Source organism: Planktothrix rubescens CCAP 1459/22 (assembly GCA_904830895.1).
Classification (GTDB): domain Bacteria; phylum Cyanobacteriota; class Cyanobacteriia; order Cyanobacteriales; family Microcoleaceae; genus Planktothrix; species Planktothrix agardhii.
Window position 1 is genome coordinate 115,343 of the sequence record LR882958.1, and the last position, 56,104, is coordinate 171,446.

The window sequence follows — 56,104 nt, forward strand, 5'->3', positions numbered from 1 at the left end:
CGGTCGAAAATCATCATAACCCCAAATTTTCTTAAAAGATGCCTTAACCTGTTGCCAGTCTGTAGATGCTTCCATAACACATTTCCAAATTTGACTTAAGTTCGTTGTTGCGCTTCAGCGCAAGGAGGAGCTAAATATAAGAAACCCCGTTGTTGCGCTTCAGCGCAAGGAGGAGCTAAATATAAGAAACCCCGTTGTTGCGCTTCAGCGCAAGGAGGAGCTAAATATAAGAAACCCCGTTGTTGCGCTTCAGCGCAAGGAGGGGCTAAATATAAGAAACCCCGTTGTTGCGCTTCAGCGCAAGGATGGGCTAAAGCCCAACGACGGAGGGGCTAAAGCCCAACAACGGAGGGGCTAAAGCCCAACAACGTTTTATATGTTTAATTATTTTAAGAGGATAAAACATGAGTTGTGTTAGAAAAACCCTATCGTTATCAAAAATTAATCTATCTTATTTAGAATGGGATTCTGGGATTAATAATTCCTCAGACACCAATATTTTATTATTACATGGGTTAGCAGATCAGGGGTTAGTCTGGAAACAATTAGGGGAAAAATTAAGCGATCGCTATCATATTATAGCACCGGATATGCGCGGACACGGAGAAAGTAGTAAACCCAATCACGGATATACTTTTACCGAAGTTATTGAAGATTTAGAAGCCTTAATGGAGCATCTAAACTGGTCAAAAGCCCATATTTTAGGGCATTCTTGGACGGGGAAAATGGCAGCAATTTGGGCTAAACAAAATCCCGAAAGGTTTAATAGTCTGATCTTAGTTGATCCGATTTTTATTATGAAACTTCCGGGTTTGTTTAAATTAACTTTACCAATTCTATATCGTCAGTTAGATTGCTTAAAATTAATTGGGCCATTTACGAGTTTTGAACAGGCGGAAGATCTGGCTAAACAATTAGCTCAATTTTCGGGATGGAGTGATTTACAACAAGAATTATTTATATCGGGAATGGAACAAAAAACCGATGGAAGTTGGGGAAGTAAATTTGGAATTGCTGCTAGAAATGAAATTTTTGAACAGGTGATGGAAGTTCCTGGTTTAACCGAAAATATTGATATTCCTACGTTATTAATTCAACCGGAAAAAGGCGTAAATCGCATGGACTGGCAATTAAAACCTTATAAACAGTATTTAACTCAGTTAGAAATTCAGCGTGTAGCGGGAAATCATTGGTCATTTTTAGTCGAAGCTGAAGGTTTTAATCAAACAGTTGAAAGGTTTTTAAATAGTCGAATTGTGGCAAACTAATTATAGTAAAAATAGAGGTAAAATTATGGATTTAGAAATTATTGCCCATCGAGGTTTTTCGGTGATGGCGCCTGAAAATACCCTAGTGGCGTTTAATGCTGCGTTGCAACAGGGGGCAAATTCCCTAGAATTTGATTTACAAATTTCTGCGGATGGAATTCCGGTTATTTTTCATGATCAAGAGTTAAACCGAATTACGGGAATATCGGGTAAAGTTTCTGAAAAAACTGTTGCAGAATTAAAAGAATTAGATGCGGGAGGGTGGTTTGCGGAAAGATTTGCGGGGGAAAGTATTCCGACATTGGAAGATGCGATCGCTACCTTTCAAGCGGTTAAAGATTTTTTATATTTTGATGTTAAACCCGATCATCAATGGTCAGAATTAGAAATCAAAAATTTAGGAGATTTTTTAATTAATAATAACTTGATTAAGAAGTCGATTATGACTTCATTTAATCAAGGATTTTTAGACCAAATTCGTGGTTATTGTCCAGAAATCACCTTGGGATATTTTTTAATTGATTTTAAGCAATTTGAACAACAATTACAAACAGCTATTAATCAAGGAAATGCTATTTTAACCATAGATTATCCTGTGGTTTTAGAGCATCCTGAAATAATTACCCAGAGTCGAAATCAGGGGGTAGATATTGTGGTTTGGACGGTGGATGATTTAGAGGATTTTAAAAAGTTAGTTAATCTGGGAGTAAAACGGATTATTACAAATTCATTAATTGGTAACATTCAAGTTAATTAAAGTTGACTTTAAATTCCGGTTACTACTTCCCAAAAATAGGTTTTAAAAGTTGTTAAATCAACAGTAATTTGCATTTCCTGTCCCCAAGTATAAACATTAAAATGAATCAAATTACTGTTTTGATTAATCTGTATTTCACCTAATAAAGCTACCCAATGATTCGGATAGGGAAAAACGGGCGGTTGATTTAGGAGTAAACCGGAATCATTAATTAAGGCGAAGGCAACACCACCGGATTTAATCATCTGATTTGCGGTTTCAATTGCTTCTAAATCCCCAAATAAGTAAGCATTTCTATAATTAACGGTTTGATAGCCTAAAATTTCTTTAATCCATCCTGCCATCTCCCAAGGTTTAGTCATTCCGGCTAAGTTTCTTAACAGTTGAGGTGCATTAGGATCTACAGAAAAAATAATATTTTCCGACTCTCTGAGGGTGGATAATACCATCCAGTCTATTTGATAAATTTCTAAATTTAAAGGACTTTCTGATAACCATTGAGGCGGAGAAATCCAGCGATTATTTTGGGTATGAAATCCTCCAATTTGGAACAAATTACGGCAGATTTGAATATAGGCAAGGGGATTTTTTCTAATTAGTTCAAAAACAATTGCTGCTGGGCCGCAAAATGGTTGAGTCCCTTGATTAATATTAAAAGGATTAAGTAGACGCGATCGCAATTCTGCAATAATTTTTTGTTGATCTAATCCCGTCCAAACTCCCAATATTTTGGAATTTTCAAACTCAGTAATTGCTATTTCTGCTTGTCTTAAAATATCAGAATTTGCTGTCATATTCTATAAGTAGTTGCACAAAATAAATTACCTAGTTGAGAGAGGGAACACCGGAAAAGCCCCCCCAAACCCCCCGTGCACGCAGGGCTGTTTCATTCTCTAGGAAAAACTGTGTGACCTCTCCCCCAACCCATCTCCTGCGAGGAGAGGGGGACTAATTATTACTATTAAACATAAAAAATTATTTATTACTCCCCCTTCCCTAGTAGGGAAGGGGGTTGGGGGGTTAGGTCTTAGGGGTTGGCAATGGAAAATGAAACAGCCCTGCCCGTGCACGGGGGGCTAGGGGGGGAGGGAACAGGGTAGAGGATGTGTAATTAATTTTGTTTAGGTACTTAATTGATTTAGAGAAGATTGCTCCTTTAATTTATTCTGAAAGTTGGTTTCCATTTCTAATTCTTTATTCAAGAAATAGTTTAAAAATGTCCGAATTACAGCAATAGCAGCTAACTGACCTAACGCAATAAAAGAGGGTGTAACGGTTGTGAACAAAATATCTGCACCCAACTGAAATTCCAAGGCTAAAGCTAACCAACTGCCAAAATTAAGCCGTAATTCTATAAACGGAAAAATTTGCCGACGACGGAAACTTGCCAGGGCAATTTTTAAGGTACTAATTAATCCCAATAATATACAAAAAGCCGAAATTGCTTCTAAGCAAAATCCTAGAAGATGAACAAAGGAAGATAAACTATGTTTTAAGGTTTCTAAACCGATCATAAATCCAATAATTAAGGATTAACTCAGTGCTTCAGATAAATAATCAGCAGCCGCTTCAACCACGGCGATCGCATTTTCATACATCATCCGAGTCGGGCCTAAAATTCCCACACTTCCGACCGGAATATTATCCCGTCGATAGGGTGCAGAAACCAAGGTACAGCCTTGAATGGGTTCTAAAGGATTTTCCGACCCAATGCGAACCGTAACCCGTTGTTCTTGTTTGGGATTAGGAAAAATTAACGGCCATAATTGTTCCTGTTCTTCTTCTAATAAGTGCATCAAAGTTTTCACCTGTTGCAATTGAGAAAATTCAGGTAAATGTAGAACCTCAGCAATACCACTAATTAGAATGCGGGTATATTCTGGAGTTTGGCTACGAAAACTTAAATCCGTTAATAACTTTATTAAAAAGTCAGAATAGCACTGAAATTCCCGATCTAATTCACTCCAATCTAAAATCGAAAGTTCAGAAATAGATTTACCTCTGAGTTGAGCATTTAAAAAATTAGAAAGTAGTTGTAATTCCTGTTCTAAAACCTCTTGATCTTCGGGTAAAAGATTAACTCCCATGGCCTGAGAATCCGAGGGAGAATTGGCTGGAGATAAATCAATTAAACTGGACTGAGTTTGATAGGAGTCTGTCACCACAACTAACATAATTTTCCCAGGTTCTATAGAAACCAAATGCAAATGTCGTAACCGAGTAGTGACGGTTTTCGGGAGTGTAACTAAGGTAATATAACCACTCAAAGTTGATAAAATTTGTGACGCCCCCCGCAAAACCGCTTCTAAACTACAGTTTTTTAAATTCAGTTGTTCGCGTAACAATTGCAGCGCCTCATCCGCAAAAGTTTCTGAGGGGGTAATCAGTTTATCAACATAAATCCGATACCCTGAGTCGGAGGGGATACGTCCGGCGGAGGTATGGGGCTGATACAGGAGTCCAGCCCGTTCCAAGACCCCCATGCCATTACGAATAGTGGCGGGACTGACTTTGAGGTTGTATTCTTCCACCAAAGCCTTAGAGCCCACGGGTTCGGCCGTCGCAATATAGTGACGAATCGTTGCCCAGAGAATATGATGATGTCGCTCTGTCAAATGAACTTGTGTAAACATTGAATTTTTCTATACAGATTTGACTGATGGAAGTACGGTATGGAATCAGGCAACTCCGAGATTTCCAGAATTTCGTGACTCACAAGATTTTTAGCAGAGTTTTGATATCCAAGATAGCAGATATTTGAATTAAACTGGGAAATTTAATCCAATAATATTATGAATTATGATCTAAGGAAATTTATTGTAATGGCGACCATGCCTTTTCAGCTTGTTCAGCAACATAGGCAGCAACGGTGGTAATTTCTCTAGCCGTTAATCGACTTTTAAAATTAGGCATGGCATTTTTACCATTGGTAACTTGATTAATAATTGCAGCCAGAGGATTTTCTTCATATCCTTTTAAGTATTTAGTTAACGCTTTTTTTTTTAGAGTTTTATTAGCAACTATAACGTTATTCCCGTTAATATGGCAAGCTGCACAGGAGTTAGAAAAAATAGTAGACCCACTTAAAACCCCTTCTGCTAATGCGGATTTAGGCAAAAGGACTGTTAACAATAGAAAACTCAAAATAAGGACTGATAAGAGCTTTTTCAATGGAGTCTCCTTGAATCAAAAATAGCTAACAAGAAGATTTTACTCTTTAAGTTGTGCAAATAGACAACCATTCCCCTTAACGAGTTGCCTTTCAGTATCCTAGAGGGTTAAACACACGGATTCTGGCCATTCTCGACACCAGGATTTCATTTCTGTGACGACGGGGAGATGAATACGATTCCAACTAAAAAAACCAGGATTAATTTCTGCATAGTAACCTTGATGAAATTGGACTTCTCCAGGGGATAAACCACTTTCTACAAATTTAAAGGTTAATTGAGAGGGGTTAAGTTGCTTTTTGATTTGGTTTCTAAACCAGTTTCTATGGATAATTCCGGTATAGGTACTGCGAAAACTACCCGCAAATTGCTGACAATTCCATATCACTAAATTACAAATTAATCCCAGGGTTTGTTCATCGGTAAAAGGTAAATTTTTAAATTCTTTTTGAAAGTTTGCAATAATAAAGTGATCAATAAAAATAGCATTTTTATAGTATTTTAAAATTGGGTTAAAAAAATCCATATTCTCTGATTCATCGGTACAAATTAATAAAAGTTCTTCCGGTGGAAAAATTTCTTTTAGGGTTTTTAAGATTAAATAGGGATGGTCGGCTTCTCGATGTGGAATCCAGTTACGATAGTCTGTCAGACGAATATGAATCCCATTATATTGTCCGAGGGTTTGAGAGATTTTATCGGCTAAATTCTGATAAATGGGTTTAAATTTAATCGCTTCCATCAAGGAATAGAGCGTCGGGGAAGGCAGATAAAAAAAGCGAGAATAATAGGCTAAATTACAAGCACTAAATTCTAAAATATCCTGTTCAACGTCCTGTACAATGATTCGATTTTCAGCAAAATCCGATAAAACCTTGGGGTCAATTATAATATTATTCGGAACAAAAACCGCATTAACTAATCTAACCTGACTCTGATAATGACTGAGATTTTTTCCTTGGGTTTCTGCCAAAAACTCTGAATAATTTAAAATAGGAATAGGAAGTTTATCAACTAAATCTAAAATCGTTGGTAGTTGGTCAATATTAATAATATGTTTCCGACTTTCCGGCACAGATAAAAAATAGCCCCCCCGCACAGGTAAAATGTTTTTATCCTCTCCCACGGAACCATAAAAAACTAACTTTCGTTGGGTTAAATAGGCTAATCCTACGGCTATTTCTAACCCCATTAAGTTATTATTTAACCCGGATTCATAATCTTTGTATAACAGATAGCGTGAGGTCATGAAATTGAAAATTAAGAAACTTTAGCTGAAGAAAAATTTAATAGTTTTCCTTGGGCAGACTCCAAAATTACATCCCGGATAAAAGCACTTGCTTCAAGGATTTCTAGTCCAATTAATTCCCCATCTTCATTCAGTTCAGCCGTCATATTAGGGCTAATCTCAATACTTCCAGTTTCCGATTCATCTGAAAATTTCAAATGCAGAATATCTTCTTGTTCAAAATAAGTCATTTTTGTAGGATTCATAGATTACAAATCTCCCAGTTTTTAAACGAAATCGCACTTGTTGCCGAGTGGTTACATGAATCGTCACAGGCATGATTAAATCTGGATTTTCTTCATAAGGAATCAAAACCAAGTCATTGTTGTGTTTACCCACTACCACCAAACGGCTTGTAGCACTATCATAATACTTTTCTGCTGAAAATCTTAAAATTTCTTCAATTTGTTCAAGATCAAAACCTCTCAGTGTAGCTCGATACTGAATATAATCTGACCAGACAATTTTAACCATGAACTGATGCCCAAATCTATAGGTTTCATTCTTTTTCTTTCTGCTTCCTATTTTCTATTCCCTTCTATAAATCCGAAATTTAATATTAATCAAGGTTTCGGTAGGGTCTGTGTGGGGTGGGTTCAGACCCACCTTTTTCGGTTAAATTTTACAAATCCAATTATAGGGATCGGGCTCTTTTCCAGTTTTAATGGCTTCCAATTGTTCTAAAATAGATGGGGCATATTTGCGTTCAGAAATCGGAGGTAAAACTAAATCCCGTCCTTGATATCCAATTTTAGAAACCTGGGCAATAGTAGCTGCGGTTCCCATACCAAAAGCCTCTTGTAAAATCCCTTGGTCATGGGCTGCTGCCACTTCTTCGATAGAAATTAACCGTTCTTCCACTTCTACCCCTTGATCTCGGAATAACTTTAACACACTATCGCGGGTAATTCCTTCTAAAATGGTTCCGGTTAATTGAGGTGTTACCACCACATTATTAATCACAAATGCTAAGTTCATGGTTCCACATTCTTCCACATATTTTTTGTGGACACCATCGAGCCAAATCACATTATCATAACCCAAGGCTTTAGCTTCTTTATCAGCTAATAAACTAGCGGCATAATTTCCAGCACATTTCGCCGCCCCGGTTCCCCCTTCACAGGCTCTAATATATTTATCCGTGACGATTAATTTAACTGGTTCGGAATAATAGGCTCCTACGGGACAACTCATAATAATAAAAGTATAGTGAGTTGAAGGTTTTAAACCAATAAATTCATCGTTGGCAAAATACAAGGGACGAATATATAAACTTCCCTCGGATTCAGGAATCCAACCGGAATCTAAACGAATTAATTCCGTTAATCCTTCCATAAAAACTGATTCAGGAATCGGGGGCATACAAAGTCGATGAGCCGATTGATTAATCCGTCTAAAGTTAGCATCGGGTCTAAAGATTAAGGTTTCTCCTGTGGCACTTTTATAAGCTTTCATCCCTTCAAAAACAGCCTGACCATAGTGCAGAACTGCCATGGCTGGAGCCATAGTTAAATTACCATAAGGGATAATTTTAAGGTCTTGCCAAGTCCCGTTATTGTAGGTAGCAATAAAAATATGGTCACTGAAGATTCGACCAAAGGGAATATTGTGTAAAGTTTCAGAAGAAAGACGGGAATCCTCTGTTTTTTGAATCAGAATTTTTTCAGTTAGTGTTTCCATTATGGCTTAGGTGGTCAGGGTTTTATGGTTTTTCATCAGAATAACATGGGACTGTGATTAGGAAATTGCCCCATCCCTGTGCAGTGGGAGCGTCCTTGCTCCCTAGAATATACAGTTTAAATGCAGTACAGCTTAACTGATAACTGAATTTATTCCTCGGTTTAAAATGAGGTTAATTTTGATCGTTTTTGGCAATTATCCAAACAGCGTGAACAATCCCGGGAATAATTCCCAGCAGGGTTAGGAGAATATTCAGCCAAAAGGCTCCCCCAAAACCAACGGTCAAAAAAACGCCCAAGGGGGGCAAAAAAACAGCGGCAATTAAACGAATAATGTTCATCAGAAAAATGGGTAGAAACCCCGTCCTTCTGGGACGGCTTTATATTTTTCCCTTTTCAGGGAGGAGGGTATGGTTACCCTCCTAACTCCTATTTCTAGGGTAAAGTTAGCTTCGCCAATGTTTTAAGAGCTTGTTAGGCTAGTAGCAATGTCTTACCCCTCGTAAAACTGTTTAACTACTAACGACAGAGCCAGGGACTAGCTTCGCATCCAACAGGGTGTCATGACTCAAAAAACGTAGTCAGTTAAGACTTAGGCTGGTCAACTAACTGAAGTTAGAGGCACGAAGCCCCGTCACTTCAGTGCGGGGTGCTGACATCACTTGATTACAACTTCTCTATCTATTTTAGCAATTTTTTCAATTAAAATAGAAAAACCTCTGTCATATCTTAAATTTTATGTCCATGTTGTTTGATATTTTTCCCTTCCAATTCCATTTTGACCCCAAATTGATTGCCGGGGCAACCCTCTGGTCTTTAGCATTGTATTGGGGTTTTTCTCCCGTGGGTGAATGGGTTACCCATCAATTAAACCGTTGGTTTAACTATGCAGAAAGAATGTTATATACCTCGGAAGCTGAATATGAACGGACTCGCAAAAATCGAGAATCTCAAAATGCTTTTTATGCGTCTTTATTTAGTATTGTTCCTTTTTTAATTATGGGATTTTTATGTAATTGGGGTATTGAGATAGGTTTAGATAAAAGTTGGTCAATTAGTGTGGGAATCATTGCTTGTATGAGTGGGGGAATTTATGAATTAGGGCGACAAGATGGCAAAAAAGGCATTAATTCTTAATCATGAATTTCACCATTAGGCATCATTGCACCATGCAAAATGGCTCCGGCGGTATTAGCACTACTAATTTCTACGCGAGTTAAATAGGTATAACTTAAATTCGCATTTCTTAAATTAGTTCGAGCAACGGAAGCATCGGTTAAATCCGCTTGAGTGAGATTGGCTCCATTCATATTAGTTCGGGTTAAATCGACACGAACTAAATTGGCTCGACTCAAATTGGCATTACTTAAATTAGCATTACTTAGTTGAGCGTCGGGGAGAATGGCATCACACAATTCTACCCCGGGTAATTGAGCATCAATTAAAATCGCCCGTTCTAATTTAACTTTTTTTAAATTCGCTCCAATTAAGTTAGCTTCGGTGAGATTTGCTTCGGTTAAAAATGCAGATTGTAAGTTGGCTTGACTTAAGTTCGCTTGACTTAAAATTGCTCCTTTTAAGACGGTTTCTGTTAAATTAGCTCCGCTTAAATTCGCCCGAGTTAAATCAGCCCCGGTCAAATTTACCCCTTGTAAATCGGTTCCTCGTAAATCAGCCCCGCGCAAATTCACGCTTTCATAAATTCTGGGTTCATAGCGCAGATTAGCCCCCCGTAAACAGGCTCCTCTCAGGTCAGCCCCTTGTAAATTTGCCCCTCTTAAATCCGCTTGAATCAGGTTCGCATCTAATAAGGTTGCTAAGGCTAAATTGGCTTTCCGAAAATCTGCTCCTTGTAAATTTGTGCCATGAAATTCGGCATCATTCAGGTTAGCACTGCTTAAATTGGCTTTATTTAAAATAGCGCCATTAAACCTAACTCCCCTCAGATTAGCCCGGGAAAAATTAGCCCCATTCAAATAGGCTAAAACAAAGTTAGAGCCTTGCAAATCTGCACCACTTAAATTAGCACCAATTAAGTCCGCACGACTTAGTTCAGCACTCCTTAAATTAAGCCCTTTAAAATTTTTTTGTCCGGCTCGATACTGTTCGAGTAGTGTTTCCTCATCCATGATTAATTATCTTTGAGTTCCCGTATAGGTAAATTCTTGAACCCAAGCCATTGACTTACTACCAGGAGTTCGAGCGTAAACTTTAACCTTCTGAATCAATTGAATGTTCAAATCCAGCAATTTTTGACGGATAAATTGACTCATAGAGGCTTGATTTGGCACTTGATCTGACTCTAGTATAATGTGCAGACAGCCCTCTTTTGACTTGGTGAGAGTGTTAATTCCTTTCGGTTTCAGGGATTGACTAATCACCGTTGCGATCGCTTTTGCATGGCCCTGCTTGGCCAGTTCTAACAATTGGCCATGGGTTAGTCGAGGTTCCAGTTGTTCTGGGTCTTCCTCCTCAACGGCTATTGTGGTCTTATGCTGGGATAATCGTTGCTGTTCTTCCACTTCCGATTGATGAATGACCCCCGCTAAATCTCCGACTTTAGCTTGCAGGACATGAATAAACCGTCTTAAAGATTTATATTTAATCTCTAATTGAATTTCAGGAGGATGATTTTTTAATTGTTGATTGAGGGCAAGTTCTAAATGTTTCAAAATAGTGGTTAATGGCACCAAGGTATCTGCTACACTGTTTCCAACAATCTGTTCAACTTCTTGCTCCAGAATGAGCTTTTTTCTGAGATCATCACTCATTTCTCCTGAGTCTGTGGGCGGGATATCAATATTACTAAAGGCGGTGGCGGAAGTAAAATCAGAAAAACTACTCTCGCTAATTGTCGTAAAATGTTGAGTTTTTGGTAAACCTAATCCCAAGTTCGGAGGATTAGGGGATAATAAATGCACGGTTTCACTTTCATTAATATCAATGGCATTATCAGTTAAAAAATGCTGCTGCAAAATTGAAGAACGGGGGGGGGTTGTATTCCCAGGAGAATGATTCAACCCCGAATCTGAACGGGATTTAGCTTTAGTTTCATAATAGGGGTTCAGGGCATCTAAAATCACCGTTACTGCTTGAATATTTTCGTCCGTATCTTCTAAATATTCTGCCATCTTATAAAGATGGGATTTTAGTCGATCTACGTTAGGAAAGGTTTGTAATAGTTCGTGAAGTAAATCATCGAGACTCTGATTTTTTAGTTGTGACCAATCTTCTTCTCGATAGTTAAATTCCCGTTCTAAACTCGAAAAAATTACCAGTTTTGCCCGTAAAGGATTGGTGTGTTGCATGATTTTAAATCGCACATCAAATAAATTCGATATGTTGCGAATCTGATGGGCGGGAACACCTTGACTAAAATAGGCTGAAGATAGAGAATTTAACTCCTCTGGACTAATTTTTATAGTTTCTGAAGCAGTAATTGATAGTTGATTTAGTTCGGGAATTTCTTCGACATCAGACTGAATATAAAATTGACTAATCTGAGCTTCAATCCTCTCTAAAACCAGATTATATTCATTTTTTTTATTCAGACGAGATAGAATATTATTCAGAATAATTTTAAGCGGTTCAAATTGGGGATGTTTTTGATAAATATTTTGGAGTAAAACATTCAAATTAATACTATCTAGGACATGGGAATCATTCTCCCATTTTCCACTATAGGCACATAACAGAACTTTCTTAATCCGAGTGATATTCGGATCAGTTTCTAAATTTTGAGCAATCTCATTTAGACGGGATGGGGTCGGCATTTGGGTCTCCAATACAGAAAGTCAACACTATGAGAAGTGACTTAGGGGTATTCAGCACGAGGGTCTTGAAAATAACGGATTACATCCGGTTACAGGAATATTCAAAACAAAACACAAAATCCCTGATGATCCGCTCAAACACATTTTAATTCTAAAAACCAAAATTTATATTTTTGACTGACCATTTTTGATTCTCCCATCTTAGAATACAATTTTAATCGTTAGCACCCTAATATACTATTTTACGCTATTTTTTATCGGAATAGCTGTAGGATTTTTTGCTACTCCCCTACCCCCCCGTGGGGGATAGGGGGGAGGGAACAGGGTGGAGGATGTGTAATTAATTTTGTTTAGGTACTTATTGACCATTATGCTTTTTTGTCAAAAAATCTGTTCAATCTAGCCAACTACCATTATCGTCCATCAGCAATAAAGCCGGAGGCAGAAAAATCCAAGCCATGATAGCATCTTGATCCAAAAGCTGTTTCTGAGAACCCGGTGAAGAAGCCATAACCTGAATAAATTTTGATAAAGTTTCTTAAAAATATTTTACAATAGTTTGGTTAATTTATATTTAGGTAAAAGCTTGAATGGATAAGAAAATGACCAAAATTGACCCCACCTCCTGTTTAATTTCTCCCGCGATTCCCTCGCCTTTATTTGTAGAGGGATCTCCGGTAAAAATTGGAGTTTTAGCATCTGGAAGTGGCACGAACTTTGAGGCGATCGCACAAGCCATAAAAGATCAACAACTCAATGCCAAAATTCAGGTTTTAATTTATAATAACCCCGATGCTAAAGTCATAGAACGGGCGGAAAGGTTCGGAGTCAAAACCATTCTTTTAAACCATCGTAATTATAAAAAACGGGAAGATTTAGATCAAGCCATTGTTCAAACCTTAAAAGAACATGATGTGGATTGGATTGTTTTTGCTGGATGGATGCGAATTGTTACCCAAGTTTTAGTGGATGCTTTCCCCCATAAAATCATTAATTTACATCCGAGTTTATTACCGAGTTTTCCGGGGATTAGAGGAGTAGAACAGGCATTAGAAGCTCAAGTAAAAATTACAGGCTGTAGTGTTCATTTAGTCGAGTTAGAAGTCGATAGGGGCCCAATTTTGATGCAAGCCGCGGTTCCGATTTTACCTGATGATACTCCCGAAACTTTACACGCTCGAATTCAAATTCAAGAGCATAAAATTTTGATTGGGGCGATTTCTTTGGTGAGTCAGTGGCAAAATGCGATAAATTAAAATACAGTGCCATCACTCTCTAATTTTAGGGGAGGAGAACCATCAAAACGTTGTTGTTTAGCAATTTCCCGTCCAGCATTCCAGGTACCTCCTTGTAAGACTTTAACTAGGGGAAATTCCTGGGAGGTAAGATTTAATTTTTGGCGAAGGATTTCCGCAATTTTATCGAGTATAATAATCGTGAGCGATCGCCATTCTATAATTATATTAGAATCGGGTTTGTGTAGTTTTTCCGATAAATTATTATCTTTTAATTCCAATAATCCCAAATCTAAAATTAATCCCCCGTTGCGATATTCTGCTAATCCAGTTAATTGATCTAAATCAATAATTTCTAATCCTAAATCCTGTAAAGGTTCAAGTAAGGAATAGGTTAACCATTGGGATAATTTATGGAAAGGAACAAAGGGATATTCTGAGTCTAGGGTTTCTAACCCTGAATAATACCAAACATCTCCTAAATTGACTTGATTTAAAGTTAATCGTCCCGGCCAAATTTCTCCTAATCCTTCTAAAATAGCGTTTAAAACAATCACAGCACTGAGTTGATTGTTTTGGGTTTGGGTTAAAAAATAATTCGCTAATTTCCCAGGTCGAGGATGAATTTCTCCAAATAAATGAGGATAATTAGATAGGGTTTCACCGAGTTTTTTTAAGAGTTCTAATCTACCTTTTACTCCGGTTAAAGAATTATTTTCATTAACTTGAAATCCGGTGATTAATTGGGATTCCGTCAAATTCATTAATCCCTGGGCGTCGGCTTGAAATTGATATTTACTCTGACTAGAAAATAAACCCTGACCAAACATCTCATAACTGGCAATTGCTAACCCCTCAGAACGTCGCCAAATTAACCCGGTTTCTGATTCTTGATAATGCCATTTTTCCCCGGCTCCGGCATCCAGTAACACACTAATAATGGCTAAATCAAGTTTAGCTTGGGTTTGTTCTAACTGGGATAAACCATTTAATTGTTTTTGTAAGTTTGCAATTCTAGGAATATTACCGACTTCAAAATGTCGCCAACGAGAATGAAAAGGGACATTGAGATCGGGATAGTTTTGAGTAATATTATCTAAAACAAAATTAGCCACTAATTCTAACTTTTCTGGATGATAAACAAAATGTTCTAGTTGATTAGATAGGGCTAAATCAAAGATAAAATTACAACGTTCTCGAATTGCTTGAGGAGAACGAAAATAGGCGATCGCATTTGAATAATTTTCTCGATTTTGCATTTTAATATTAAGGGAATAGGGAATAGAAAAAAGTGATTGGCTACCTGATCAAGTATTTGTAGCAAACATGAAAGAATGGAATATAACTATCCCCAATTCGTAATTCGTAATTCGTAATTCCCATTAACTTGGGATTTTGCGCTGAAGCGCAACAACGGGTTAATAGTCTCGACCTTTAATACCGAGTAAACCTTCTGGGTCTAAAATTGCCCCTTCCGTATAATATCCGGCGGCTTTTTTCGCTTCAATTTCCACCTGAGCATCCGCCGGAATTAAATCATCAGGAATCGCAATTCGTCTAACTACTTCAATCCCAGAATTAACAATCGCATCATATTTCATATTACTCATGGAAACTAACCGATCAATTCGAGTAATTCCTAACCAATGTAACACATCCGGCATTAATTCTTGAAACCGCATATCTTGTACCCCAGCCACACATTCTGTCCGTTCAAAATAGGCATCCGCGCGATCGCCTCCAGTTTGACGTTTCCGGGCATTATAAACTAAAAACTTCGTGACTTCTCCTAAAGCTCGTCCCTCTTTTCTATAGTATATAATTACTCCTGCGCCGCCTGACTGGGCTGTTTTAATACATTCTTCAATCCCATGCACTAAATAGGGGCGACAGGTACAAATATCTGAGCCAAAAACATCAGATCCATTACACTCATCATGGACTCTAACTGCAACCGGAAGATCGGGATCGGTAATCGCTGCAATATCCCCCATAATATAAACCGTAACTCCCCCAATCGGAGGTAAAAATACTTGTAAATCAGGACGAGTAATTAACTCAGGAAACATTCCTCCGGTCTGTTCAAATAATGCCTGACGTAAATCACTTTCTGTCACCTTTAAACGATCGGCAATTCCGGGTAAATACCAAACAGGTTCAATTGCGGCTTTTGTTACTACTAAATCACCATTTTTCTTCATAATTTTGCCATCAATTTCTAACCGTCCTTTCATGGCTGCATCATATAATTCTGGCATATTAATATGGGCTTTTGTAATCGCAATGGTGGGGCGAATATCATAGCCTTTTTCCAAATATTCAGTAAATGCTTCCCCAATAATCGCGCCAAAGGGATCGAGGGCGACAATTTTATCGGGATCTGACCAACTGGGGTAAGGGCCAATTTTTACGAAGGGGGAAGTGTTGGTTAAGTCGGCGCGGTGGTCGGTTTTCAGATTCCCCTGGACGACGGCTAAGGCGCGATAGATAGCGTAAGAACCCGAATGGGTGCCAATGACGTTACGATGGCTAGGATCGGTCAGGGTTCCAATCAGGGGGCCACGTTTGCCGGGATCGGCATTTCCCCAATGGACGGGGATGGGTTTGGCTCCGTAGGAGGTGGGGTGAGAGGTCAGAACAATATGCCTCAGTTTTGGATCTTGCTTTTGGCCAGCCATTGTTGTCTCCCATGCGATTCGGATATCCCTATTATGGGCATATTAGGGGTATTTTATTGTTCAACAAGATCCCTGGACGGCATTTTTTATTTCAGAGATTTGTAAGTTTTTACCAATAAAAACTAACTGGGTTTGACGGGACTCGGTGGGTTTCCAGAGACGATCATAAAAGGTTTCAATTCGATCGCCAACTCCCTGTAATACTAACCGCATTGGTTTATTTGGAACTGAAACAAACCCTTTAATTCGGTAAATTTCCTGTTGTTTCACCATGGTTTTTAACCGTTGAATTAAATCTTCTGGTTCAAAATCTTGGGTTAAAATCACCGGAACTGAATTAATATTATCATCATGGTCGTGTTCTTCTTCAGTATCATGATGACTGGGACGGGCTTCTAAATTATCCTCAACCGCCGCATTAAACCCTAAAATTACATCGGGATGAATATTTCCCTGTTGACAAGGAACAATTTTAACTCCTGCTCGCAATTCCTGTTTTAACCAGGTTTCAACTTTATGTTGATGATCTCGATCAACATGATCGGTTTTGGTTAATAAAACTAAATCCGCACAGGCTAATTGATCTTCAAATAATTCTTCAATTGGGGTTTCGTGATCTAAATTGGGATCGGCTTGACGTTGGGCTTCTACGGCCTCAATATCCCCAACTAAAGTACCATTAGCCAAGGCTTCACAGTCTACTACAGTTATCACACCATCCACCGTTGCCCCCGTGCGAATTTCCGGCCAGCGAAAGGCTTGAATTAGGGGTTTAGGTAATGCTAACCCAGAGGTTTCAATCACAATATGATCGATTTTATCCCGTCGTTTGAGTAGGGCTTGCATGGCGGGGAAAAATTCTTCCTGCACCGTACAACATAAACAACCATTAGTCAGTTCTACGAGGTTCACTTCTTCGGTTTCATCGTCACAAACTTGACAGGATCGAATTAATTCACCATCAATTCCAACTTCTCCAAATTCATTGACTAAAACGGCAATCCTTCGCCCATGATTATTTTGTAATAAATGACGAATTGTGGTGGTTTTTCCACTTCCTAAAAATCCAGTAATCACTGTAACGGGAATTTTGGCAGACATAATATTTATAAGAGGGAGTAGGAAATTACGAATTACGAATGGGGGGAAGACTTGGCCGTGAGCTTTGTTGGATCAATCTTTATTCGGGTTGTTATAATTCAAAGTTTCAAGGATAAAAGTAGAGATATTTTATTAATATCTCTACTTAATTCTAATTAGGATCAACTAGCTAATAATGGCGGAAGATAAAGCTACTACACCAACAGCTAAAACGGCAAAACCCGAATATTTGATTAGGGAAAATTGGCTATTTTCTAAGGTTTCTTTAAAGGATTGAGTTAGTTTCATTGTGGCTCCAGCAATCATTAATTGAATGGCTGTAAACCCAACTAAATAGGAGATTAAGGGGGTCATTTCGGCTCCCATAATTGATTCTCCGTAGGCATAACCGTGAAACAAACCCGCTACACTAGCTAAACTAATTAATACTGCTAGGGGTAACTGTTTTTTGAGAACTAATAAAATCCCAATTGTAATCACAGAAAGGGCGATCGCAATTTCAGGAATGGGTAAATTAAAACTCATTAAATGAATTCCGGTTCCCAACATTGCGGTTAATAGAAAAGCCATAATTATCCAACTACCGCCCACAATTCCGGCTGCAATTAAACCAACGGCAATCACAAAAGCTAAATGATCAATTCCAATAATTGGGTGAGCAAGTCCGGCTAGAAATCCTTGAAAAAAGTTTTCCGGGCTTTTCCCTCCAAAGGCATGATGAGCCTCTGCGGGTTGCGCCATTAGGAGTAATAATAAACTCACCCCTAAAACCAAGATGCGAGTGCTATTTTGTAGCGAAAAATTTTGAAAAGACTTTAACATTTTAAACACCATCTGTACCGCGCAGATGTGCGAAAGAACAATCTGATTTCGGTGGGTGTTCTGACTTAGAGATTAATATTCTCATCACAGTTGCGGGACAGTGTTGGATTTGCGCCAAACTTTCCCCTTGCTTCTAGCGACTGTTCCCCGCTAGAACCGATTCAGACCTTTCATTGTATCATAATTTCTCCCAATATTCAATCGGTAGAAATACTTAAATTATTACCATTTTTTATAGGAAAGGAATTTTCCAGACATCGTAATTTTAACGCGATCGCCATTGGGGTCTTCGATTTTATCCACATCTAAGGTAAAATCAATCGCACTCATAATTCCGTCGCCAAATTTTTCATGAATTACGCTTTTAAGAGGCATTCCATAGACCTGCATAATTTCATAAAATCTATAGATTAAGGGATCGGTTGGAATCATGGGATCAAGTGATCCTTTGACGGGATAATCGGTTAAGAGTTCAATATATTCTGTGCTTAAACCTAGGGCTTCAACTAATTTTTTGGCTTCCTCATAGGAAGCACTCGCTTGTCGATAAATAACCGCAGCAATCCAAACTTCATCGCGCCCCAGCAGTTGCTCTAAATCTGAAAAGGTGACTCCTTTAGATTTTTTAGCCGATAATAACTTTTCTGTAATTTCTGAAATAGCCATTGAAAGTTCCTCCTAGAATTTATTGGTTGATAACTTGTCTCAAATTATAAAATATTTTGCTGATCATGCAACGGAAGTATTTGATTTTTAGGCCGGGGCGATCGCCATTAGGATTGGGAATTTTTAGGGAGAGGTTTAGGGGGAATAGGTAAACTCCGGGGATGATTGGTTTGTAATTGTTTAACAACGGATAATAACCGTCTTAAATGAGGTTTAATTACCTCTTGATGTTCTTGGGTAAGTTCATCTAATCGGGTTTGAATCTTGGATAGATGAAGATCAGAAGCAGAGTCTCCAGATTTTTCCTGTTGTAATTGATCAATCACAACTTGAATTTCTAAAAATCGCCCTTGAAAATCCGCTTGTAAAGACTCTAAATGAGCCGTTTCAGTTGAGGAAAATGTTTGTAATTCTTGCCGAAATTCCGCTCTAATTTCTGCCAATGCTAGGGAAATATGTTCGGTGCTTGAAGTTACTGCTTGTCCTAAAGCTGCTACTTGTTTACTCCGATAGGCGGAGTCCAAGGCTTCAGTAGTAGGAAAAGCCTCTAATTTTTGCTGGAGGGATTGAATTTCTTCTAAAAGTTGTTTCCTCAACCCCATAACTACTTTAACCGTATTTTTTTCTAACTTTTCAACGGAGTCTTGAGCTTGAACAATTTCAATTTGATTTTGATGGGTTTGTTGTTCTAAACGATAACGGTTGGCAACATTCAGCGATAGGGCTAAGGTTAGGGGGGCAACTCCATAAAACGCTTGACCCGAAAGGGCCACTACTCCCGAACCGACAGCCGAACTGATCAGAGAAACATACTCTGCTAACTCTAACCAATGCCGTTGTTTCAGGGAAGAAAAAACCGTTTTAGGAAGAATAGAGTTAGACATCGGCATAGGACTAGAAGTTATAGCATGGGGTCGATTGGGATGGGCAGAGGACGCTGGTGGAAACATAATAATCTATTCTACTAGGGATATTGGGACACAGTGGTTAACTCCAGAATACAAAAAATTATGGCTATCCGCACTAGGAATTAAAAATTTGATGATCGGTTCGGCGAGTCCTTAACTGTTAAGATGTTTTGGGAGTACAAAATTATCTTAATTTCTGGTTTGATATTGGAGTTGTCTGAATTTTAACACCCTTAATGCCTAGATTCAATATGAAACCAAATCAAAATCCCAAATTCGATCAATTGAGATCAATTTTTAGTATTACTGCTTTTGTGGTTTTAGTCCTAGGAGTTGGGTTTTTGAGTCTGAATTTTATTTTGGCTTTATTTCATAAATTCTCATCAACAATTTAACCTGTTTTCAGTGCATAAATTTTCTGATTTGATAGGTTCGACTTTCTAAAATAGGTATTTTTAATTCTCCCATTTTTTCGTCAAGTTTTTGAATTGTTTGTTCAGGAAAGCTGGCAAGTTTTTCCTGGGATTCCCAGCGAATTACCATGACAATTTCCTGATTTTTTACATCTAACCAAACTTCTTTTCCGAGAAATCCAGGAAAATTCTTGAGTCCGGCTGTCCAAACTTCTTCATCCTTTTGAATAAATAGCTCCCATTGTTCTGTGGGAACTTTGAATTTCAACCACTCAATAACCATGATTTTTATTAAGATTAATTAAACCACAAAGACACAAAGAAGTTTTAAAAACGCTCTGCATTGCTATATAGCAACCGCCAAGGCAGTTAGGACACCAGACGGATCTTGGAACCCAGAAAGTGAAGTATTTCCCCCCTGTTCCCTCCCTGCCGTGCACGGGGGGCTAGGGGGGGCTGTTCCCTGCTATATTTTGCAGAAGTAGAGAACCAGAAACAATCTCTAATTCCCTACGCCCGATTCCTTTTAACCTTTAAAATATTGTCCCCCTAAACGCATGGCATCAGCAATATCCACATCTCCATCTCCATCCGCATCTAAAAAACTATTTAAAACCGAATTAGAAGCTGATGCAGATTGTTGTTGATTGGTTCCTGTTTTCAGCAAGTTTAATACTAAAGGAACCACCATGGGTAAAACCGATTGAATGGTTTGGGCACTAACCCCCGTATGTTGGGAAACGGTTTGAATCAATTGCTGTTGCTGAGTCGAAGAAAATAACATTTCTACCGCCTGGGGGTTAGAAGTGATTCCAGCAAATTGATTGACTAGATTTTGTACCCCATCATTTCCGATTTCGGTTTGTTTTTCTTGCAAAGAAGACCGCACGGAACTCCCCACCATTGACATCACCATTTGACTGGTTTCAGGGGCAATCCCTAATTGATTACCAAGCTGTTGAGCGGTATTCAGAATCCCTCCGATTTGGTCGGTGTTTCCTACTGTATTGGGATCATTCAAAGCTGTTAAAATTTGATCAAATAGTCCCATATTGTTAATGAACCTTTTATGCAGATGAACTACACTCTAGTTTATCCTATATCTGATCCATTGGCTTAATTAAGTCGATAAAAAGGTGAAAAAACCTTAATTGAATAGGGATAATTTGTTATAATTACTAATAAATTATCAGAAAAATAATCCAAGATAATTCAATATAGAGATGAGATGATAGAACTGCTTACTTATTTTGGTTGTCTAGCTATATTTATGAGTAACTTTGAGTAAGTTTAGATCAGTTTTTTGTTTCTGTATTTACCCCCGTTAACTCAATCAGTCTTTTCAGGGTGGTTACTTTTTCCCGATGAATGGGTGCAAACCATTCTAGGTTCATAACCATTACTTCCAGAGTATAACTATCTGGATTTAAGTAAATTCCTGCTGCCCGATTTAGATCTAGTTCCACTACCCAATATTCTATCCCATCTACCAAATGCAGTTTTCCCCGTTTTTCTAACTCTAAAAGGGCATGATCTTTAGGACTAGCCCAATTTGCATCCACCATTAACCGGGCTTGAGAAATACGATGCTCGATATTTTCCATTTTCCACTGATTGTGTTCAGCGATTCTATACAGTTGTTCTAGCTCAATCTCACCAAATTTTGTCGATAGGGGAATCGGTTTGAGTGAACCATTTGCACTGAGAAAGGTTTGAGTTGATTTGGTAGCCACAATCATGTTCGTTATTCTCACGGATAAAATATTTTAACTTGTGTTCCTATAATCTAACAATTTCTGGTAAATGTCAGTGATTGTAAAAGGGTTATGGTTGTGATGTGTCGATCTGATCTCCGTGATAACACGTAGAATCTGTTCTGACTGAATTAACATTGCCAGAGTGACATAGATCACAAACCAGGGTTAGTTGGGATAATATGGATAATGATTATTTTTTATATTAATCTTAATAAAAAAAGGTTGCAATTTGGAGAGTTAAGAAAGGCTATTACGAGTTAAAAAATTAATTATTCCATGTTTATTGTGAATTATATACCTGTTCCATAATTGCCAATTGATAGATTTCACGGGATTCCTGCTTAACTTTTCCTGACATGGCAGCCAACTGCAAATTAGCAAAGGCATGGACATCCTCAGAATCATAATGGGTAGTTTGTAGCATTCGTCTTAATTGGTTTTCCTTATGCAAGGTCAGATAGCCCGCAGCCATCACTTCTTGAACCACATCACGAACACGAATACAAGTCATAGTACATTCCTACCGTTGAAAAGTTCTGATAATACCTAGTGTCAGGGAGTTTTACAAAATTTGCCGTGATCCCAATACATTGACTCTACTGATATTTAGCATCAGAGTGGGGTGATAAGGAATAGGGTTTAATAGTGATCTTGATCAAAGTTGTCAAGATGATTGATTGCTAAGGGGTACACTGTCCTTTGTCTTGACCCACAGGGGAAAAGTTAGGGATCAGACGGCTATTGATTTCCTGTTCTGTCAACCAACCCTGGTTCCCTGCTTCTAGGGATGGGGCAACTGGGGTATTGGTCGGCGATGGTGGTGTGGCATCAACCGGAGATAACTCCCCATTAGTCGATGCTTTGGGAGTCGAACAAATTTTGACTTGCACCCAGATTCCCCCTTGAGGAGTAGACTGTTTTAGCTGAACCTGAAATACCGATCCCTGTGGAACAGTTCCCTTAACAGTGTTTTTACCAAATTCGGTGAGCAGAGTAATTCGCTTGGAATTGGCGGTTGGATTTCCCAATTGAATCAAGGATTGCAATTTTAACAGACTGGGCGCAGAGGCTTGAGGAGTCGCAATTGGAGGAATAGAAGGACTATCCGTAGGGGTGGGAGTGTCTATTAGTTGCGCTTGGGGATCATGGTTGAACACCCCTAACCCATAGAGTAATGCCCCTAGAATCCCTAATAAGACGGCAATACCCAGGGATAGGAACCAAATCTTATTCACCCCCGACTGAGCCGGTCTAGGGCGACCAATTACTGTTTCCATAGATGAATCTTCGGCATCACTGGTATCGGAAGAATCATCCCCTAAATCTTCGGTTAAAGGAACCACAGGAGGGATACAAACCTCTTTCTGGGCATCGGGATCATCCTTGGGAACTACCGTAATTAATAACAAGGCAATGGTGACGTTATCATGGCCATTTTGAGTATTGGCAATTTCAATCAGACGATCCCGAACCGTTACTAAATCCACTTCTTGACGCAAAACGGGTAAAATTTCCGCTTCCCAATATTGTTCCACCCGATCGCGATCGCTTAATCCATCAGAACATAATAAAAACACACAATCTTCATCCAGGGGAAACCGTTGTACCGTCGGATGCAGCGTCACCGATGACGTAATCCCCAGAGCTTGAATTAAAGCCCCAGAAGCCCCCTGTTGCAGAGCATCGCGATAGAGGGCGCAACCCAAACGCACCTGGCGAGAAGCCACATCATCATCCACCGTCACTTGATGACAACCACTGGAACTAATCCAATAAACCCGACTATCCCCTAAATGGGTTAAATAAACTTCATGAATATGGGCTAAAGCCATCACCAAGGTGGTTCCCATCCGTTCCCTACCTTGACGGTTTTCATCATCGTTGCGTTGACAAATCACGTCATTGGCGATGCAGATTGCCCGTTTTAATTTAGGCGTTAAGGATAATGGATCCCAATTGGCTTGATGCAGAGGCATTTTTTCCACCTCCTGACGCAGAACATCAATCGCTATCGAAGATGCTACTTCTCCGCCATCCTGCCCCCCAATTCCATCACAAACAATAGCCAAAGCGGGTTCGCTGGGAGGAACTTCGATCGGTTGATCACCATTGGGATAGCAGGCATCCTCATTATGGGAACGAGTGGGGCCAGCATCGGTTCCAGCAGCAATCTCAATCTGACGATGATAACCCCGTCCACAAATAGAAAGGGCTTGATCCAATTGTTGGATCAGTTGGGTGGAGGTGCGTAATTCCCCTGATATCATTTGATGGGTCAGTTGTCGGAGGAATTTTTGGATTTGAGGCTGTGCGGTCGGAACCCACTGTTGCCAAAAATTACCCAACTGTTTGAGGGTGGCATTATGGATATCTGGGTCTAACTGCAATAACCGAACTAATCTTCCCTGAACCATGAGCAAATGGGAATTAAGCAAACTGGAAGCGACATTTTGACGGCAAAAGGGTTGCCAAATTTGAGCGATTTGCCATAACCAATTCAGTTGGCGCATTGCCGTTGCATCGGGCCACAGAGCCGCCAGTGTGGGCATTAGGGTTTCCCCATGGTCTGCAATCGGCCCTTTTTCTAAAAGGATGATCGGTTTATTAATTCCTCCCTTAGCTGGGGAGATAATTCCATAGACCTGCGGAATGTGCAACCGATAGGCAAATAATTTTAGATAGGGAGAAATCTGATCAGAAATCTCACTGGGTATTTCCGGCAACAGTTCTGGTCGCGTATCTACTACAATTCGATTGGTTTTGACCAGGTAGCGATCTGCGATCATCGTTCCCGAAGGCTGATCTTCGATCCCCTCGCCTACCGTCCACAGATATTGTTTTGCCACAGGATTTTGCATTTGGGTTCCTCACGCCTGGCGTTGCCACTCAAAAGTGATCTTCTAAAATTAGGATGGTTTATCGTTGTTATCTACCCCATAGGTTGAGGGCGATAACACCAGAACCACAATAGATGTCCAGTCCTGTCCAATTTTGATAACTCACCCTAAAAATTAGCACCAATTGGCAATCAAGATCAGGTAATCTGAACTATTGTAGCCTTTGAGCATCACCATCTGCTTGACCATTTGTTGTTAATTTTTCTTGGCTCTGGGCAAGGATGCTTACAGCATGAGTGATTCTCCCCCTAACCCCTCCGATGACCCTAATTTATTACCTTATTTGGAAATTAATGAACGCTTGACTCAACTCAAAAAGTCTCACGGTCACTATTACCAGATGATTAATTTAGAGGTTTGGGCTTTAATTGAAACCATGGATCAGTTTTTTCCAGGTTCTTGGAATCGATTTATGAATAACCGTCAACTTTCCATGAAACAATTCTTACGGCGTCAGCGATCGCAAAAACAATCCCCAGCACCCGATGAGTAGGCTGATTTGAGGGTGATCATAAGGTTTAGGGTATATACAAACTCACCATCAAGAGTCTGTATATGGTGAGTACAGACTCTTAATGGTCATAATTTTACTAATTGCCGACTCGGGGTAATCCCATACTATAGTTTACCGCCCGACAGTCGAGGTTATAGCTAATTTCACCTTTTTGGATCAGCGATCGCACTAAATGCTCTAAATCTGATCCAATTCGACGTAAATTATATTCGGTGAGGTCTTCGCCACTGAAAGCCTCGACTAAATCATCAAATTTGCGATAGACTTTTTGCACAGCCTGATCATTCCAGTTAAATTCGTTATCGGGATCAATATCCAAGGTCAATACTTGTTCATTGTCCACTAACTCCTCATCTTTAATTTCCGCCGTATAAATATGAATATGGCGAGTTGTTGATTTCAGCAGCATAAGCGGTTTAACTGAATAGATTTTATCTGGATTGTTTTTTATTTTGCCATTACTTTAGGAAATAATGACTAATTTTTGGGATCAAATTTTTGACTTTGCACTTACCACGGCCACCGACGTTGGACAACAGTTAATCCTCGATTTTGGCACAGTCCAAGCCTCGGAAAAAGCCGATGGTAGTTTAGTTACCCAGTCTGATCAGTGGGCTGATCAGGAAATTCGCACGCGCATTGCTGATACTTTTCCTGATCATGGGGTGATTAGTGAAGAAGCTGAACATATTTTTCCCAATACGGACTGGTGTTGGGTGATTGATCCTTTAGATGGTACAACTAATTTTGCCAGAGGTATTCCAATTTGGGGGATTTCTCTAGGATTACTTTATCAAGGTACTCCGGTATTTGGTTTGATTCATTTACCGCCTCTACATCAAACTTTTCATGGGTTTTGGTATGGTGCATCGGGATTAACTGGCCCAGAAGGAGCTTTTTTAAATGGTAAACCCATTCATGCTAGTTCTGATACCTTGAGTTCTAATCACTTTTTTAACCTCTGTTCTCGAAGTATTGCGATCGCTCCCCAAATTCCTTGTAAAATTCGGATGTTAGGCATGGCGGCTTATAATTTCCTCACGGTTGCCTTCGGTGCAACATTAGGGGGAGTGGAAGCTACTCCTAAAATTTGGGATATCGCCGGAAGTTGGGTCATTGTTAAAGCGGCGGGTGCGGTTTGGTGTCCTCTCTCTCCCGAACCCTTTCCCTTAGAAGTGAGTCGAGATTATGGTACTCAATCCTATCCTACATTAGTTGTCAGTCAGGCTGAATTATTATCGGTATTTCAACCATTTGTTAATGATTTTATCAACAACAAAACCTAAAATTAGGGTGCGTAAGCGATCGCTTATGCACCTTATAAACATTAAAAATAGATAATTTTTTATTATAATTTGATCCCAAAATTTACTTTTAAATAGTATAAAATTGCTACACAAAACTGTTTATAATGTTTCTCGTCGTCTAATTGACTACATAATTGAGCCTCTTTTTGAGCTTCTTCGTCAGTCATTTCTTCTAATAGAAGGAATTCTTCACTTCGCCTTTGTTTAAGATCATAGTGATTCAGGTTAAGGATCTCAATTGTTTCTTTTGCTTTCTCTTGTAATTCTAAATTATTAGTAGGAATAATTTCACCCTCTCCAGTATATCTAAAATACTCTTCACAGTTAGTTTGTAGGGGTGAGACGGGAATCGGATGATTTTCCCTTTGATTACCACAATGTTTAGGCCAATGTTGAGAACTACCACAGGAGGCTAACAGATTAGAGTAGGTTACAGATAATTCTGCATCGGTTTTACTTTGAGGTGAAAAATGCTCAATATGGCTAGTTTCTTTCTCTATCTTCTGACAACAGTAACAGCAAATATATCCTTGTTCACTAAGTAAAGCCGAATGTACTAATCTCTTTTCTGGATTTTGAAAACTTTCATAATTATAGTTAATACCAGTAGACTTTTGTTGCTGTTTCCAGTCTTTGAATTCTTGCGGTTCTTCCGATTTTTTAATATGTTTCATGATTTTAGAATTTCTTTGCGTCGAATTAAGCCATCAGCCCTAACAAATTTAGGATCTTCTTCTCCCAATTTATCTCGCAGTTGTTGAAGTGATCTTTTGGCTTCTTCCAATTGATCACTATCAATAAGGCGAAATAGTTTCAGAAAATCTTGTTGAATCTCAACGGGACGTTCTGAAGAATCCATCAAGGTTTCCAGAATTCGGTTACTATCTTTGCCATAGGATCTTAACCGTTCCACAATTATATCATTAGGTGTAACACACAATAAATGAACCCAGTCAACATGACTAATTACTAAAGGTGAATGAGTTGTAACAATAAACTGGCAATTAGGAAAGGTTTGGGTTAAAGCAGGAATAATCTTTTGTTGCCATTTCGGGTGAAGATGAAGCTCTATTTCATCAATAAGAATCACCCCTTCTCCCTCTAAAGGTTCTGATAAATTAGGATTAGCGATCGCTAAACGCCTTGCTAAATCACCGACCACAGCTAACAAACATTTTTCTCCATCAGAAAGTTGATTAATAATCAGTTCCTTTCCATTTTTATCTAATGTCATGCGTAATGGTGAGTCCTGCACTCGTAAGTTAGAAAACTCATTCATAAAAAAAACTTCATAAGATTTTCTGACTGCTTTTAATTGAGGATCTCGATAACTTTGATCATGATTAAACTTGCGTTCATTTTCCAAATCTCCCCGATGTTGAAACCATTCAAAAAAGCGTCTAAAATCAATTTTTCCTCCGGTTAAATCTTCTTCGTCGGTTTCAATTTGTGCCAAATAAGGTTTATTTTCCATTTTTAAAGAAATATCAAGAACAGCCCGATTTGTCGGATAGTAGACAACTACAGGTAATGATAAATTCTCCCCCTTTACTGAACTGTGAATTTTATCAATGATTTGTTTTAGCTCTACATCTACAACAAATGAATCATCAATATAAAGAACTCTACTATATTCCTTCTTAACACCAAAAACAGACCACTCAACTCCCTGTGAATTACAGAAATCCACAGTAATAGTATTCTGAGTTCGTACCTCGTAATTTTTAATATCAGTTTCTTGAAAAGAACGTCCTGAACTTTGGGGGTTTTGAATTCGTGCTGTAAACCAGGATAACAGAATTGATAAACATTCAAGAATACTCGACTTTCCAGAACCATTAGTCCCAATCAAAACAGTAGGTGAATCTGTTTCAAAATGTAGCTCTAAATTCTTAATGCCTCTAAAAGAATCGATTTGCAATTTGGTGATTTTCATAATTCATCATTTTTTATTAATTATATTATATAGCGCTACGCGCTCTTAAGCTGTTACGCATTTAAACTTGATAACCTAGCGAGCGAGGACGCTCGCACTACAAGGGTTTTACGATTTCCGAATCACCAATTTAGGTGCTTAACAGCTTAGAACAGGGAACACCTTAACAGGGAACAGTAGGTTATGACTCTTGTTACAAGGTTTAGTATTGTCAAACACCTTAATTGGTAGTGCTATATCCTAGAAACCCGGTTTCTGAAATTTACACCTTCACCCCATTGGCAAACTTAATTTTCAAATAATCATCTTCCATTTTTGCCCCAGAAGGTTGCAACATAGCTAACGCTTGAGGCAACACTAAATTCCGACGATGATTACCAATTCTAATATTCAATTCATCCCCGGTTTTATTCAATTGAACTTGTTCTTTAGGAATACCAGGTAAATACAATTCTAGCGTATATTCATTATTGTCTACCACCACTCTAAGTGTATTTTCTTTATAGTAAACTTGACTGGGATCTTCATCCTTATATAGCACTTCTTTTAATCTTTCCAATGCTTCAAACCCACACAACTCCTCAGAAAATAACGGCACTCCCTTAACAGGTAAGGGGATAAAATTATCATGGATTTCTTGACAATATTGTTTTTGATTATCTTTCCATTTTTTGAAAAAAGGATCGGTAACTTCTTCAGGAATAATCCGATTAGAAATAACTAAATCCGTAGAAACATTATACAAACTTAAATAGGCATGGGTGCGTCCATGACTTCTTTATCAGGTAAAGAAAACCCGGTCAAAGGTCTAAAAATCGGTTCAAATAGAGGACGTAAAGCCACCGACATTCCTTGTAACGGTTTGTAAAATTTTCTCATATACCAGCCACCCACCCACTTCGGGTAAACTTAACAGTCTCAACGCGGTTCCCGTTGGGGCTGAATCAATAATTAAAACGTCAAAATCGACTTCATCATAATAATGGCGCTTCAATGTATTGCGATCGCTCCCCAAATTCCTTGTAAAATTCGGATGTTAGGCATGGTGGCTTATAATTTCCTCACGGTCGCCTAATGTAATCCTTGGTGCTATAACTGGACTCTTCAGAAATCCCCTTGTCTTCAGAATGGGGAAGCTTAACCTTCCCTTTTCAACTTTTTGTTACGATCCCTTCCCAAAATGCCCAAATTAGTTGACATTAGTTAACGATTATCTCAATTTATGAAGGAGCTATTCAACAATGGCATTAACAGATACTCAGGTGTACATTGCCCTGGTTGTTGCCTTGATCCCCGGAATTTTGGCCTTCCGTTTGGCGACCGAACTGTATAAATAGAAACTTTCAAACTTATTAGTGAAAATTCACTGATAACGGGTCAATTTATAAATCTGTCTCGACAAAAACAAACCAAATAGCAGACAATTAACCCCAAATGGGATATAATATTGTGTGTTAACTCGGTAACGGTGTCGGGACAGTTTTTTTTGGAATCCGCATCGGATGTTAATTCTTAACCCGTTTTGGGGAAAGCTAGAACCCTCTCCTGCTGTTGGTGTTCCGTTGGTTGTGACGTTAGTAAAAAGATCATGTCTGCGATTCGACCTGTTCCCCAAATTATTCCATCTATTTCCCCTTCTCGCCGTCCCCGTGCGCGTCGAGCCGCCAAACGACGAACAATTCATAACCCGGGTCTACTTACGATTGAAACGACCATCAAGTTAGGTGTTAATCTAATTTTATCTGCTTTTGCCCTCTCTGCATTAATTCAGATTTTGCCCCAACATCGTTCGGCTTCAGAAAAACTTCAGGATATTCGGGCTGAGGTGAAAATGACAGAAGAAAGAGTAATCAAAGAAAGGGAAGAATTTACTCGCTATTTTGATCCCCAGCAAACTAAAAGTATTATGCAGGAACAGGGGAATCTGATTGATCCCACTCAAAAGCCGATTATTTTCTTAGAAAAACGTCCAAGCACCATCGCAGAATCAACGGAGGAACCAACAACCACTTACGCAGGTTTAGAATAGAACCTAGAAAAACTTTGTGCGGTGAAAATAGGGAGAATCAGATTTATGGAACGTTCAAAAATTGTTGCGTATATTACGGGTGGGATTTCAATTATTTTGGCGTTGGCTTATTTATTACTTGTCTCTGTATTAGATTTCCGAGGTGAAATGTTACCCGCACCCGTAAGTCAAATTCCATCGACTGTATTAGTTGAAAATATAGCAGGGAATCTAAGTGTCAACTTCCAAGCTGTTATAGCAACCGCCAAGGCAGTTAGGACACCAGACGGATACTAGAACCCAGACGGTGAAGTATTTCCCCCTGTTCCCTGCGCGGCCTGTTCCGGCGTTCCCTCCCCCCCTAGCCCTGCGTGCACGGGGGGTTTGGGGGGCTGTTCCGGTGTTCCGGTGTTCCCTATTCCCGGTTCCCTGTTCCCTTATTTGTCCCACTTTAACTTAGTTTAATTTTAAAGCACTCACAGGGACATCATCCCAAGATTCAACGCTTCTTAGTACAGCAACCCAACCTTCTTGTTTTTGGGTTTCGGTTAGGTCTTTTTGAAAGGATTCATGACAGTCTTGAGCTTGCTTTTCATCGGAACAAGCAATACAAGAGTAAACAATTCCCATCGGATCAAGTTGTTCATTTACCCAAATTATCATTGTAAATCTTCTTCTCACCCCATATTAGTAAATTGCTTTCATTTTATATTAAATTGGGAAGAATTTGCCTATTTATTTTTTCCATATTGTGTTAAGGATTCTCCCGTTAAACGACAAATCCGCCAGTCGGGTAAAATTTTAGCTCCTATTTTTTGATAAAAATTAATAGCGGGTTGATTCCAGTCTAAAACCGACCATTCTAAACGTCCATAGCCTCTGGATACTGCTAATTCTGCTAGATAGGTAATTAAGGCTTTCCCAATACCTTGACGACGATATTCAGGGAGTACGAATAAATCTTCTAAATACATTCCAGGTTGGGTTAAAAAGGTAGAATAATTATTGAAAAATAGAGCGAAACCCACGGCTTTCCCTTCAATTTCAGCTAAGATAGCTTCCGCATAACAAGGAGAACCAAATAAATGTTGTTTTAATGTTTCCGCATTTCCTGTTACCTCATGGGATAATTTTTCATATTCGGCTAAGGCTTGAATTAACTCAAATAAAACAGAAATATCCTCAATAGTTGCGGGTCGTAAAGTTGCGGATTTAGACATATAAATATTGAAGGTTTGACAATGACAAGAGAACGATTCTCTTGCTCATTATTGTACCACAATTTTAATCAATAATCAATTGATTATCTGATCCAACCTTTTAAGCGTTCAGCAACATTAGGACGGCGTAATTTTCGCATGGCTCGGGCTTGAATTTGTCGAACTCGTTCCCGGGATAAATTATAGACTCCACTGACTTCTTCTAAGGTGTAAGGAACGCCTGTAACTAATCCAAAACGCAGGGCTAAAACATCTTTTTCCCGTTCAGTTAAAACCGTTCCTAAAACCTCTAATAAATCCTGTCGCATCATCATTTCATTCATTTGAGCTTCAGGGGTTTGGGTTTCTTGATCTTCTAAAATATCCATTAATTCCGAGGTTTCTTCAGAACCAATTCGATGATTTAAAGATAGGGATTTACGGTGAACTTGTTCGAGTAAAATCACTTGTTCGGGGGTAATTCCCATCGCCTCCGCTAGTTCTGCTTGGGTGGGCTTTCGATGGAGCGATTGCTTTAAATCTCGATAGGTTAACTTCATTTTATTCAACTGTTCAACAATATGAACAGGTAAGCGAATTGTTCTCCCTTGATTAGCAATTGTGCGGGTAATTCCTTGACGAATCCACCAATAGGCGTAGGTCGAGAATTTATAGCCTTTATCGGGATCAAATTTTTCGGTGGCGCGGTTGAGTCCCAAGGCTCCTTCTTGAATTAAATCTAATAATGGAACTCCTCGATTAATATAACGTTTAGCAATAGATACGACTAACCGTAAATTAGAACTAATCATCCGGTTTTTTGCAGCATTTCCTGATTGTAAACGATGTTTTAGTTCTGTTTCAGTTACTCCCACTAAAGTTGCGAGTTCTGGGGGAGTAGGTAAACGTCCTAATTCCAGGGTAAGTTGAGTTTGTTGGGCTTCGATTTTAACTAAACTTTGAATATGACGAGCGAGTTCGATTTCTTCATCGGGTTTGAGTAAAGGATAACGCGCCATCCGTTTAAACAGTGCGGCGATGGCGTCATCTCCAGATGCAGTCGCTTCTATAATCGGGAAAAATGTGGCATTCTGTGGATTCATTGTATCCTCCAGGTTAAGATTCGCCATGACAGAATGGTTTTGACGATCTAGAATTTGAGCAGTCTACTTTTAGTTTTCCCCATCCTTAAAATCTTGAGTCCGATTTAAAGATCAGGAAATACTATCCATCACTACTTGATGCTGGTTCTATTATAGAAGACTTGTTGAAAAGACAGGGAAATCCTTGGTATGGTTATAATTTACTCATTCATATTTCTTAATGTTGCTACCGCAGAAGGGGAAATTCGACTGAGGTAACGGAAAATCCAATATTTCATAATGGTATCCAAAATCACGGGAAAAGTGGCAATGAACAAAAAGATAAAGCTACGATTCGGCGCAATTCCAAGGTGATTAGAAAATCCCTCTAATAGAACTTCCCAACCATGGGGAGAGTGAAAACCGACAAAGATATCCGTGAGTAAAATAATAATAAATGCCTTAGCACTATCACTCAAATCATACATGACCGTATCGAGCAAGGATTTTAAGGAGGCTAACCCTTGGCGATTGAAAATAATTACTAACGCAAAGGCAATTAATCCCACGAAATCCGCAAAAATATTACTAATCGCTTCACTGCTTCTGTGATTAAAGTCTTGGGCAATTTCCTCGGCTTTTTCTGCCATTTTCTTTTCAACTTCTTCGGCTTCAATAGCGGGAGTTTTGTAAAGTAAACTGCTCATTTGCAGTTCTTCTTGATATGATTTTAACTCATGAAGGGCTTCTTCTTTCATTTCTGGGTTAAGAAATAAAGCCACTTGATGGGTTTGTCGATAGTGTTCTACTAGGGGAATAAAGACAAAGTTTTTAGATAGTTGTTGTGATAAAAGGGGAATTAAAATAAGCAGCAATAGGAAATTAATCGCTGATTTTGTTTTTTTTCGGGATGCTCGGTAACTATTCATTAACCGTTCTTCGGAGCCATCATCTAATTCCGTTTGGATCTTTTGGAACGTGCGTCCAATCGAACGGGGTAAAGCCCCACTTTTTTTTCCTTTAAACATTTCTTCAGAGGCTTGAACTTCTACAAAATCCAGAGGGGATAAACCCGATGGGTCATTAGATTTTCCGTTGTTTAGTTTGTTTTCAGATGTAAACCGAGAGTCATCAGATGATAAGGGGAAACCGGAAGAATCATATTGATATTTATCAACAACTTCATCAATAAATCTTAATTTATCAATAAATTCTATGTTTCCCGAATTGTCTAAACTCCGGGTTAGTTTAAATTCATTTAGTTTGAATTTAATCGTGTTTAAATGCCGCTCAACATCCCTGATAAAGCACTCTAAAACACTGGGACTATATTGGGGTGCGTCTTCGGAAACTTTTCGACCCCCAAAACGCTGATCTTCTATGGTTTTTATCGCTAAAGCAGCTTGATAGGCTTGTTCTAACGCCCGTTCTGGGGTTTTATGAAACCATTGATTACTGGATTTAAACACATTCGAGAATCGAGTGCCTAAACTACCTTTTTGAACTTTGATAATAGAATTACTCATCTGGATGGTGTTGGCTAGAACAGAATAATAACAGGACTTTAACTTGGATTTATTATCGCCAAGAGGTCAGGGACGGGAAAGGGTTCTTGTTCAAGAGGAACAAACTGATTTTGTTTAACATCATACGCTAAAATTCGTCCAGTTTCAATTTCATAAACCCAAGCATGAAGGTGGAGTTTTCCAGCGTGTAACCTAGACCTAACAACTGGATAGGTTTCTAGGTTGGCAATTTGATTTAAAACATTAGTTTGGGTGGCAATACTTAACAATTCTTCTCCCGAATATTCTGAATAATTCTCTCGAATGATCCGACGAATAGATTCTCCATAAAGTTTTAACCAATCATAGACTAATGGCATTTCATCACACAAACTTTGGAGTTGAAGTAATCCTTTGATACTACCACACAGGGAATGTCCACAGATGATAATTTCTTTAATATTCAAGGCTTGAACTGCATATTCAATTCCGGCTCCTTCACTACTGTTTGAAGTTCCGTAAGGAGGAATAATATTACCCATATTGCGAATAATAAAGATTTCTCCGGGTTCAGTCTGAGTCAGCAAGTTGGGAGCAATCCTAGAATCACAACAAGTGATAAATAAAATCTCAGGGGTTTGACCGCGAGAGAGGCGTTGAAATAAGTCTTGGTGGGCTTTGAAATAATTCTGTTGAAAATCATTCAAACCACTAATAATGCGTTTAATCGGCATAAATATGTCCTCAATCACTAACCATTCGAGATCCGGTCAACTGCTAACTGATAACTGATTCGGTGTCAATGTATACTGTCCTAAAATCCCTTTAGTGGATTACCCATTTGGCATCACCCACTAAACACATTCCACCGACTTTTTTGAGTAAAGGTGTGATTAACTCAACCAGGACATTAAGTTGTTTTTCATCGATACAAACGGTCATGATATAGCTGCTCGTAAAATTGCAGTCTAAATCAGAACAGTAAATACCCCGATCCCCTTTCCCAGAGGTATCTTTAATCACGGTATATCCAGAGACTTTGACCTGATCTAAAATATCCAGGGCATCCTGAACATGAAATGTATCAATAATGATTTCTACTTTTCTGATATCTTGCATACTAAATTAACAATTCTAGTAGTGAATCCAAGTTGCATCGTTAACTAAACACACTCCTCCCAATCGCTTCAGCAGAGGGGTGACGCTGGAAATAATTTGCTCAAGTTGTTTTTCGTTGGTGCAAACCGTCATAATATAAGTGTTGCTAAATACTTCTCCGAAATCATCATTAGCAAAACCGCGATCGCCTTTTCCAGACGTATTTTTGATCACGGTATATACTATAACTTTCGCTTGGTCTAGTTTTTCTAAAACTTGATTAACTTCAAAACTACCAATGATGATTTCAACTTTTTTTACCGCTTGCATTCTCTAGGCTCCAATGAGTTTGATGAGTTCTAAATACAGGGGAATTCCCACAATAATATTGAAAGGAAATGTCAAAGCTAGTGCCATGGAAACGTAAATACTAGGGTTGGCTTCGGGAATAGTCATTCGCATGGCGGCGGGAACAGCAATATAGGAAGCACTGGCACAGAGAACCGTAAAAAGTAATGTGTTTCCTTCACCAAATCCTAAGACTTTACCAATAACAATACCTAAAATTGCATTAGCAACGGGAATAAAAACAGAAAAAGCAATCAAAAATGATCCGGCTTTTTTCAATTCTCGAATTCGCTTGGCGGCCACTAATCCCATATCTAAAAGGAAAAAGGTTAAAGCACCATAGAAAATACCTTGAGTAAAGGGTTGTAATTTTTCCCAGCCTTTGTCTCCGGTTAATAGTCCGATAATTAAACTACCGACCAATAGAAAAACGGAACCATTTAAAAAGGATTCATGTAGAACTTTTCCCCAAGAAAAAGCCTCATTTTCACCCTCTTTAGCCGGGGCAAAAACCCGTACCAAAACAATCCCAATAATAATTGCTGGAGATTCCATTAAAGCTAAGGCCGCCACCATGTGTCCGCCATATTCAATGTGTAATTTTTCTAGGAAGGAACTGGCAGTAATAAATGTCACGGCACTAATGGAACCATAGGTCGCTGCAATCGCCGCCGCATTATACGCATCCAATTTTAGGCGCAAAATAAAAAAGCTATAGGCAGGAACCACAAGAGCCATGATAATCGAAGCCATCAGGGTTAAGGCAATTTGGGTATTAATTCCACTTTCTGATAACTCGTAGCCCCCTTTAAATCCAATTGCCAATAACAAATATAACGAAAACAGTTTGGGTAAAGGCGGAGGAATTTCTAAATCCGATTTACAAAAGACGGCTAACACCCCCAGAAAGAAAAACAGTACCGGAGGGTTAAGGATATTAAATAAAATCAGGCTTCCATCCATAAATTAGAGTTTGGGTGTAGATGATATAAAAAATCTTAATCAAGATTAAATAGAATATACTCAGAGAAGGGTAAAAAAATTCTAAGAATCTTCTTAATTAAGACTTTAGCACTAAAATTTAGTTTATAAATAATTCTGGCAAGATTTTATATTCAAAATATAGGCTTAAAAGGGAACACCGGATCTGGGGTAATACTTCTGGCTGTTTCATGTCAGTATTAAAATGTTACAACCTATTTAGGATTGCTATATATCTAAAATCATCTTCTACCAGTAAAACGTGCATTGCTTCTGATTCCTATTTCACCCTAGTCAACTCAACTTAATTCTATAAAAGATTTTACCTTGAATTAGGTTATAAAACATAGTGACTTTTTTAAGGTTGTTGCTCTTTTGGCAATTCTGATCAAATTCCTAGGGGAATTATTAAGATTTGTTACAATTGACAATGATTGTCACCTTTACTTGTTTGATGATTAGTTGTTGGTGGTAAATTTTTTTTTGACCAAAAATCCCCCTTGAAAGAGGACGCTAAATTTAGGTAGCTTTCCTTTGAATTTTTTTTGCTAACGTCCTCTCTAATATGGATAAAGCAACTTTTTGGCCCATTCATCACTCCTAAACCCATCAACACCTCAAAGAATTATTGATTCTGTGCATCCATCCTAGAGTTGAGTTGTGAAGTTCAACAAAAGGTTGAGAATATTACGATTCCAGGCAGAAATAAAAAGATTATGAGTATCAGACCTTTATAGAAGGTTCAACCTGTTTTGGATTCAGGCATTTTTACTCATTTCAACAGTTAAACATCCAGACTCATTGAGTTGAAAACTTTCCTCAATCTAAGGAGCATCCAGTTTTATGACGAGCAGCGCAACAGCATCACTGCTGTATTTTAACGGTACAGACGATAAGATTGATGTGGGCTACAACAATGAATTAAATCCCCAAACTTTTACAATTGAAGCTTGGGCATATTCCCGCACCTCAAATACAGGAATTGAGCGCTCTGTATTAACTTCCCGTCCCGATAGTTATCGGTGGGGGTATATGTTTTATCAAGCTTGCTATCAAGATAATTGGGAATTATGGCTGTTACCTCCAAATGGTGATTATCAAAAAATTCGCGGGCCAAAAGTTCAAGCCAATGTCTGGACTCATTTAGCCGCCACTTATGACCCAGGTTCGTCGGTAGCCCGGTTTTATATTAATGGCCAACAAGTCGCCCAACAAAACCTAAACTATCAACCTTCTGGGCCAACGGGTTCTAATCGTCAGAATATCTTACGCATTGGGTCAGGTTCTACGGAGTCGGGCTATTGTGTTGGGGGGAATTATTTCTTTAATGGTTATATTGATGAAGTTCGCGTCTGGAATAGCGTTCGCAGCGCACAAGATATTCAGGCGAAAATGAATCAACGCCTCACGGGTCAAGAAGCCAATTTAGTCGCCTATTGGCGGTTAAGCGATATTTCGGGCGCACAAGTTTCTGACCTCACAGGTCATGGTCATAATGGCAATATTTGTAAAGGTTCCATGGGTTCTCAGACTATTAACCCACCCTTTCCAGTACCCACTCCAGTACCTACTCCAGTACCTACTCCAGTACCTACTCCAGTACCCACTCCACCTCCTCCAACTTCAGGTCAATTTGATGTGATCAGTACCTCAGAAACGGGCTATAACTTCACGAATACATCGGGTCGGGATATGACCTTTACCTTTTACCCGTCAGGAGAATGGAAACCTGCCTATTTTCTTCCTTATTATACTGCCGCAGGAGAAACGGGTTTTCCCTATCAACAATACATGGTTTATCCTCAACAGACATCCTTTGCACTGTTAGCAATTGACCTACAAACTAATACGGTTTTAGCCGAAATTAACGGGACAACTCAATTCGTAATTAAACCCGGACAAACTGTTGCTTTCCGCATCAATGATGTTGTGGGTTGTTATGCCGATAATTATGGGACTTTAACCGTTCAATGGTCAGCCGTTTAGGTTAATCTTAGAAACGGTAAATATTGAAGGAAAAGAGACGCTAAACAGTAGAAATATTATTGAGGTATTTCTACAAATTTGAAATTTATTTTGAACAACAGGAGAAGCAGCAGATGATTGTCGATTTGCAATTTCGCACGATCTTAAATGGGAATACTTTTGGAACAGGAACATTTAGTTATAACGGACAATATGCACCTGTTACTATTCTGCATCAAGGAGATTTAATTTCGTTTACTTATCAGGATGAAATTGTTGGGTCGCTTGACTTAAGCCACTTAGCAAATTTTGATTTTGTCTATCAAAGTGTTGACAATATTTGCGCTTTTAATATTGTTGTAGCCTCTGCGGATCGCACGCGATCGCTAACGGCTGGCCCCGCCCAACCTCACCTGACCCGACCCGGAACATCAGCCGATGTCGCTAAACCCCGTTCTCAAGTCGTAGAATTAGAGTGGCCTACCCCCAAAACCTCACCCCTAACACCTCCACCTACCCCAGTCCCCACTGAAATCCCAACACCTCCACCTACTCCAGTCCCCACTGAAATCCCAACACCTCCACCTATCGAACTTTATGGTCAATTTGATGTTGTCAGTACCTCAGAAACGGGCTATAACTTCACGAATACATCGGGTCGGGATATGACCTTTACCTTTTACCCGTCAGGAGAATGGAAACCTGCCTATTTTCTTCCTTATTATACTGCCGCAGGAGAAACGGGTTTTCCCTATCAACAATACATGGTTTATCCTCAACAGACATCCTTTGCACTGTTAGCAATTGACCTACAAACTAATACGGTTTTAGCCGAAATTAACGGGACAACTCAATTCGTAATTAAACCCGGACAAACTGTTGCTTTCCGCATCAATGATGTTGTGGGTTGTTATGCCGATAATTATGGGACTTTAACCGTTCAATGGTCAGCCGCTTAGGTCAACCCCAAATCTAGCTGTTAAACTCTTTCATCATTATTAATTGATAACGGTCAGTAGGTTCTAGGTAAAATCCTGCATGAAGGAGAGTTAATTCTCTAGTTTTTTGTGATAAATTTGTCTTGAAATTCTACTTTATTTTCATAAAAAATGTTGACAACATTTCATAATTGAATATAATGGTAGAATGGATTAATCCAATCAACTATGAGTTTCGTTCTGGTCTATCCATTGATTAATAATTAGGAGTAAAAACGATGTCTGCTGCCGCAAACTGGCCTTTTCCATTGCCTAATACTAAAGATTTAGTCAGTTTGTTAAATTGGCTATATCTTCAAGGAAAACGGGATTTTCCCTATAGCTATCTGTATGAAGCTAATCTAATTAATGCCAAACTTCCCTCGGTCGATCTTAGCTTTTCTTATATGTACAAAGCTAATTTATTAGGTGTGGATTTAATGGCAGCTAACTTAGGCTATAGCTTTTTTGCCTATAGCTATTTGGGTTATGCTAACCTCACCTATGCCTATTTTGGCTATGCCTATTTAGCTTATTCCAACTTAAATCATGCCAATCTCACCTACGCAAATTTGAGTAATTCTGATTTGAGTAATTCGGATTTAAGTTATGCAGATTTAACCAATGCCGATCTAAGTAATTGTGATTTAAGTTATGCGAATCTAACAGGTGCAAATCTAACCAATACTAAAATGACAGGTGTAACGATGGTGGGAGTTATTAAGTAAGTTATCCCCTAGGGTTTAAGCTGCACTTTACTTTCATCAGTTAGGTAGTTTGACCTTTAATCCTTGCCGAAAATAGAGTATGGAGAAACAAAAATTATTTTTTATTTCTCCCTCTCTCCCCAATTTTAATTCAGTCTAACTTATTGAAAAGGATGGCAAATTATTATGACCAGCAATAATCCTCAAACCTCTCTCTTGTACTTTGATGGTGTTGATGACTATGTAGAAATTCAATACCAAACTCAATTAAATCCTCCCACTTTTACGCTAGAAGCTTGGGTTTTAGATTTGAGTATTCCTGATACAAACTTAGGAATTATCACTTCAGCACCGTCCACGAAAAATAACTTTAAATGGGGATATGATTTTGCCGAACAGACCGGACGTTCATTTTTTGCACTTCATGTTCCTGGAGGCAGTACCAATGCTCAGGTCAATAATTCTTTACCCAAAAATGTTTGGACTCATCTGGCAGGAACTTATGATCCAGCAACTAAAAGCCAACTTTTTTATATCAACGGTAAACTTATAAAATCTTATACAAGTAGCTATAAGCCAGAACCCCCCCCATCTGCTGACATTTATAACCTGTTGCGACTAGGAACAGGATACATTGATCGATCAGGTTTTGGGGGTTGCTTCAAAGGATATATTGACGAAGTTCGTATCTGGAATATCGCTCGAACTGAACAACAAATTCAAGAAACCCTCAATAAACAATTAACAGGTAAAGAACCAAATTTAGTTGGATATTGGCGCTTAAGCAATATTTCTGGGAATAAAGTTACTGATTTAACTGGGAAAGGGTTAGATGGAATCATTCATGGTAATCCTACCTCTCAATTAATTGATAACCCACTATTTACCACTCCCCAGCCAGAGAAAACGACAACCTTTGATGTTGATATCAAATCCCCCTCTGGTACGCCCTTTAAAAATGCTTTTGCTCAGGAAGTTAGCTTCAAAGTTTCTGCTACTGGAACCTGGAAACCCGCTAATTGGGAAGGTGTCGATTGTACGACCGCCGGATGGGAGGGTTTTGAATATCAAAATCTGATGAAATATCCTAACAATAATTCCTTTGCCTTGTTAGCAGTTGATGTGGAAACTAACACCGTTTTAGCAGAATTAGGGAGTGAAACAACTTTAGTCTTAAAACCCAGTCAAACCATTACCTTTGTTGTCAATGACATTCCTGGTAATGATGGCTATCAAGATAATACAGGACATCTCAGTGTCACTTCTGTTGCACAGATTCCCTAAAATTAGGTTGGGGAGAGTTGACTGTTGAAATGTTAACAGTTAACTCTATTTGTCCCCTTATCTTCCCCTATTCAAGATCAACTCGAAGCACATCCTCTGGTATATTATCAATCAAATAACTGTAGATTGGATGCTGTTGTTCTATGGTTGCAGGAATCGGAAAAACAGAAGTAGGCAACCAAGTTTGATCAAATTTGTTCCATAAATCTTGTAACTCTGGACGAATGGCACTATCCGCCAAAAAATTCATCACAATCCCATAAATTGCGGTTAAATTTGGTAAAGTTCCTTGAACATAAATTTTACCGATAACAACCGCAGCATCTAACGATAACCGTCCCTGAATAATCGCCCTTAAAGTTTCAGCATCAGTACAAAAATCGACGGTCGAAACGTCAAAGAGAGGTTCAATTTCAACTTGTAATTGTTCACCCCCATGCGCCTTTAATTGTAAAGGAATGCCATCTAGTTCAATGACTGCGGATTTTCCTGAAACTGCCAGGACAAAACCATCCCAAGTTGAGCCTCCCTGAGTGCGAACTATAAATACTAATTCCTCTAACCATTCCTTTAATTGTTGCTGACGTTCTCTCAATAAATCAACCATCTTTAGGAGTTAAAAATGAATTTTATTTGAACCGGAATCTATGGCTAATATAGCATAAAAATTGATCGATTAAAACCCTAGCAACCCCTATCACCTATTTGAACGGCAACGAGTGAGTAAGAACCGATGTTTAATCAAACTATTATTAATGAAGCCTTACAAAATTCCCGTTCTGCTATTGTTAGTAAAATTCAGGAATTTGTGGATAGCAAACGTCAAAGCACAGGTGCTTATACTCCTTTATATGATTTATTAACCGATTATCCCTTCCGCATGGGAAAAATGCTCAGACCCACTATTTGTATTAGTGTAGCTCGTGCTGTTGGAGGCATGGGACAATCTGCTTTAGCAACTGCTGCCGCCTTAGAACTTTATCATAATGCGTTTTTGATTCATGATGATATTGAAGATGGCTCAGAATCTCGACGGGGAAAAGAAACATTACATTCTAGGATTGGGATTCCTCGCGCCATTAATGTCGGAGATGCGACTAATGTTTTAGCTGTGGGTTTATTATTAGAAAATCTATCTTTCTTGGGAGTGACAAAAACCCTAAATATTCTCCATGAAATTGAAGTTATGGCACAACAATCCGTTGAAGGACAGGCAATGGAATTAGATTGGGTAGCCGATAATGCCGCCTATTTAACGGATCAAGATTATTTTACCATGTGCGTTAAAAAAACCTGTTGGTATTCGTTCATGACCCCTTGTCGAATTGGGTTGATTATTGGAAATCCTAATGCTAACGCCAGTGAATTAATCAAACCTTTAGCCGAGTTAACTCGATTTGGAATGCTACTAGGAATTGCCTTTCAAATTCAAGATGATCTCTTAAATCTAGTGGGAGAAATCGAAACCTATGGCAAAGAAATTGGAGGAGATATTTATGAAGGAAAACGCACGGTGATGTTAAATCACGTCATTACCCATAGCAAACCCCAAGAAGCAGAAAAAATTCTCAATATTTTAGCAATTCCAAGAGAAAAGAAAACTCCAGATCAAATTGAGTTTATTTTGCAATTGATGCGAAATTATGGCAGTATAGAACATGGTTGGGATTTAGCTCGTTCCTATGCGAATCAATCCGCAGAACTGTTCGAATCTCTGGATTTCCTTCAAGCTGAAACTCCCGTCCATCCAGAGGAAAAATTAATTTCAGAATATCATGATCGACGATTCTTAGAAGAATTGATAAATTATGTAATTTATCGCAATTTATAATCAATAAAAATAGGATAAAATCATGAATTTAGAATTAAAACAAACTGACAATTTCCCGATATTAATTCAGGGTAAACTCGGATTAAATGTGATCCTGAATTTATCCTGTTGTAATCATCAGTTGGAAACCTTACTCATTCGTCCGATTTTAGAAGATGGGTTCACCGATCAACAACAGGTAGTATCTTGTTATTATCAAGTTAATCCAGCCTATCTTTATTTATTATCAGGAAAAACGGCAAATCTGACTTTAACCTTCCAAATTCCCGAAACTATTCCTGATCATCCGGTGAAAATCGGGTTAAGATTTCCAGGGATAGAAGCAGAAGCGATTCCCATTCTCATCACTCCTGTATCTCCTCAACCTGATTCTGAAACGAACTCAATTCAGATTTATCTTCAAGTCACCTTTCCTTTTTCTAACCAGAATATTCAATCCCCAACTCATTTTTCTAGTCAAAAAACAGGCGCAATTTGGGGATTAATTTCAGGGTTAAACGATTTAGATACAATTCCCTCTCGTTGGTTTATTGCTGAAATTATTACGCTTTTAGCGATAATTGGAAATGATTATTCTCAGACTAAATTTGGAAATAAAATACTTCATAAACTTAAAAAAACAGATTTTTTCAAAGTAGGTATGAAGGCATTTAATTCAGCTAATATTTCTCACTGGCTGATCACAAGTTTATCTACGATTCAAACTTATTTAGGTAAAAAATTAGGATTAGAAGTTTGGGAACAGTGGTTATATAGTTTGGAAAAAACTGATTTAGAAACCGAAAAAAAATCAGAAACTATTTTAATTTCTCCCCTGATATCTTCTGATGGGGTTTCTCAACAGAATATCCCAACAGAAGACTGGTTTTGTTATATTATTTTGGGTTTAAAACAGATTTCTCCCACTTTTTCTAATCAATTAGAAACTCTAATTTTTCCAGCTTCAGCACAGCTTAACAATTCTTCTTTTGGGTCGAGGTTATTTAAGTTTATTCCCCCTAAAACTAACCCAGAAAACCAAGCTATTACCCTCGAAAAAATTATCACTTTAACCACAGGAATATCTAGTTTTGATACCTTACCTGCTCGCTGGTTTATTGTAGAAGTGCTTTTGATTTTAGCCGATCATGGAAATCAGTATTCAACCCAAAAACAGGGGATAGAATTATGTTCTAAACTACAACGGACTCGATTTTTTAAAAATGGGGTTATTGCTTTAGCTTCCGCACAATTTCCCCGGTGGTTAATTGTCAGCCATCAAGCAGCATCAGCCTTTCATACCGATACAGGAGAAAGCTTAGAAACCCAAGGATTACTCTATTTTTGGGAAAAATGGTTATGGAGTTTAAATTCTCAGCCCTTGCCAAATATTTTAAATTATCATACCCTAACGGAAAACCTAATTCAAAAAAATGGGATGAATGCTGAAAAATGGTTCGTTGATATTATTTTAGGACTGACTTTAATTTCGCCTAGAATAGCAGCATTTGTCCATTCCATGGCCGAGACAGCACCAGCAATTTCCCTCGAATCCGCAAGTGTTAAAACTCCATTAGAAAATATTCTCAATTCTAATCTATCTTTACAACGATGACTTTAGATCTTTCACTGATTAACCAGATTGAATCTTTACGGATTCCTTTAGATGATTCTGAATCTCCTTTAGATTGGAAAGATTGGTATCATTATATTCTGATTCATCCTAAAACCGGGATGCGAATTTTAGTGAATATTACTCTCATGGGTAGACCCCAACGGGGAGAAATTCAAGTCAGTTTGATTATTAATAGTCCCAATTATTTATTACCCCTATCCCTACAAACACCGGATTTAATTGCGACCTTTGCTGCGGCTGTTTCTATTCCTTGGAAATCTAATCAGGTCTGTTCTCAACCCTTAGAAATTCAAGTCAAAGGGGTACATTTACAAATTAATGGTGAACAATCTAAAATCCGAGTTTTTGACGAGCCATCGCAACTTTCTATTGATTTTAAAACTCAAGCCAAGGCTACTCCTTTATTAGTTACAGAAGATGCTCAATTTGGCAGTGGTTTTATCGGCTGGGGATTAATTCCTGGGTTAGAAGTTGTAGGAGAATTAGACGTTGGTGAAACCAAATTTAACTTAAATTCCGATTGGTTTTGTTATCACGATCGCAATTTTGGCCGATTCCGATGGGGAGAGGATATTGGTTGGGAATGGTTTGTGATTTTTGCCCAAACCGAAACTAAAATTCCCCTCACCCTAATCTTAGACTGGAGAACCAATAAAACCCATAGTCAAGGCGGTTTACCTTATATTTTTATCTATCAAAATCATCAGTTAAGGAAAATCTTTTTAGGGGAAACCTTACGCCTTAATTGGAATTGGTCTACAGTTTCCTATCAACCCTTACGTTTACCTGGAATTATGGCTTCTTTATTTAGCGATCGCTGCCTAAAAATGCCCCAAAGCTTGCAAATTGAAGCCCAAGATGAACAGGATCATTTGTTGTTAAATCTCAACTTTGATGCTACCCTAGAACTGATTGTCCCCGATAATCAATCCCGTCAATATACCTTTATTGAAGAACTCTCTGGAACTGTGGAAATGCACCTAAACCTTAACGAAACCCAATTAACAGCCCAAGGATTTGTTTATGCAGAATATGTGCAGTAAACTCCCAACACCGATTAACAAGACTTCAAATAGGTTTCAATAATATCAATAGCTTTGTGGTTTCCCTGTTCGGCCGCGATATAGTGGCTGACTTCAGTGACACGGGTAGCATAATTTGGATCACCTAATAACACTTTAAGTTCTGCTAAAACCGTAGACGCTTGATAAAGATTGCGGTCTAATATTCGTCCAACTCCCATTTTTACCACTCTCGCCGCATTGTCCGGTTGATCATAATTAAAAGGAACAATCAACATCGGATGCCCTGCGCGTAAGGCTTCTGCCGTTGTTCCCATCCCCCCATGATGGACAATTGCCGCCGCATGGGGAAAAATAGCCGCATGGGGCGCGTAGTCAACAGCAATGATTCCTTCGGGTAAACCCAAAGCGTTCAATTGGTGTGCCGCCTTTCCCATCATCAAAATTGCCCGATATCCTAACTCTTGGGCGGCTATCATCCCCTCCTGATAAAAGTTGCCAGGAGCTAAAACAGCCGTTGACCCCAAGGTAAATACAATCGCAGGTGGCCCATTATCCAAAAAGGCCTGAAGTTCTGGGGATAACCCCGGCCCAGAATTGGGACGGTAAAAGGGAAAACCCGTAATCTGGGTTTGTGGGGGCCAATCTGGTTTGGCCGTGGCGAAGGTTTGGGAAAATAAACCTAATACCAGCGGCGCAAATTGTCCTTCAAACAAAGGATCAAGCCCGCCTTCTAACCCTAATTCTGCTTGTAATTGTTCCAAAGGAGCGCTCCAAAGTTGAATACTCCAGCGCAATAGACGCAGGAGTGAATCTCTAGCCACCACAGCCATTGCCTGTTGATGGCGAGATTGAGTGCTTTTTTCCTGGGTGGTATCATAGACTGAGATCAAAGAAGCACCGGGAGATAAAATCGTAGAAACCCAGGGAATTGCTATTTTTTCAGCGACTAAAGATGCCACTAAAATTAAAGGATGGGTTAAGAGTAAATCTGCTCCTTGACAAGCCTTGATTAAGTCACAATAACTGGTGCGTAAATAGGGCATTAATAAATAATTGATAATGTATTCTACGCCCCGTTGGGAGTCCATCATCATTGAAATAAATTCTCCCTCATTGGGATCTTGGGGTAAACCACCATTGGGTCTGAGGGGATGAAATTCTATTCCTGCTGTTTCTAGGGTCTGTTGATATTGTTCACAGGTGGCAATACTGGGAGAATATCCTCGACTTTGCAATTCCTGAGCCAACGCCATATAGGGATATAAATCCCCTAAAGATCCAAAGGTTGCTAAAACAATTCTCTTTCCAGAGCCGTTTGAAGTTTGATCTTTTAATCTACTGTCCATGGGATTGAATTTACAAATACCTGATTCCACATTATTAAATGTATCATGAGCTAATAAAATATTTTGCCTTGAATTAAGTTCTAAAACATAGTGACTTTTTTTAAGGTTGTTGCTCTTTTGGCAATTCTGATCAAATTCCTAGGGGAATTATCACGATTAACTGTGATTCGAGAAATTCGATATTTATTGGTATAGCGATTAATTCGTGTCATATTTCCATCATAGATATATCCGGTTAAATAATAGGGAGGTAAGGATTTTTCCACTCTCCGGTTAACTTTTCCAAAGGGATAAGCAAAATGAGCAGCCACCCATTTATTTTTATCTAAATCTTCCATACAGGTTCTTAGATCGAGTTTAGCTTGTTCGAGTTCAAATTTTAAATCTTTCCCTTTGATTAAGGTTAATTGTTTATGGGTTTGACCATGGGATTGAATATCATAATATCCGCGTTTATAGCCATCCCGTAGTTCTGCACAACTTACATGGGGTAAAAAATCCTTTAACCTCACTCCCATTAAGCCTGGATTTACAAACCAGACAATTTTGATTTTTTTGTTGTATTCTTTTTCTAAGTCTTTTAAAATCGGTAAAACATTCTCGTGAACACCATAATAACCATCGTCAAAGCTAATCATTATAGGTTTTTGCCCGATTTTTTCTGAAGGAATGGGCTGGGATTTTTCAATAAAATAGATAAATAAATCTTGAGTTGTTAAAAACCAATAGTTATTTTTAGCTAAATAATTAAGAAAAGTATAGAAATCTTGTTTTAAATAATCATTTTCAAATTGGGTTCTTCTTTCAGGACTTTGATCAATATTAGATTCGTCAATAATATCATGTAATCCAAAAATGGGGATTCTGATACTGGCGGTTCTGTAGGTAGCTCCCAGGGCGGGAATACTTAACAAAATCACACAAAGTAAGCCAATTAGGAAACTAAGCAAAATCCGATTTTTTTTTGCCATTTCTGTTGTATAATAGAGAGATTAAAACCACAAAGACACAAAGACACGAAGAAAGATAAAGAGAATAATTTTAATTTTAACTGAATCCGATTTCTGTCCCCTTTCCGGCATGAACCAGGGCTAATTTTTCATAGCGTTGAGCGTGTTCAATTAAATCTGCCGCAGCTTCCGGGGACACATCCCGCAGACGTTTGGCGGGAACACCCACAACTAGGGAAAACGGCGGCACATCTTTGGTGACCACCGAACCCGCTCCAATTATACTTCCGGTTCCCACCCGTACCCCGTCTAATACAACGGCCCCAATCCCAATTAAACTTCCCCGTTCGATATGGGCCGAATGAATCACCGCCCGATGACCCACAGTAACACAATCTTCTAAAAGGGTAACTTTCCCCGGATCACCGTGCAGAATCGCACCATCCTGTATATTAGTTTTGGCACCAATAATAATTCGTTCCACATCCCCCCGAACCACCGCCCCATACCAAATACTCGCCCCCGCCCCAATTTCTACAAACCCCATAACAACTGCATTGGGGGCAACAAAAGCAGCCTGGGAAATATCGACATCGGGCCAGTAAGGTTGATCATTCTGTGGAGATGGATGAGACATGGGTATTAGATTCCTTCAAAAACGAACAAGCCAGAATTAACAAGAAAGGTTAAAATTCCTATAGCTATAATACAAGCCTTGGTCTAACACCATTTAATATTGACACTCTCAGGTCTGAAGACACGCTCGATTCTGCGGACAGAATTAGTTTAATCTAATTCTCGCTACGACTGCCGCATATCGTCTACTGAGTTGATTAAGCGACAAACCTAATCTTCCCGATACTTTTTTTAAAATATTAGCTGCACCATTTAAGTCAGCATTAACAACAAAACCATCAGATGTCCGATAAAGACCACGCTTAATTCTATTCCCAGATGCTTTCCACCCCATCGGTTTTTCACCGTATTTGGGTAGGGAGTCCCCATCTAAGAAACTAGCTTTTGAAGTGTAGGCTTCCTCGGTTTCAATAAACCTAATCCCGTGTAAATCACAAAGTTGTTTTACACGGGATTTTAATTTACCCAAAGGCATTTGAACAAACTTTTGATTATTCAAATTCCCTAAATTTGCATCAACTTTAAACCCTTCATTCCAACCCATTACCAAAGTTCCAATACCGTATTTCAGGCAATGGTTGATAATGTGTTTAGCTGCTTTATTAATCCCGTCACGCATTTGGTGATTACGCTTACGAGTTACACAGTCTAACCAATTATCCCAATATCCTTGGGGTTTACCTTCTTGGCGGGTTGATACCTTTTTATTCCAAAGTTGATTTTTAGCTTTCAAATCTCTAGCATCAATCAAAAAGGAATTCCCTAAAGTATCAACACAAGCTGCCAAATTATCAGCAGTTCCTAAATCAATAGACAACGCTTGGTTAATATCTAACTCATGGTTTTGTTTCTCTACTTCGTAGGATACGTCTAAATAAAAAGCACCATTTTTAGGAAGAATCGTGAACTCTTTAACTTTGGAATAGTCAAGATTTGATGGCATAGGTAAGAAAAATTCAGATACGCCAAACCATCTTTTAACTGTTAATCCCAGAGAAAATCTAAGTTGACCATTAATTAATGCTGGTCTTTGCCCTCCAGAATTAGGATAGGCAACTTTAAATAGTTTAGAACCTTTGAGATAACCGGGAGGTTTAGGTCTAAAATGTAGCTGACCTTTCTTGTGTGAATCTCTCAAGTTTTTGAAAGATTTGAATGCTTCTGTCACCGACATTAAGGTTTGTTGCATCGGTGTTGATGGCATTGATTGTGCTAATAAAGATTTTGATACCGATGGTTCAAAAGCTAAATCAAACTTTCCTGTTAGTAATTTACCTGTCTTAAACAATGTTTGACGGGCAAAATAAATTCCCGTGTTGTACAATTTACCGGATTGTTGACAAAGGTATTCTAGTAACGCACAGGTTTCTAGGTCGGGAGACAACAAGATTTGCTGTACTCCGATTGTTTTACTTGCTTTAGTCATTGACTCGACTATTACGACCATGTTGGTTTCTTTATGATAGCATTACTAAATATTTCTAGGGGAATAAATTCCCCTGGGTCGTGTTTCCTCTGGTGGTCTGAAGACACTGAGTTTCCACACTCCCATCCTTTTCTTATGAATTCTGCCTTGCAGTACCCAATTTTTGGCCCGGAAATTAATTGTCCCCATTGCCGTCAGCCTATTCCCGCCCTGACGCTGACGGATACCTATTTGTGTTCTCGTCACGGTGCTTTTGAGTCTGACCCAAATACAGGGGAGTTGGTTCACTTGCAATCGGGCCGTCATTGGCGACGATGGCAAGACGAATGGTATCGACAACATACCCATCCCGACGGGATTCGGTTTGAAATCCATGAAGCCCTAGACCGACTATACACCCAGGGCTATCGGGCAACCCGTGTAATTATTGCTAAACGCTATCAGGATTTAATTAGTAGCTATTTAGAAGGGAACACTCCCTGGTGCAATCCTACAGAGGGAAACGAACCAAAATTGTATGGTTTACCTGTGGAATTTAGTCCCGATATTGGGGATGAACCCCGTTGGAATGTGATTAATTTTGATTTGGAAAAAGAACAGGGCGCTCCTGTACGTTATCCCTATTTTCGATTATTTGAGTAGGGGGAAATTTTATGCACCATATATCAATTCGTACCGCTAATATTCATCGCGCGATCGCATTTTATGAAATCCTAGGATTTACGGTTTGTGAACGCTTTACAACTGGATATACTTTAGCCTGTTGGATGGAAGGTTTAAATGGCAGGATTGAATTAATTGAAATTCCCCAACCCCAACCCGCCCCCGATGCTTTTGGCGATGAACATTATGTCGGTTACTATCATATTTCTTTTGATTTAACTAATCAGGTTTCTGATCTAGTTAGTTGGTTAAATCATCTCAAAAATCAGTTTGATCAAGCTATTATCAAACAGCCTAATTTATTGCAACCCCTCAATATTTTATTAGAACCGATTCAACAAATGATCGGAGATCAGGTTTATGAAGTCATGTTTATTGCCGATTCAGATGGTTTACCCTTGGAATTTATTCGGATTTTGTAGGAATTACGAATTACGAATTACGAATTACGAATTACGAATGGGTAAGGGACTGACTCAAATCGACTGAATAATTTAAGTTAAAACCTAGTTTTCCTTGTGCAAATGAGTCAGCTTAACGGTATATTGATATTTCGTTGATTTAGTTTAAGGAGATTAAAATGCAATCCAAAACCATTCAGTTATTTCTCGCCGTTGGTTTAGCTACTACTTTAGGGGCTTGTGGTGCAGCAGATCAAGGAGGAGAAGGTGCAAAACCAGAGGAAACCACTGCACCCACTCCCGCAGTCACATCTAGTCCAACCACCGCACCCACTCCCACAACTACATCTAGTCCGTCTTCATCTTCAGATGATGACAAAAAAAAGGATAAGGATAACGAAGGAGGCGAAGGGGGCGAAGGCTAAAACGCTTTCCCAGTAGAGATATTCCCAAGAATGTCTCTACAGTTATAGCAGTAGCCATAACTATATTTAACCCACATCCCCCCATTACCCTGTTACTGAGCGAAGTCGAAGTATTACCCATTCGTAATTCGTAATTCGTAATTCGTAATTATCCATTCCCCGGCGGAAATTTCCCCTCACGAACTTCGGTACAAAACTCCTGCACAGCCTGGGTAATAGTTTGTTGTAAATTAGCATAGGTTTTAGCAAAGGGGGGTTGCCACGCAGATAACCCTAAAATATCAGAAGTCACTAAAACCTGGCCATCGCAACCGCCCCCCGCCCCGATACCAATGGTTGGAATGCCTAATTTTTGGGTGATATTTTGGGCCAAATCCGAGGGAATATGTTCTAAGACAATACTGAAGGCTCCAGCTTGCTCTAAAGCGATCGCCTCTGCAATAATTCGTTCAGCCTGATCCAATGTTTTGCCCTGTTTGCGATATCCGCCAAATTGATGCACCGATTGTGGGGTTAATCCCACATGACCCATCACCGGAATTCCCACTTGGACTAACTGACCAACGGTTTCCGCCATCGCTGGATATCCGCCCTCAAGTTTCACCCCTTGAGCACCCGTTTCCTTGAGAATTCGTCCGGCGGAATGAATCGCTTGTTGGGGACTTTCTTGATAAGTTAAAAAGGGTAAATCAACTACTAATAACGCCTGTTTTACCCCCCGTCGTACTGCCTTGGCATGATGAATAATTTCATCTAAAGTTAGGGGTAAAGTGGTATCGTAGCCTAACCCAACCATCGCCAGAGAATCCCCGACTAAAACAATATCAATTCCGGCTTGATCAATCAATTGAGCGATCGCATATTCATAAGCTGTTAATACCGTAATCCGTCGCCCTTGATGTTTCCATTGACTTAATTGTTGCGTTGTAACTGGCATTTACTAATTTTAGATAATTTCATAAGGATTGAATAGTTGACAATCTGGATTTACAATTAAACAAGATTTGATGTTCTTCATATTTCACCCCGTTAAATTTACCACATCTTCTACCCGATAACGCCCAGACCATATCAGTAATCAGCCCTTGGAGGGAGAAGTTTTGCCCACAACCATCGCTGTAAAAAAACCTATAGGGGGAATTATCATGAAAATTTTATTAGTAGAAGATGATCCACTCACCCGCACCACCTTATCGGAAATTTTACTCGCTCATCAATACACCGTAAATACTGCCACCGATGGACTAACAACCTTAGAAATGGCTGGATCCTTTCTCTATGACTTAATTCTATTAGATATTGGCATTCCTAAGCTAGATGGAATCAGTGTTTGTAAACAGTTACGCAGCAAAGGATATCAAAATCCCATTCTACTCTTAACAGCCAGGGATAGCAGTACCGACCGGGTGATGGGATTAGATGCAGGAGCCGATGATTACGTCGTTAAACCCTTTGATATTAACGAATTAATGGCAAGAGTCCGGGCTTTATTACGCCGAGGAAAATCCGTTTCTACGGCGGTCATGACCTGGGAAAATCTGAGTTTTGATCCGATTAATAACGAGGTAAAATCTGGAGAGAGATTAATACATCTGACCTCAAAAGAATACTGTTTACTGGAATTATTTTTACTCAATCCTAAGCGAATTTTTAGCCGGAGGGCAATTTTAGATCGCCTATGGGATTTTGCCGAATCTCCAGGGGAAGAAACTGTCAGTACCCATATTAAATGTTTACGACAAAAACTCAAAGCTGCTGGCAGTGCAAACCCGATTGAAACGGTACATGGTTTGGGCTATCGTTTACGATCGCCAGTTAGCCCATCCGCCTCCGATGCTACCGAGTCCCAAACTGCAACCAACTCTAGTAACTCTCGACAAGAAATCGCCCAGATTACCTCTAGGATTTGGGAAAATTTTAAGGACAAGGTGAAAGTCCAAATTGAGATTTTAGAACAAGTCGCCCCAGCCTTACTCCAAAGAAAGCTGACTCCCGAACTCCATCAACAAGCCAGAAACGAAGCCCATAAATTAGCGGGATCTCTAGGGATTTTTGGTCTGCGGGAAGGTTCACAAGTGGCCAGAGAACTGGAATGTTTACTGGAATTGCCCAAAATAGAGGTTAATCAAGCTCAGTTAATTTCGGATTTAGTCGTTAGCCTGAGTCTTGAAGCCAGTCGCGAAACCCTATTAACGCCCCTGTCTTCCGAACCTGTAGCCTATTCCCCCTTAATTTTAATTGTCGATGATGACTTAATGCTGGCGGAAAGAATTAGGATAGAAGCGATCGCCTGGGGATTAAGAATTGAAATGGCGACGGATCTCTCGGTTGCCCGTAAAATGATTGCTCAAAACCCTCCTAATATTATTCTACTGGATTTGACCTTTCCCAGTGTCTCTACCGAAGATGGTATCACCCTGCTCAAAGAACTCAGGCCTATGATTCCTCAAATTCCAGTTATTACTTTAACCGGAAGGCAAAGTTTAAGCGATCGGGTCACTGTCGCCAGTTTGGGAGTTAAGAGGTTTTTACAAAAGCCTTTACCTGCTTATGAAATCCTGAAAGCGATCACCGAGGTCTTATCCCAGTCTCGGTCAGTCCAAGGGAATCGGGTTTTGATTGTGGATGATGATCCTACGCTTTTGATCTCTGTTTCTAGCTTGTTAGAAGCCAAGGGATTAAGTGTAAATACTCTACAAAACTCAGAACAATTTTGGGATGTGTTACTCGATTGTCGTCCCGATCTATTAATTTTGGATTGGGAAATATCGGGTTTCACTGGCTTAGATCTCTGTCAAGCGGTGCGAACTGATCAACGGTGGTGTCATCTCCCGATCATCTTTTTTTCTGTTTTTACGTCGCCTGCAACCCGTTGAGTGAAATTTAGTGAAAATCAGGGATCAGAAATAGTTCACGCCTTTGAATTGTCACCCCAAACCTGATACATGATATGATCAAAGATCCTTGCTTCTAAATTCAGAAGCCCCGTTGTCCACAAGGAGAATAACAGCATGAAGCCTTTTGTTTACGAAACAACGTATATTTTGCGCCCCGACCTCAACGATGAGCAGGTGGGTCAGTCTATCGGCAAATACGAAACCCTCCTCAAAGACCAAGGCGGACATAATATCCAAATCCAAAATCGGGGTAAACGACGTCTAGCCTACGATATTGACAAGCATCGGGAAGGAGTTTATGTCCAGATGAATTATGAAGGCCCTGGAGCCCAAATCGCTGTTTTAGAAAAAGCCATGCGAATTAGCGATGAGGTTATTCGTTATCTAACGATTAAGGAAGAAGTAACGATAGAGCCGACCGAAGCCACGGAAGCAGAACCCGAATCTCAAGAAGTTGAATAAATTGGGCAAACAGGGGGAAGGATAGAAGCAAATTCTACTCTTGACCCCTGTTATTGTTGTACCCGGTTTTCTTAGCTATTGCCGATTGGGAACAACAGAGATATTTTAGAGACACATATACAAAATAAATTTATAGGAGCCGTTAGTCACCGTGAGCCAACTCAAAAGTCAAACGCCACAGGAGTTACAAGCTGAAGTTACTCGTTTGAACGAGGAGCTACAAATGCGGGAACAGTTGATTCAACAGTTATCTCAGGAACTATTCCGTTTGGTCAAAGGAGATGCTAACTTATTACCCAGTCCAGAGGTTTCTGAGCGTCATCAAGCTCAAATGGTAGCCTTGCGAGAACAACTTCAAGAGATGGAGCAGCAAGTTAAGTTTTATCAAGGACAAATAGCCGAACGAGATACGGAAGCCTATCAACTCAGACAGTCAGTTGAGGAGTTAACAGACCGTTCTCGAATGTTGGAACAGGTAGTTCAGGAGTTACCCGGAGTCTATCGTCAGAAGTTCTCAGAACGTCTGAATGAAGTCATGGAAAAAGTTGAATTACTCCAACGGGAAAATAAACAACTTAATGCAGAATTACAAAGTGTGAGCTATCGTTTAGCTCAGAAAAGTCGCCGTCCCAGTGGCTTAGATTTACCCAGTTTTCAGAATCGAGCTTCGGGCTCTGTTGAGATTCCAACTTTGGGTAATGCTTGATTATTGATAGCTTAAAAATTATCCCCTATTATAGCGGGGAACACCGGAACAGCCCCCCCAAACCCCCCGTGCACGCAGGGCTAGGGGGGGAGGGAACAGGGGGAAAATACTTAACTGTCTGGGTTCCAAGATCCGTCTTTATCCTAAATGCCTTGGCGGTTGCTATAAAATTTAAGGGGCTATTCTTGGTCAAGAATAGCCCCTTAATTGTTTTTCAGTCATATCAGTTGAAAGCATCAAAGTTGCACCCGAATTCACCTAATCTTAATTCAAGTATCAACCTCCGTTCTGATGGATTAAGATTGACGTTTGCTCAGTCGGCTACCACCGAGTAAAGTTAAACCAACCAAAGCTAAACCAGCAAGACTACCGGGTTCGGGAACAGAAACTCCGCCAGC

Annotated in this window: 63 protein-coding genes, 1 pseudogene and 1 riboswitch (2 of these 65 cut by a window edge); of the genes and pseudogenes, 22 read left to right on the forward strand and 42 right to left on the reverse strand. The window is 39.2% G+C overall.

What is annotated here, in order from left to right; all coding sequences use genetic code 11:
• Positions 1-75, reverse strand: partial view of a RecQ family ATP-dependent DNA helicase gene (locus tag NMG86_RS00575; protein ID WP_026788213.1) — the beginning only. 1,374 nt of this gene lie to the left of the window's left edge; only the first 75 of its 1,449 coding nucleotides appear in the window; it begins with the start codon at positions 73-75; the stop codon falls past the left edge of the window.
• Positions 76-404: 329 nt separating this feature from the next.
• Here NMG86_RS00575 and NMG86_RS00580 point away from each other — a divergent pair, with 329 nt between their 5' ends.
• Both NMG86_RS00580 and NMG86_RS00585 read left to right on the forward strand, forming a co-directional pair.
• On the forward strand, positions 405-1,268 hold the full coding sequence (locus NMG86_RS00580) for an alpha/beta fold hydrolase (RefSeq protein WP_026788214.1): 864 nt from the start codon (positions 405-407) through the stop codon (positions 1,266-1,268).
• A gap of 25 nt (positions 1,269-1,293) precedes the next feature.
• Positions 1,294-2,025, forward strand: a complete 732-nt coding sequence (locus NMG86_RS00585) for a glycerophosphodiester phosphodiesterase (protein ID WP_026788215.1) — start codon at positions 1,294-1,296, stop codon at positions 2,023-2,025.
• 8 nt (positions 2,026-2,033) lie between these two features.
• Here NMG86_RS00585 and NMG86_RS00590 read toward each other — a convergent pair whose 3' ends face one another.
• The 9 genes from NMG86_RS00590 to NMG86_RS00630 all read right to left on the reverse strand — a co-directional run bounded on the left by NMG86_RS00590 (position 2,034) and on the right by NMG86_RS00630 (position 8,503).
• On the reverse strand, positions 2,034-2,819 hold the full coding sequence (locus tag NMG86_RS00590) for a hypothetical protein (RefSeq protein WP_026796769.1): 786 nt from the start codon (positions 2,817-2,819) through the stop codon (positions 2,034-2,036).
• Positions 2,820-3,146: 327 nt separating this feature from the next.
• On the reverse strand, positions 3,147-3,539 hold the full coding sequence (locus NMG86_RS00595) for a DUF1622 domain-containing protein (protein ID WP_026788217.1): 393 nt from the start codon (positions 3,537-3,539) through the stop codon (positions 3,147-3,149).
• Positions 3,540-3,557: 18 nt separating this feature from the next.
• Positions 3,558-4,658: a heat-inducible transcriptional repressor HrcA gene (gene hrcA / locus NMG86_RS00600; protein WP_026796770.1), complete on the reverse strand. Its 1,101-nt coding sequence runs from the start codon at positions 4,656-4,658 to the stop codon at positions 3,558-3,560.
• Between the two features lie 181 nt (positions 4,659-4,839).
• A complete protein-coding gene (petJ, locus tag NMG86_RS00605; protein ID WP_026796771.1) occupies positions 4,840-5,196 on the reverse strand; it encodes a cytochrome c6 PetJ in 357 nt (118 codons plus the stop codon).
• Positions 5,197-5,295: 99 nt separating this feature from the next.
• On the reverse strand, positions 5,296-6,444 hold the full coding sequence (locus NMG86_RS00610) for an O-fucosyltransferase family protein (RefSeq protein WP_026796772.1): 1,149 nt from the start codon (positions 6,442-6,444) through the stop codon (positions 5,296-5,298).
• Positions 6,445-6,455: 11 nt separating this feature from the next.
• Positions 6,456-6,689: a DUF2283 domain-containing protein gene (locus NMG86_RS00615; protein ID WP_026788221.1), complete on the reverse strand. Its 234-nt coding sequence runs from the start codon at positions 6,687-6,689 to the stop codon at positions 6,456-6,458.
• Complete coding sequence (locus NMG86_RS00620; RefSeq protein ID WP_026788222.1) at positions 6,661-6,957, reverse strand: hypothetical protein; 297 nt, start codon at positions 6,955-6,957, stop codon at positions 6,661-6,663. The genes NMG86_RS00615 and NMG86_RS00620 overlap by 29 nt, the downstream gene beginning before the upstream one ends.
• Positions 6,958-7,098: 141 nt before the next feature.
• Positions 7,099-8,163, reverse strand: a complete 1,065-nt coding sequence (locus NMG86_RS00625; RefSeq protein WP_026788223.1) for a branched-chain amino acid aminotransferase — start codon at positions 8,161-8,163, stop codon at positions 7,099-7,101.
• Positions 8,164-8,335: 172 nt separating this feature from the next.
• Entirely contained in the window at positions 8,336-8,503 is a 168-nt protein-coding gene (locus tag NMG86_RS00630; RefSeq protein ID WP_043937856.1) for a YqaE/Pmp3 family membrane protein, read from the reverse strand.
• A gap of 403 nt (positions 8,504-8,906) precedes the next feature.
• On the opposite strand from NMG86_RS00630, the gene NMG86_RS00635 reads away from it, so the two are divergent.
• Positions 8,907-9,299, forward strand: a complete 393-nt coding sequence (locus NMG86_RS00635; protein ID WP_026788224.1) for a hypothetical protein — start codon at positions 8,907-8,909, stop codon at positions 9,297-9,299.
• Here NMG86_RS00635 and NMG86_RS00640 read toward each other — a convergent pair.
• A complete protein-coding gene (locus tag NMG86_RS00640) occupies positions 9,296-10,291 on the reverse strand; it encodes a pentapeptide repeat-containing protein (protein WP_026795028.1) in 996 nt (331 codons plus the stop codon). The genes NMG86_RS00635 and NMG86_RS00640 overlap by 4 nt on opposite strands.
• A gap of 6 nt (positions 10,292-10,297) precedes the next feature.
• Positions 10,298-11,935, reverse strand: a complete 1,638-nt coding sequence (locus NMG86_RS00645; RefSeq protein WP_026796773.1) for a hypothetical protein — start codon at positions 11,933-11,935, stop codon at positions 10,298-10,300.
• A gap of 602 nt (positions 11,936-12,537) precedes the next feature.
• Here NMG86_RS00645 and purN point away from each other — a divergent pair.
• The gene (gene purN / locus NMG86_RS00650) at positions 12,538-13,191 is read left to right on the forward strand and encodes a phosphoribosylglycinamide formyltransferase (protein ID WP_026796774.1); all 654 of its coding nucleotides are present in this window, start codon (positions 12,538-12,540) and stop codon (positions 13,189-13,191) included.
• Here purN and NMG86_RS00655 read toward each other — a convergent pair.
• The 11 genes from NMG86_RS00655 to NMG86_RS00705 form a co-directional block, all read right to left on the reverse strand.
• Entirely contained in the window at positions 13,188-14,429 is a 1,242-nt protein-coding gene (locus NMG86_RS00655) for a URC4/urg3 family protein (protein WP_026796775.1), read from the reverse strand. The genes purN and NMG86_RS00655 overlap by 4 nt on opposite strands.
• A 159-nt stretch (positions 14,430-14,588) precedes the next feature.
• The gene (locus tag NMG86_RS00660; protein WP_026788229.1) at positions 14,589-15,848 is read right to left on the reverse strand and encodes a GTP cyclohydrolase II; all 1,260 of its coding nucleotides are present in this window, start codon (positions 15,846-15,848) and stop codon (positions 14,589-14,591) included.
• Between the two features lie 60 nt (positions 15,849-15,908).
• Positions 15,909-16,949, reverse strand: coding sequence for a cobalamin biosynthesis protein CobW (gene cobW / locus NMG86_RS00665; RefSeq protein ID WP_026788230.1), 1,041 nt, complete (start codon positions 16,947-16,949; stop codon positions 15,909-15,911).
• Positions 16,950-17,114: 165 nt separating this feature from the next.
• Positions 17,115-17,771, reverse strand: coding sequence for a HupE/UreJ family protein (locus tag NMG86_RS00670; RefSeq protein WP_026788231.1), 657 nt, complete (start codon positions 17,769-17,771; stop codon positions 17,115-17,117).
• Between the two features lie 32 nt (positions 17,772-17,803).
• A riboswitch (cobalamin riboswitch) is annotated at positions 17,804-17,947 on the reverse strand.
• A 46-nt stretch (positions 17,948-17,993) separates the two neighbouring features.
• Entirely contained in the window at positions 17,994-18,437 is a 444-nt protein-coding gene (gene cynS / locus NMG86_RS00675; RefSeq protein WP_026788232.1) for a cyanase, read from the reverse strand.
• 107 nt (positions 18,438-18,544) lie between these two features.
• Entirely contained in the window at positions 18,545-19,387 is an 843-nt protein-coding gene (locus NMG86_RS00680) for a hypothetical protein (protein WP_052338594.1), read from the reverse strand.
• Positions 19,388-19,747: 360 nt separating this feature from the next.
• Positions 19,748-20,041 carry a TIGR03792 family protein gene (locus NMG86_RS00685; protein WP_026796776.1) on the reverse strand — a complete coding sequence of 98 codons (294 nt, stop codon included), beginning with the start codon at positions 20,039-20,041 and terminating at the stop codon, positions 19,748-19,750.
• Between the two features lie 243 nt (positions 20,042-20,284).
• The gene (locus NMG86_RS00690; RefSeq protein ID WP_026795038.1) at positions 20,285-20,809 is read right to left on the reverse strand and encodes a DUF937 domain-containing protein; all 525 of its coding nucleotides are present in this window, start codon (positions 20,807-20,809) and stop codon (positions 20,285-20,287) included.
• 244 nt (positions 20,810-21,053) lie between these two features.
• A complete protein-coding gene (locus NMG86_RS00695; protein ID WP_026788234.1) occupies positions 21,054-21,497 on the reverse strand; it encodes a hypothetical protein in 444 nt (147 codons plus the stop codon).
• 298 nt (positions 21,498-21,795) lie between these two features.
• A complete protein-coding gene (locus NMG86_RS00700; protein WP_026788235.1) occupies positions 21,796-22,026 on the reverse strand; it encodes a hypothetical protein in 231 nt (76 codons plus the stop codon).
• A 169-nt stretch (positions 22,027-22,195) separates the two neighbouring features.
• On the reverse strand, positions 22,196-24,373 hold the full coding sequence (locus NMG86_RS00705; RefSeq protein WP_026788236.1) for a PP2C family protein-serine/threonine phosphatase: 2,178 nt from the start codon (positions 24,371-24,373) through the stop codon (positions 22,196-22,198).
• Between the two features lie 271 nt (positions 24,374-24,644).
• On the opposite strand from NMG86_RS00705, the gene NMG86_RS00710 reads away from it, so the two are divergent.
• A complete protein-coding gene (locus tag NMG86_RS00710; protein ID WP_026798590.1) occupies positions 24,645-24,905 on the forward strand; it encodes a hypothetical protein in 261 nt (86 codons plus the stop codon).
• Positions 24,906-25,002: 97 nt separating this feature from the next.
• Here the strand turns inward: NMG86_RS00710 and NMG86_RS00715 are convergent, their stop codons facing one another.
• A complete protein-coding gene (locus NMG86_RS00715) occupies positions 25,003-25,335 on the reverse strand; it encodes an NAD(P)H-quinone oxidoreductase subunit M (protein ID WP_026788237.1) in 333 nt (110 codons plus the stop codon).
• 64 nt (positions 25,336-25,399) lie between these two features.
• Here NMG86_RS00715 and NMG86_RS00720 point away from each other — a divergent pair, with 64 nt between their 5' ends.
• Positions 25,400-26,212, forward strand: a complete 813-nt coding sequence (locus NMG86_RS00720) for an inositol monophosphatase family protein (RefSeq protein ID WP_026788238.1) — start codon at positions 25,400-25,402, stop codon at positions 26,210-26,212.
• Positions 26,213-26,274: 62 nt separating this feature from the next.
• Here NMG86_RS00720 and NMG86_RS00725 read toward each other — a convergent pair whose 3' ends face one another.
• The 3 genes and pseudogenes from NMG86_RS00725 to NMG86_RS00735 form a co-directional block, all read right to left on the reverse strand.
• Positions 26,275-26,907, reverse strand: a complete 633-nt coding sequence (locus NMG86_RS00725; RefSeq protein WP_026788239.1) for a retron system putative HNH endonuclease — start codon at positions 26,905-26,907, stop codon at positions 26,275-26,277.
• Entirely contained in the window at positions 26,904-28,169 is a 1,266-nt protein-coding gene (locus tag NMG86_RS00730; RefSeq protein WP_026788240.1) for an AAA family ATPase, read from the reverse strand. The genes NMG86_RS00725 and NMG86_RS00730 overlap by 4 nt, the downstream gene beginning before the upstream one ends.
• Positions 28,170-28,431: 262 nt before the next feature.
• A pseudogene (locus NMG86_RS00735) lies at positions 28,432-29,163 on the reverse strand (ArsA family ATPase); the annotation flags it as partial.
• Between the two features lie 247 nt (positions 29,164-29,410).
• On the opposite strand from NMG86_RS00735, the gene psaM reads away from it, so the two are divergent.
• From psaM to NMG86_RS00750, 3 genes are all read left to right on the forward strand, one after another.
• Complete coding sequence (gene psaM / locus NMG86_RS00740) at positions 29,411-29,506, forward strand: photosystem I reaction center subunit XII (protein ID WP_026788242.1); 96 nt, start codon at positions 29,411-29,413, stop codon at positions 29,504-29,506.
• A gap of 251 nt (positions 29,507-29,757) precedes the next feature.
• Positions 29,758-30,198, forward strand: a complete 441-nt coding sequence (locus NMG86_RS00745) for a slr1601 family putative cell division protein (RefSeq protein ID WP_026788243.1) — start codon at positions 29,758-29,760, stop codon at positions 30,196-30,198.
• A gap of 45 nt (positions 30,199-30,243) precedes the next feature.
• Positions 30,244-30,474, forward strand: a complete 231-nt coding sequence (locus NMG86_RS00750; protein ID WP_043937861.1) for a hypothetical protein — start codon at positions 30,244-30,246, stop codon at positions 30,472-30,474.
• Positions 30,475-30,633: 159 nt separating this feature from the next.
• Here NMG86_RS00750 and NMG86_RS00755 read toward each other — a convergent pair whose 3' ends face one another.
• The 8 genes from NMG86_RS00755 to NMG86_RS00790 form a co-directional block, all read right to left on the reverse strand.
• Entirely contained in the window at positions 30,634-30,840 is a 207-nt protein-coding gene (locus NMG86_RS00755) for a hypothetical protein (RefSeq protein ID WP_026788244.1), read from the reverse strand.
• Between the two features lie 68 nt (positions 30,841-30,908).
• Entirely contained in the window at positions 30,909-31,397 is a 489-nt protein-coding gene (locus NMG86_RS00760) for a GNAT family N-acetyltransferase (protein WP_026788245.1), read from the reverse strand.
• 83 nt (positions 31,398-31,480) lie between these two features.
• Complete coding sequence (locus tag NMG86_RS00765) at positions 31,481-32,479, reverse strand: RNA polymerase sigma factor, RpoD/SigA family (protein ID WP_026788246.1); 999 nt, start codon at positions 32,477-32,479, stop codon at positions 31,481-31,483.
• A 200-nt stretch (positions 32,480-32,679) separates the two neighbouring features.
• Positions 32,680-33,984 carry a proton extrusion protein PcxA gene (locus tag NMG86_RS00770; protein ID WP_043938938.1) on the reverse strand — a complete coding sequence of 435 codons (1,305 nt, stop codon included), beginning with the start codon at positions 33,982-33,984 and terminating at the stop codon, positions 32,680-32,682.
• A gap of 38 nt (positions 33,985-34,022) precedes the next feature.
• Positions 34,023-34,697, reverse strand: a complete 675-nt coding sequence (locus NMG86_RS00775; RefSeq protein ID WP_026788248.1) for a carbonic anhydrase — start codon at positions 34,695-34,697, stop codon at positions 34,023-34,025.
• Between the two features lie 91 nt (positions 34,698-34,788).
• Positions 34,789-35,082 (reverse strand): P-II family nitrogen regulator, encoded by a 294-nt coding sequence (locus NMG86_RS00780; protein WP_026795043.1) that lies wholly within the window; start codon positions 35,080-35,082, stop codon positions 34,789-34,791.
• A 15-nt stretch (positions 35,083-35,097) separates the two neighbouring features.
• Entirely contained in the window at positions 35,098-35,391 is a 294-nt protein-coding gene (locus tag NMG86_RS00785; RefSeq protein ID WP_026795044.1) for a P-II family nitrogen regulator, read from the reverse strand.
• A gap of 3 nt (positions 35,392-35,394) precedes the next feature.
• Positions 35,395-36,372 (reverse strand): sodium-dependent bicarbonate transport family permease, encoded by a 978-nt coding sequence (locus tag NMG86_RS00790; protein WP_026796778.1) that lies wholly within the window; start codon positions 36,370-36,372, stop codon positions 35,395-35,397.
• An 861-nt stretch (positions 36,373-37,233) separates the two neighbouring features.
• Here NMG86_RS00790 and NMG86_RS00795 point away from each other — a divergent pair.
• From NMG86_RS00795 to NMG86_RS00810, 4 genes are all read left to right on the forward strand, one after another.
• Entirely contained in the window at positions 37,234-38,376 is a 1,143-nt protein-coding gene (locus NMG86_RS00795) for a LamG domain-containing protein (protein ID WP_026798748.1), read from the forward strand.
• A gap of 113 nt (positions 38,377-38,489) precedes the next feature.
• Positions 38,490-39,314 carry a hypothetical protein gene (locus tag NMG86_RS00800; RefSeq protein ID WP_026798747.1) on the forward strand — a complete coding sequence of 275 codons (825 nt, stop codon included), beginning with the start codon at positions 38,490-38,492 and terminating at the stop codon, positions 39,312-39,314.
• Between the two features lie 257 nt (positions 39,315-39,571).
• On the forward strand, positions 39,572-40,060 hold the full coding sequence (locus NMG86_RS00805) for a pentapeptide repeat-containing protein (protein ID WP_052338595.1): 489 nt from the start codon (positions 39,572-39,574) through the stop codon (positions 40,058-40,060).
• A 165-nt stretch (positions 40,061-40,225) separates the two neighbouring features.
• A complete protein-coding gene (locus tag NMG86_RS00810) occupies positions 40,226-41,323 on the forward strand; it encodes a LamG domain-containing protein (RefSeq protein ID WP_026796783.1) in 1,098 nt (365 codons plus the stop codon).
• 67 nt (positions 41,324-41,390) lie between these two features.
• Here NMG86_RS00810 and NMG86_RS00815 read toward each other — a convergent pair whose 3' ends face one another.
• Entirely contained in the window at positions 41,391-41,930 is a 540-nt protein-coding gene (locus tag NMG86_RS00815) for a hypothetical protein (RefSeq protein WP_026796784.1), read from the reverse strand.
• Between the two features lie 126 nt (positions 41,931-42,056).
• On the opposite strand from NMG86_RS00815, the gene NMG86_RS00820 reads away from it, so the two are divergent.
• From NMG86_RS00820 to NMG86_RS00830, 3 genes are read left to right on the forward strand one after another with little or no spacing between them, the layout of a single operon-like run.
• Entirely contained in the window at positions 42,057-43,154 is a 1,098-nt protein-coding gene (locus NMG86_RS00820) for a polyprenyl synthetase family protein (RefSeq protein ID WP_081694426.1), read from the forward strand.
• A 22-nt stretch (positions 43,155-43,176) separates the two neighbouring features.
• Complete coding sequence (locus NMG86_RS00825; protein WP_026796785.1) at positions 43,177-44,748, forward strand: hypothetical protein; 1,572 nt, start codon at positions 43,177-43,179, stop codon at positions 44,746-44,748.
• Positions 44,745-45,812 (forward strand): hypothetical protein, encoded by a 1,068-nt coding sequence (locus NMG86_RS00830; protein ID WP_026788257.1) that lies wholly within the window; start codon positions 44,745-44,747, stop codon positions 45,810-45,812. The genes NMG86_RS00825 and NMG86_RS00830 overlap by 4 nt, the downstream gene beginning before the upstream one ends.
• Positions 45,813-45,826: 14 nt before the next feature.
• Here NMG86_RS00830 and NMG86_RS00835 read toward each other — a convergent pair whose 3' ends face one another.
• The 4 genes from NMG86_RS00835 to NMG86_RS00850 form a co-directional block, all read right to left on the reverse strand.
• Entirely contained in the window at positions 45,827-47,140 is a 1,314-nt protein-coding gene (locus NMG86_RS00835; protein WP_043938937.1) for a glycosyltransferase, read from the reverse strand.
• A gap of 80 nt (positions 47,141-47,220) precedes the next feature.
• A complete protein-coding gene (locus NMG86_RS00840; RefSeq protein WP_043938935.1) occupies positions 47,221-48,111 on the reverse strand; it encodes a polysaccharide deacetylase family protein in 891 nt (296 codons plus the stop codon).
• Between the two features lie 76 nt (positions 48,112-48,187).
• Positions 48,188-48,727 (reverse strand): gamma carbonic anhydrase family protein, encoded by a 540-nt coding sequence (locus NMG86_RS00845; protein WP_026796787.1) that lies wholly within the window; start codon positions 48,725-48,727, stop codon positions 48,188-48,190.
• A gap of 144 nt (positions 48,728-48,871) precedes the next feature.
• Positions 48,872-50,152, reverse strand: a complete 1,281-nt coding sequence (locus NMG86_RS00850; protein WP_087882244.1) for an RNA-guided endonuclease InsQ/TnpB family protein — start codon at positions 50,150-50,152, stop codon at positions 48,872-48,874.
• Between the two features lie 135 nt (positions 50,153-50,287).
• Between NMG86_RS00850 and NMG86_RS00855 the strand changes: the two genes are divergently transcribed.
• The 3 genes from NMG86_RS00855 (at position 50,288) to NMG86_RS00865 (ending at position 51,641) form a co-directional block, all read left to right on the forward strand.
• On the forward strand, positions 50,288-50,794 hold the full coding sequence (locus tag NMG86_RS00855) for a TIGR02652 family protein (protein WP_026788261.1): 507 nt from the start codon (positions 50,288-50,290) through the stop codon (positions 50,792-50,794).
• An 11-nt stretch (positions 50,795-50,805) separates the two neighbouring features.
• Positions 50,806-51,237, forward strand: coding sequence for a VOC family protein (locus NMG86_RS00860; protein ID WP_026796788.1), 432 nt, complete (start codon positions 50,806-50,808; stop codon positions 51,235-51,237).
• Positions 51,238-51,395: 158 nt separating this feature from the next.
• On the forward strand, positions 51,396-51,641 hold the full coding sequence (locus NMG86_RS00865; RefSeq protein WP_026788263.1) for a hypothetical protein: 246 nt from the start codon (positions 51,396-51,398) through the stop codon (positions 51,639-51,641).
• 148 nt (positions 51,642-51,789) lie between these two features.
• On the opposite strand, the gene panB is transcribed toward NMG86_RS00865, so the two are convergent.
• Positions 51,790-52,578, reverse strand: coding sequence for a 3-methyl-2-oxobutanoate hydroxymethyltransferase (gene panB, locus NMG86_RS00870; RefSeq protein ID WP_026796789.1), 789 nt, complete (start codon positions 52,576-52,578; stop codon positions 51,790-51,792).
• A gap of 208 nt (positions 52,579-52,786) precedes the next feature.
• Between panB and NMG86_RS00875 the strand changes: the two genes are divergently transcribed.
• The 3 genes from NMG86_RS00875 (at position 52,787) to NMG86_RS00885 (ending at position 55,706) form a co-directional block, all read left to right on the forward strand.
• Positions 52,787-54,517 carry a response regulator gene (locus NMG86_RS00875; protein ID WP_052338596.1) on the forward strand — a complete coding sequence of 577 codons (1,731 nt, stop codon included), beginning with the start codon at positions 52,787-52,789 and terminating at the stop codon, positions 54,515-54,517.
• Between the two features lie 135 nt (positions 54,518-54,652).
• Positions 54,653-55,000, forward strand: coding sequence for a 30S ribosomal protein S6 (rpsF, locus tag NMG86_RS00880; RefSeq protein WP_026796790.1), 348 nt, complete (start codon positions 54,653-54,655; stop codon positions 54,998-55,000).
• Positions 55,001-55,151: 151 nt separating this feature from the next.
• The gene (locus NMG86_RS00885) at positions 55,152-55,706 is read left to right on the forward strand and encodes an Npun_F5560 family protein (protein WP_026796791.1); all 555 of its coding nucleotides are present in this window, start codon (positions 55,152-55,154) and stop codon (positions 55,704-55,706) included.
• A 296-nt stretch (positions 55,707-56,002) separates the two neighbouring features.
• On the opposite strand, the gene NMG86_RS00890 is transcribed toward NMG86_RS00885, so the two are convergent.
• Positions 56,003-56,104, reverse strand: the end of a protein-coding gene (locus NMG86_RS00890; RefSeq protein ID WP_026796792.1) for an XDD3 family exosortase-dependent surface protein. The gene runs 765 nt beyond the window's last position; only the last 102 of its 867 coding nucleotides appear in the window; the start codon falls outside the window, past its right edge; it ends in the stop codon at positions 56,003-56,005.

Excerpts from the sequence above, each read along its gene's own strand:
- NMG86_RS00685 (WP_026796776.1), bottom strand. The coding sequence starts at position 20,041 with ATGGTTATTGAGTGGTTGAAATTCAAAGTTCCCACAGAACAATGGGAG.
- NMG86_RS00630 (WP_043937856.1), bottom strand. The coding sequence starts at position 8,503 with ATGAACATTATTCGTTTAATTGCCGCTGTTTTTTTGCCCCCCTTGGGC.
- NMG86_RS00860 (WP_026796788.1), top strand. The coding sequence starts at position 50,806 with ATGCACCATATATCAATTCGTACCGCTAATATTCATCGCGCGATCGCA.
- NMG86_RS00725 (WP_026788239.1), bottom strand. The coding sequence starts at position 26,907 with ATGAAACATATTAAAAAATCGGAAGAACCGCAAGAATTCAAAGACTGG.
- NMG86_RS00760 (WP_026788245.1), bottom strand. The coding sequence starts at position 31,397 with ATGTCTAAATCCGCAACTTTACGACCCGCAACTATTGAGGATATTTCT.
- cynS (WP_026788232.1), bottom strand. The coding sequence starts at position 18,437 with ATGGCTATTTCAGAAATTACAGAAAAGTTATTATCGGCTAAAAAATCT.
- NMG86_RS00780 (WP_026795043.1), bottom strand. The coding sequence starts at position 35,082 with ATGCAAGATATCAGAAAAGTAGAAATCATTATTGATACATTTCATGTT.
- NMG86_RS00755 (WP_026788244.1), bottom strand. The coding sequence starts at position 30,840 with ATGATAATTTGGGTAAATGAACAACTTGATCCGATGGGAATTGTTTAC.
- NMG86_RS00710 (WP_026798590.1), top strand. The coding sequence starts at position 24,645 with ATGAGTGATTCTCCCCCTAACCCCTCCGATGACCCTAATTTATTACCT.
- NMG86_RS00670 (WP_026788231.1), bottom strand. The coding sequence starts at position 17,771 with ATGTTAAAGTCTTTTCAAAATTTTTCGCTACAAAATAGCACTCGCATC.
- NMG86_RS00775 (WP_026788248.1), bottom strand. The coding sequence starts at position 34,697 with ATGCCGATTAAACGCATTATTAGTGGTTTGAATGATTTTCAACAGAAT.
- NMG86_RS00690 (WP_026795038.1), bottom strand. The coding sequence starts at position 20,809 with ATGGGACTATTTGATCAAATTTTAACAGCTTTGAATGATCCCAATACA.
- NMG86_RS00730 (WP_026788240.1), bottom strand. The coding sequence starts at position 28,169 with ATGAAAATCACCAAATTGCAAATCGATTCTTTTAGAGGCATTAAGAAT.
- NMG86_RS00855 (WP_026788261.1), top strand. The coding sequence starts at position 50,288 with ATGAATTCTGCCTTGCAGTACCCAATTTTTGGCCCGGAAATTAATTGT.
- NMG86_RS00715 (WP_026788237.1), bottom strand. The coding sequence starts at position 25,335 with ATGCTGCTGAAATCAACAACTCGCCATATTCATATTTATACGGCGGAA.
- NMG86_RS00620 (WP_026788222.1), bottom strand. The coding sequence starts at position 6,957 with ATGGTTAAAATTGTCTGGTCAGATTATATTCAGTATCGAGCTACACTG.
- NMG86_RS00645 (WP_026796773.1), bottom strand. The coding sequence starts at position 11,935 with ATGCCGACCCCATCCCGTCTAAATGAGATTGCTCAAAATTTAGAAACT.
- NMG86_RS00865 (WP_026788263.1), top strand. The coding sequence starts at position 51,396 with ATGCAATCCAAAACCATTCAGTTATTTCTCGCCGTTGGTTTAGCTACT.
- NMG86_RS00680 (WP_052338594.1), bottom strand. The coding sequence starts at position 19,387 with ATGTTTCCACCAGCGTCCTCTGCCCATCCCAATCGACCCCATGCTATA.
- NMG86_RS00580 (WP_026788214.1), top strand. The coding sequence starts at position 405 with ATGAGTTGTGTTAGAAAAACCCTATCGTTATCAAAAATTAATCTATCT.
- NMG86_RS00765 (WP_026788246.1), bottom strand. The coding sequence starts at position 32,479 with ATGAATCCACAGAATGCCACATTTTTCCCGATTATAGAAGCGACTGCA.
- NMG86_RS00655 (WP_026796775.1), bottom strand. The coding sequence starts at position 14,429 with ATGCAAAATCGAGAAAATTATTCAAATGCGATCGCCTATTTTCGTTCT.
- NMG86_RS00705 (WP_026788236.1), bottom strand. The coding sequence starts at position 24,373 with ATGCAAAATCCTGTGGCAAAACAATATCTGTGGACGGTAGGCGAGGGG.
- NMG86_RS00660 (WP_026788229.1), bottom strand. The coding sequence starts at position 15,848 with ATGGCTGGCCAAAAGCAAGATCCAAAACTGAGGCATATTGTTCTGACC.
- NMG86_RS00770 (WP_043938938.1), bottom strand. The coding sequence starts at position 33,984 with ATGAGTAATTCTATTATCAAAGTTCAAAAAGGTAGTTTAGGCACTCGA.
- NMG86_RS00695 (WP_026788234.1), bottom strand. The coding sequence starts at position 21,497 with ATGATTGTGGCTACCAAATCAACTCAAACCTTTCTCAGTGCAAATGGT.
- NMG86_RS00750 (WP_043937861.1), top strand. The coding sequence starts at position 30,244 with ATGGAACGTTCAAAAATTGTTGCGTATATTACGGGTGGGATTTCAATT.
- NMG86_RS00700 (WP_026788235.1), bottom strand. The coding sequence starts at position 22,026 with ATGACTTGTATTCGTGTTCGTGATGTGGTTCAAGAAGTGATGGCTGCG.
- NMG86_RS00795 (WP_026798748.1), top strand. The coding sequence starts at position 37,234 with ATGACGAGCAGCGCAACAGCATCACTGCTGTATTTTAACGGTACAGAC.
- panB (WP_026796789.1), bottom strand. The coding sequence starts at position 52,578 with ATGCCAGTTACAACGCAACAATTAAGTCAATGGAAACATCAAGGGCGA.
- NMG86_RS00845 (WP_026796787.1), bottom strand. The coding sequence starts at position 48,727 with ATGTCTCATCCATCTCCACAGAATGATCAACCTTACTGGCCCGATGTC.
- purN (WP_026796774.1), top strand. The coding sequence starts at position 12,538 with ATGACCAAAATTGACCCCACCTCCTGTTTAATTTCTCCCGCGATTCCC.
- NMG86_RS00820 (WP_081694426.1), top strand. The coding sequence starts at position 42,057 with ATGTTTAATCAAACTATTATTAATGAAGCCTTACAAAATTCCCGTTCT.
- NMG86_RS00590 (WP_026796769.1), bottom strand. The coding sequence starts at position 2,819 with ATGACAGCAAATTCTGATATTTTAAGACAAGCAGAAATAGCAATTACT.
- NMG86_RS00825 (WP_026796785.1), top strand. The coding sequence starts at position 43,177 with ATGAATTTAGAATTAAAACAAACTGACAATTTCCCGATATTAATTCAG.
- NMG86_RS00840 (WP_043938935.1), bottom strand. The coding sequence starts at position 48,111 with ATGGCAAAAAAAAATCGGATTTTGCTTAGTTTCCTAATTGGCTTACTT.
- NMG86_RS00610 (WP_026796772.1), bottom strand. The coding sequence starts at position 6,444 with ATGACCTCACGCTATCTGTTATACAAAGATTATGAATCCGGGTTAAAT.
- NMG86_RS00810 (WP_026796783.1), top strand. The coding sequence starts at position 40,226 with ATGACCAGCAATAATCCTCAAACCTCTCTCTTGTACTTTGATGGTGTT.
- NMG86_RS00595 (WP_026788217.1), bottom strand. The coding sequence starts at position 3,539 with ATGATCGGTTTAGAAACCTTAAAACATAGTTTATCTTCCTTTGTTCAT.
- NMG86_RS00635 (WP_026788224.1), top strand. The coding sequence starts at position 8,907 with ATGTTGTTTGATATTTTTCCCTTCCAATTCCATTTTGACCCCAAATTG.
- NMG86_RS00720 (WP_026788238.1), top strand. The coding sequence starts at position 25,400 with ATGACTAATTTTTGGGATCAAATTTTTGACTTTGCACTTACCACGGCC.
- NMG86_RS00830 (WP_026788257.1), top strand. The coding sequence starts at position 44,745 with ATGACTTTAGATCTTTCACTGATTAACCAGATTGAATCTTTACGGATT.
- NMG86_RS00625 (WP_026788223.1), bottom strand. The coding sequence starts at position 8,163 with ATGGAAACACTAACTGAAAAAATTCTGATTCAAAAAACAGAGGATTCC.
- NMG86_RS00815 (WP_026796784.1), bottom strand. The coding sequence starts at position 41,930 with ATGGTTGATTTATTGAGAGAACGTCAGCAACAATTAAAGGAATGGTTA.
- NMG86_RS00745 (WP_026788243.1), top strand. The coding sequence starts at position 29,758 with ATGTCTGCGATTCGACCTGTTCCCCAAATTATTCCATCTATTTCCCCT.
- NMG86_RS00790 (WP_026796778.1), bottom strand. The coding sequence starts at position 36,372 with ATGGATGGAAGCCTGATTTTATTTAATATCCTTAACCCTCCGGTACTG.
- NMG86_RS00805 (WP_052338595.1), top strand. The coding sequence starts at position 39,572 with ATGTCTGCTGCCGCAAACTGGCCTTTTCCATTGCCTAATACTAAAGAT.
- NMG86_RS00615 (WP_026788221.1), bottom strand. The coding sequence starts at position 6,689 with ATGAATCCTACAAAAATGACTTATTTTGAACAAGAAGATATTCTGCAT.
- NMG86_RS00875 (WP_052338596.1), top strand. The coding sequence starts at position 52,787 with ATGAAAATTTTATTAGTAGAAGATGATCCACTCACCCGCACCACCTTA.
- NMG86_RS00640 (WP_026795028.1), bottom strand. The coding sequence starts at position 10,291 with ATGGATGAGGAAACACTACTCGAACAGTATCGAGCCGGACAAAAAAAT.
- NMG86_RS00835 (WP_043938937.1), bottom strand. The coding sequence starts at position 47,140 with ATGGACAGTAGATTAAAAGATCAAACTTCAAACGGCTCTGGAAAGAGA.
- NMG86_RS00850 (WP_087882244.1), bottom strand. The coding sequence starts at position 50,152 with ATGACTAAAGCAAGTAAAACAATCGGAGTACAGCAAATCTTGTTGTCT.
- cobW (WP_026788230.1), bottom strand. The coding sequence starts at position 16,949 with ATGTCTGCCAAAATTCCCGTTACAGTGATTACTGGATTTTTAGGAAGT.
- hrcA (WP_026796770.1), bottom strand. The coding sequence starts at position 4,658 with ATGTTTACACAAGTTCATTTGACAGAGCGACATCATCATATTCTCTGG.
- psaM (WP_026788242.1), top strand. The coding sequence starts at position 29,411 with ATGGCATTAACAGATACTCAGGTGTACATTGCCCTGGTTGTTGCCTTG.
- NMG86_RS00785 (WP_026795044.1), bottom strand. The coding sequence starts at position 35,391 with ATGCAAGCGGTAAAAAAAGTTGAAATCATCATTGGTAGTTTTGAAGTT.
- NMG86_RS00585 (WP_026788215.1), top strand. The coding sequence starts at position 1,294 with ATGGATTTAGAAATTATTGCCCATCGAGGTTTTTCGGTGATGGCGCCT.
- NMG86_RS00800 (WP_026798747.1), top strand. The coding sequence starts at position 38,490 with ATGATTGTCGATTTGCAATTTCGCACGATCTTAAATGGGAATACTTTT.
- rpsF (WP_026796790.1), top strand. The coding sequence starts at position 54,653 with ATGAAGCCTTTTGTTTACGAAACAACGTATATTTTGCGCCCCGACCTC.